54 protein-coding genes and 2 pseudogenes (1 of these 56 only partly in view) are annotated in these 55962 nt (G+C 72.0%); 28 read left to right on the forward strand and 28 right to left on the reverse strand.

Translation table 11 applies throughout. From position 1 onward, the window contains the following. The 4 genes and pseudogenes from ASC82_RS30895 to ASC82_RS03840 form a co-directional block, all read left to right on the forward strand. Positions 1-427: methylmalonyl-CoA mutase family protein (locus ASC82_RS30895; RefSeq protein ID WP_277914770.1), on the forward strand; the 427-nt coding region annotated here is incomplete at both ends. Position 428: 1 nt separating this feature from the next. Further along, a pseudogene (locus ASC82_RS30900) lies at positions 429-956 on the forward strand (methylmalonyl-CoA mutase family protein); the annotation flags it as partial. 73 nt (positions 957-1029) lie between these two features. After that, positions 1030-1686, forward strand: a complete 657-nt coding sequence (gene leuE, locus ASC82_RS03835) for a leucine efflux protein LeuE (RefSeq protein WP_056641568.1) — start codon at positions 1030-1032, stop codon at positions 1684-1686. A gap of 37 nt (positions 1687-1723) precedes the next feature. Then, positions 1724-2545: a MerR family transcriptional regulator gene (locus tag ASC82_RS03840; protein WP_056641571.1), complete on the forward strand. Its 822-nt coding sequence runs from the start codon at positions 1724-1726 to the stop codon at positions 2543-2545. 91 nt (positions 2546-2636) lie between these two features. Here the strand turns inward: ASC82_RS03840 and ASC82_RS03845 are convergent, their stop codons facing one another. Together ASC82_RS03845 and ASC82_RS03850 are read right to left on the reverse strand one after the other, a co-directional pair. Continuing rightward, a complete protein-coding gene (locus ASC82_RS03845) occupies positions 2637-3983 on the reverse strand; it encodes a polysialyltransferase family glycosyltransferase (protein WP_056641574.1) in 1347 nt (448 codons plus the stop codon). Continuing rightward, positions 3980-5056 (reverse strand): glycosyltransferase family 2 protein, encoded by a 1077-nt coding sequence (locus tag ASC82_RS03850; protein WP_079039018.1) that lies wholly within the window; start codon positions 5054-5056, stop codon positions 3980-3982. The genes ASC82_RS03845 and ASC82_RS03850 overlap by 4 nt, the downstream gene beginning before the upstream one ends. A gap of 230 nt (positions 5057-5286) precedes the next feature. Between ASC82_RS03850 and ASC82_RS03855 the strand changes: the two genes are divergently transcribed. The 11 genes and pseudogenes from ASC82_RS03855 (at position 5287) to ASC82_RS03905 (ending at position 18648) form a co-directional block, all read left to right on the forward strand. Then, complete coding sequence (locus ASC82_RS03855; RefSeq protein WP_056641577.1) at positions 5287-6564, forward strand: DUF6716 putative glycosyltransferase; 1278 nt, start codon at positions 5287-5289, stop codon at positions 6562-6564. Continuing rightward, positions 6564-7766 (forward strand): annotated as a pseudogene (locus ASC82_RS30520) (acylneuraminate cytidylyltransferase); the annotation flags it as partial. The gene ASC82_RS03855 and the pseudogene ASC82_RS30520, both read left to right, overlap by 1 nt. 39 nt (positions 7767-7805) lie before the next feature. Then, on the forward strand, positions 7806-8699 hold the full coding sequence (locus tag ASC82_RS30525) for an N-acetylneuraminate synthase family protein (RefSeq protein WP_056641716.1): 894 nt from the start codon (positions 7806-7808) through the stop codon (positions 8697-8699). Further along, the gene (locus ASC82_RS03870) at positions 8696-9898 is read left to right on the forward strand and encodes a hypothetical protein (protein ID WP_056641581.1); all 1203 of its coding nucleotides are present in this window, start codon (positions 8696-8698) and stop codon (positions 9896-9898) included. The genes ASC82_RS30525 and ASC82_RS03870 overlap by 4 nt, the downstream gene beginning before the upstream one ends. Positions 9899-10041: 143 nt before the next feature. Next, complete coding sequence (locus ASC82_RS03875) at positions 10042-11256, forward strand: amidohydrolase (RefSeq protein WP_056641583.1); 1215 nt, start codon at positions 10042-10044, stop codon at positions 11254-11256. A gap of 385 nt (positions 11257-11641) precedes the next feature. Next, positions 11642-12682: a BMP family ABC transporter substrate-binding protein gene (locus ASC82_RS03880; protein ID WP_056641587.1), complete on the forward strand. Its 1041-nt coding sequence runs from the start codon at positions 11642-11644 to the stop codon at positions 12680-12682. 197 nt (positions 12683-12879) lie between these two features. Then, on the forward strand, positions 12880-14490 hold the full coding sequence (locus tag ASC82_RS03885) for an ABC transporter ATP-binding protein (RefSeq protein ID WP_056641720.1): 1611 nt from the start codon (positions 12880-12882) through the stop codon (positions 14488-14490). Further along, positions 14487-15599 carry an ABC transporter permease gene (locus ASC82_RS03890; RefSeq protein ID WP_056641590.1) on the forward strand — a complete coding sequence of 371 codons (1113 nt, stop codon included), beginning with the start codon at positions 14487-14489 and terminating at the stop codon, positions 15597-15599. Before ASC82_RS03885 ends, ASC82_RS03890 begins: the two co-directional genes overlap by 4 nt. After that, a complete protein-coding gene (locus tag ASC82_RS03895) occupies positions 15596-16888 on the forward strand; it encodes an ABC transporter permease (protein ID WP_056641593.1) in 1293 nt (430 codons plus the stop codon). Before ASC82_RS03890 ends, ASC82_RS03895 begins: the two co-directional genes overlap by 4 nt. After that, complete coding sequence (locus ASC82_RS03900) at positions 16885-17289, forward strand: cytidine deaminase (RefSeq protein WP_079039021.1); 405 nt, start codon at positions 16885-16887, stop codon at positions 17287-17289. Before ASC82_RS03895 ends, ASC82_RS03900 begins: the two co-directional genes overlap by 4 nt. A gap of 81 nt (positions 17290-17370) precedes the next feature. Then, a complete protein-coding gene (locus ASC82_RS03905) occupies positions 17371-18648 on the forward strand; it encodes a thymidine phosphorylase (RefSeq protein WP_056641595.1) in 1278 nt (425 codons plus the stop codon). Positions 18649-18696: 48 nt separating this feature from the next. Here the strand turns inward: ASC82_RS03905 and ASC82_RS03910 are convergent, their stop codons facing one another. Further along, positions 18697-19353, reverse strand: coding sequence for an HAD family hydrolase (locus ASC82_RS03910; protein WP_079039022.1), 657 nt, complete (start codon positions 19351-19353; stop codon positions 18697-18699). A gap of 71 nt (positions 19354-19424) precedes the next feature. On the opposite strand from ASC82_RS03910, the gene ASC82_RS03915 reads away from it, so the two are divergent. Beyond that, entirely contained in the window at positions 19425-19709 is a 285-nt protein-coding gene (locus ASC82_RS03915; RefSeq protein WP_056641599.1) for an STAS domain-containing protein, read from the forward strand. 31 nt (positions 19710-19740) lie between these two features. Here ASC82_RS03915 and ASC82_RS03920 read toward each other — a convergent pair whose 3' ends face one another. From ASC82_RS03920 to ASC82_RS03930, 3 genes are all read right to left on the reverse strand, one after another. Next, positions 19741-20712 carry a sigma-70 family RNA polymerase sigma factor gene (locus tag ASC82_RS03920; RefSeq protein ID WP_056641726.1) on the reverse strand — a complete coding sequence of 324 codons (972 nt, stop codon included), beginning with the start codon at positions 20710-20712 and terminating at the stop codon, positions 19741-19743. A gap of 84 nt (positions 20713-20796) precedes the next feature. Beyond that, positions 20797-21504, reverse strand: a complete 708-nt coding sequence (locus ASC82_RS03925) for a L,D-transpeptidase (protein ID WP_056641602.1) — start codon at positions 21502-21504, stop codon at positions 20797-20799. Positions 21505-21556: 52 nt separating this feature from the next. Then, positions 21557-22822, reverse strand: a complete 1266-nt coding sequence (locus ASC82_RS03930) for an MFS transporter (protein WP_056641604.1) — start codon at positions 22820-22822, stop codon at positions 21557-21559. 62 nt (positions 22823-22884) lie between these two features. Between ASC82_RS03930 and ASC82_RS03935 the strand changes: the two genes are divergently transcribed. Further along, on the forward strand, positions 22885-23835 hold the full coding sequence (locus ASC82_RS03935) for a LysR family transcriptional regulator (RefSeq protein ID WP_079039023.1): 951 nt from the start codon (positions 22885-22887) through the stop codon (positions 23833-23835). On the opposite strand, the gene ASC82_RS03940 is transcribed toward ASC82_RS03935, so the two are convergent. Together ASC82_RS03940 and ASC82_RS03945 are read right to left on the reverse strand one after the other, a co-directional pair. Further along, complete coding sequence (locus ASC82_RS03940) at positions 23832-24608, reverse strand: dienelactone hydrolase (RefSeq protein ID WP_056641610.1); 777 nt, start codon at positions 24606-24608, stop codon at positions 23832-23834. The two genes, ASC82_RS03935 and ASC82_RS03940, sit on opposite strands and share 4 nt — an antisense overlap. Positions 24609-24776: 168 nt before the next feature. Beyond that, positions 24777-25208, reverse strand: coding sequence for a hypothetical protein (locus ASC82_RS03945; protein ID WP_056641613.1), 432 nt, complete (start codon positions 25206-25208; stop codon positions 24777-24779). A gap of 250 nt (positions 25209-25458) precedes the next feature. Here ASC82_RS03945 and ASC82_RS03950 point away from each other — a divergent pair, with 250 nt between their 5' ends. Next, positions 25459-26613 carry an adenosine deaminase gene (locus ASC82_RS03950; protein WP_056641616.1) on the forward strand — a complete coding sequence of 385 codons (1155 nt, stop codon included), beginning with the start codon at positions 25459-25461 and terminating at the stop codon, positions 26611-26613. 174 nt (positions 26614-26787) lie between these two features. Continuing rightward, a complete protein-coding gene (locus ASC82_RS03955) occupies positions 26788-27159 on the forward strand; it encodes a hypothetical protein (protein WP_056641619.1) in 372 nt (123 codons plus the stop codon). 77 nt (positions 27160-27236) lie between these two features. Here the strand turns inward: ASC82_RS03955 and ASC82_RS03960 are convergent, their stop codons facing one another. From ASC82_RS03960 to afsQ1, 5 genes are all read right to left on the reverse strand, one after another. Further along, positions 27237-27437, reverse strand: coding sequence for a PspC domain-containing protein (locus ASC82_RS03960; protein ID WP_056641622.1), 201 nt, complete (start codon positions 27435-27437; stop codon positions 27237-27239). Between the two features lie 91 nt (positions 27438-27528). Then, the gene (locus tag ASC82_RS03965; RefSeq protein ID WP_079039024.1) at positions 27529-28110 is read right to left on the reverse strand and encodes a VanZ family protein; all 582 of its coding nucleotides are present in this window, start codon (positions 28108-28110) and stop codon (positions 27529-27531) included. 73 nt (positions 28111-28183) lie between these two features. Beyond that, positions 28184-28954, reverse strand: coding sequence for a hypothetical protein (locus ASC82_RS03970; protein ID WP_242427543.1), 771 nt, complete (start codon positions 28952-28954; stop codon positions 28184-28186). Continuing rightward, a complete protein-coding gene (locus ASC82_RS03975) occupies positions 28951-30480 on the reverse strand; it encodes a HAMP domain-containing sensor histidine kinase (RefSeq protein ID WP_056641629.1) in 1530 nt (509 codons plus the stop codon). Before ASC82_RS03975 ends, ASC82_RS03970 begins: the two co-directional genes overlap by 4 nt. Then, the gene (gene afsQ1 / locus ASC82_RS03980) at positions 30477-31154 is read right to left on the reverse strand and encodes a two-component system response regulator AfsQ1 (protein WP_017239746.1); all 678 of its coding nucleotides are present in this window, start codon (positions 31152-31154) and stop codon (positions 30477-30479) included. Before afsQ1 ends, ASC82_RS03975 begins: the two co-directional genes overlap by 4 nt. Positions 31155-31323: 169 nt before the next feature. Here afsQ1 and ASC82_RS03985 point away from each other — a divergent pair, with 169 nt between their 5' ends. Then, positions 31324-32043, forward strand: coding sequence for a SigE family RNA polymerase sigma factor (locus ASC82_RS03985; RefSeq protein WP_024755347.1), 720 nt, complete (start codon positions 31324-31326; stop codon positions 32041-32043). A 166-nt stretch (positions 32044-32209) separates the two neighbouring features. Here the strand turns inward: ASC82_RS03985 and ASC82_RS03990 are convergent, their stop codons facing one another. Continuing rightward, complete coding sequence (locus ASC82_RS03990) at positions 32210-32905, reverse strand: ATP-binding protein (RefSeq protein ID WP_079039025.1); 696 nt, start codon at positions 32903-32905, stop codon at positions 32210-32212. Positions 32906-32957: 52 nt separating this feature from the next. Between ASC82_RS03990 and ASC82_RS03995 the strand changes: the two genes are divergently transcribed. After that, complete coding sequence (locus tag ASC82_RS03995) at positions 32958-33359, forward strand: hypothetical protein (RefSeq protein WP_056641638.1); 402 nt, start codon at positions 32958-32960, stop codon at positions 33357-33359. 30 nt (positions 33360-33389) lie between these two features. Here ASC82_RS03995 and ASC82_RS04000 read toward each other — a convergent pair whose 3' ends face one another. From ASC82_RS04000 to deoC, 4 genes are all read right to left on the reverse strand, one after another. Next, positions 33390-34673, reverse strand: a complete 1284-nt coding sequence (locus tag ASC82_RS04000; protein WP_079039026.1) for a TerD family protein — start codon at positions 34671-34673, stop codon at positions 33390-33392. 76 nt (positions 34674-34749) lie between these two features. Further along, positions 34750-35646, reverse strand: coding sequence for an aldehyde dehydrogenase family protein (locus tag ASC82_RS04005; RefSeq protein WP_024755351.1), 897 nt, complete (start codon positions 35644-35646; stop codon positions 34750-34752). Then, positions 35639-37075, reverse strand: coding sequence for an aldehyde dehydrogenase family protein (locus ASC82_RS04010; protein ID WP_056641732.1), 1437 nt, complete (start codon positions 37073-37075; stop codon positions 35639-35641). Before ASC82_RS04010 ends, ASC82_RS04005 begins: the two co-directional genes overlap by 8 nt. 14 nt (positions 37076-37089) lie before the next feature. Then, positions 37090-38049: a deoxyribose-phosphate aldolase gene (gene deoC / locus ASC82_RS04015; RefSeq protein WP_056641646.1), complete on the reverse strand. Its 960-nt coding sequence runs from the start codon at positions 38047-38049 to the stop codon at positions 37090-37092. A gap of 250 nt (positions 38050-38299) precedes the next feature. On the opposite strand from deoC, the gene ASC82_RS30320 reads away from it, so the two are divergent. From ASC82_RS30320 to ASC82_RS04030, 3 genes are all read left to right on the forward strand, one after another. Next, a complete protein-coding gene (locus ASC82_RS30320) occupies positions 38300-39835 on the forward strand; it encodes a hypothetical protein (RefSeq protein ID WP_056641649.1) in 1536 nt (511 codons plus the stop codon). Between the two features lie 210 nt (positions 39836-40045). After that, a complete protein-coding gene (locus ASC82_RS04025; RefSeq protein WP_056641652.1) occupies positions 40046-40681 on the forward strand; it encodes a class F sortase in 636 nt (211 codons plus the stop codon). A gap of 34 nt (positions 40682-40715) precedes the next feature. Next, entirely contained in the window at positions 40716-41468 is a 753-nt protein-coding gene (locus tag ASC82_RS04030) for a PH domain-containing protein (protein WP_079039028.1), read from the forward strand. Positions 41469-41668: 200 nt separating this feature from the next. Here the strand turns inward: ASC82_RS04030 and ASC82_RS04035 are convergent, their stop codons facing one another. The 3 genes from ASC82_RS04035 to ASC82_RS04045 form a co-directional block, all read right to left on the reverse strand. Then, complete coding sequence (locus ASC82_RS04035) at positions 41669-43321, reverse strand: phospho-sugar mutase (RefSeq protein WP_056641655.1); 1653 nt, start codon at positions 43319-43321, stop codon at positions 41669-41671. Positions 43322-43719: 398 nt separating this feature from the next. Beyond that, positions 43720-44523 carry a purine-nucleoside phosphorylase gene (locus tag ASC82_RS04040; protein ID WP_024758983.1) on the reverse strand — a complete coding sequence of 268 codons (804 nt, stop codon included), beginning with the start codon at positions 44521-44523 and terminating at the stop codon, positions 43720-43722. A gap of 265 nt (positions 44524-44788) precedes the next feature. After that, on the reverse strand, positions 44789-45226 hold the full coding sequence (locus tag ASC82_RS04045; protein WP_056641657.1) for a gamma-glutamylcyclotransferase: 438 nt from the start codon (positions 45224-45226) through the stop codon (positions 44789-44791). A 226-nt stretch (positions 45227-45452) separates the two neighbouring features. On the opposite strand from ASC82_RS04045, the gene ASC82_RS04050 reads away from it, so the two are divergent. Then, a complete protein-coding gene (locus ASC82_RS04050) occupies positions 45453-46892 on the forward strand; it encodes an NAD(P)H-quinone dehydrogenase (RefSeq protein ID WP_056641660.1) in 1440 nt (479 codons plus the stop codon). A 201-nt stretch (positions 46893-47093) separates the two neighbouring features. Next, complete coding sequence (locus ASC82_RS04055; protein WP_078627141.1) at positions 47094-48056, forward strand: DeoR/GlpR family DNA-binding transcription regulator; 963 nt, start codon at positions 47094-47096, stop codon at positions 48054-48056. A gap of 84 nt (positions 48057-48140) precedes the next feature. On the opposite strand, the gene ASC82_RS04060 is transcribed toward ASC82_RS04055, so the two are convergent. Beyond that, entirely contained in the window at positions 48141-48686 is a 546-nt protein-coding gene (locus tag ASC82_RS04060) for a helix-turn-helix domain-containing protein (RefSeq protein ID WP_056641663.1), read from the reverse strand. Between the two features lie 73 nt (positions 48687-48759). Further along, on the reverse strand, positions 48760-50514 hold the full coding sequence (locus ASC82_RS04065; protein WP_056641665.1) for a biotin carboxylase N-terminal domain-containing protein: 1755 nt from the start codon (positions 50512-50514) through the stop codon (positions 48760-48762). Positions 50515-50887: 373 nt separating this feature from the next. Between ASC82_RS04065 and ASC82_RS04070 the strand changes: the two genes are divergently transcribed. Next, positions 50888-51334, forward strand: coding sequence for a hypothetical protein (locus ASC82_RS04070; protein ID WP_056641737.1), 447 nt, complete (start codon positions 50888-50890; stop codon positions 51332-51334). Positions 51335-51359: 25 nt separating this feature from the next. Here ASC82_RS04070 and ASC82_RS04075 read toward each other — a convergent pair whose 3' ends face one another. The 3 genes from ASC82_RS04075 to ASC82_RS04080 form a co-directional block, all read right to left on the reverse strand. Continuing rightward, positions 51360-51965, reverse strand: a complete 606-nt coding sequence (locus ASC82_RS04075; RefSeq protein ID WP_056641668.1) for a nucleoside triphosphate pyrophosphatase — start codon at positions 51963-51965, stop codon at positions 51360-51362. 58 nt (positions 51966-52023) lie between these two features. Further along, positions 52024-52152, reverse strand: a complete 129-nt coding sequence (locus ASC82_RS31335; RefSeq protein WP_260605506.1) for a hypothetical protein — start codon at positions 52150-52152, stop codon at positions 52024-52026. A gap of 92 nt (positions 52153-52244) precedes the next feature. Next, the gene (locus ASC82_RS04080; RefSeq protein WP_056641671.1) at positions 52245-52880 is read right to left on the reverse strand and encodes a TetR/AcrR family transcriptional regulator; all 636 of its coding nucleotides are present in this window, start codon (positions 52878-52880) and stop codon (positions 52245-52247) included. 71 nt (positions 52881-52951) lie between these two features. Here ASC82_RS04080 and ASC82_RS04085 point away from each other — a divergent pair, with 71 nt between their 5' ends. Continuing rightward, complete coding sequence (locus tag ASC82_RS04085; protein ID WP_056641673.1) at positions 52952-54346, forward strand: MFS transporter; 1395 nt, start codon at positions 52952-52954, stop codon at positions 54344-54346. 142 nt (positions 54347-54488) lie between these two features. Here ASC82_RS04085 and ASC82_RS04090 read toward each other — a convergent pair whose 3' ends face one another. Both ASC82_RS04090 and ASC82_RS04095 read right to left on the reverse strand, forming a co-directional pair. Then, the gene (locus ASC82_RS04090) at positions 54489-54701 is read right to left on the reverse strand and encodes an acyl-CoA carboxylase subunit epsilon (RefSeq protein WP_024758973.1); all 213 of its coding nucleotides are present in this window, start codon (positions 54699-54701) and stop codon (positions 54489-54491) included. A gap of 27 nt (positions 54702-54728) precedes the next feature. Beyond that, positions 54729-55962, reverse strand: partial view of an acyl-CoA carboxylase subunit beta gene (locus ASC82_RS04095; RefSeq protein ID WP_056641677.1) — the 3' portion only. 359 nt of this gene lie beyond the right edge of the window; 1234 of the gene's 1593 nt are visible here — the last part of the coding sequence; its start codon lies off the right edge, out of view — the gene reads right to left on this strand; its stop codon occupies positions 54729-54731.

Genomic DNA, 55962 nt, shown 5'->3' on the forward strand with positions numbered 1-55962 from the left:
GGACGTCGACGACTTCGCTCCGCGTCTGTCGTTCTTCTTCGTCGCGCGGACGACGATCCTGGAAGAGGTCGCGAAGTTCCGTGCGGCCCGCCGGATCTGGGCGCGGGTGATGAAGGAGGAGTTCGGCGCGAAGAACCCCAAGTCGCTGATGCTCCGCTTCCACACCCAGACCGCCGGCGTCCAGCTGACCGCCCAGCAGCCCGAGGTCAACCTGGTCCGCGTCGCCGTCCAGGGCCTGGCGGCCGTGCTCGGCGGTACGCAGTCGCTCCACACGAACTCCTTCGACGAGGCCATCGCCCTCCCGACCGACAAGTCGGCCCGCCTCGCGCTGCGTACGCAGCAGGTCCTCGCCTACGAGACGGACGTGACGGCGACGGTGGACCCGTTCGCCGGCTCGTACGTGGTCGAGAAGATGACGGACGACGTCNCTGCGTACGCAGCAGGTCCTCGCCTACGAGACGGACGTGACGGCGACGGTGGACCCGTTCGCCGGCTCGTACGTGGTCGAGAAGATGACGGACGACGTCGAGGCCGCGGCCCTTGAGCTGATGGCCAAGGTCGAGGACATGGGCGGCGCCGTCGCCGCCATCGAGCGCGGCTTCCAGAAGAACGAGATCGAGCGCTCGGCCTACCGGATCGCGCAGGAGACCGACAGCGGCGAGCGGGTCGTCGTCGGCGTCAACCGCTACACGATCGACGTCGAGGAGCCCTACGAGCCCCTCCGCGTCGACCCGGCGATCGAGGCCCAGCAGGCCGAACGCCTCGCCAGGCTCCGCGCCGACCGCGACCAGGCCGCCGTCGACGCGGCGCTCGTCGAGCTGAAGAAGGCGGCGGAGGGCACGGACAACGTCCTCTACCCGATGAAGGACGCGCTCAAGGCCCGCGCCACCGTCGGCGAGGTCTGCAACGCCCTGCGCGAGGTCTGGGGCACCTACGTCCCGACCGACGCGTTCTAGCCCTTCAGGCCGCGTAGACGCAGGTCACGCAGGTCACAGCGGAGTGTCGTACTCGTGTGCGACACTCCGCTTCATGTTGGGTGTCACCGATCTGCCGACCTATCTCGTGGGGCTCGTCCTCATCATCCTGCTGCCGGGGCCGAACTCCCTGTACGTGCTGTCCGTCGCCGCCCGCAAGGGCACGCGGACCGCGTACAAGGCCGCCGCCGGGGTCTTCACCGGGGACGCGGTCCTGATGACGCTGGCCGCGCTCGGCGCGGCCTCCCTCCTCCAGACCACCCCGCTCCTCTTCACCGTCGTGAAGTACGCGGGCGCGGGCTACCTGGCCTGGATGGCGTACGGGATGCTGCGGGCCGCCTGGTCGATGTGGCGCGACCGGGGCGGGGCGGAGGGCGAGGAGGCCGAGCAGGCCGCGGCCGGGCCGGCCGAGCGTCCCTACCGCCGCGCGCTGCTCATCAGCCTGTTCAACCCGAAGGCGATCCTCTTCCTGATCTCGTTCTTCGTGCAGTTCGTGGACCCGGCGTACGCCTACCCGGCGCTCTCCTTCCTGGTCCTCGGCACGCTGCTCCAGCTCGGCAGCTTCCTCTACCTGACGACCCTGATCTTCGGCGGGACGCGGCTCGCCGCCGCGTTCCGGAGCCGTCGCCGGCTGTCCGCGGGGGCGACCTCGGCGGCGGGCGCGCTCTTCCTCGGTTTCGCCGCGAAGCTCTCGCTCAGCAGCGCCGCTTGACCCTGACACCGTGTGAGGCCGTTCCGTAGGGGTCGTCATGTTCATCATCGGAGACTTCGCCCGGCACGGGCGGGTGTCGGTCCGGATGCTGCGCCACTACGACGCCATCGGACTGCTGCGCCCGGCCCGGGTCGACCCGCACACGGGCTACCGCTTCTACACCGCGGAGCAGCTCGCCCGGCTCAACCGCGTCATCGCGCTCAAGGACCTCGGCTTCACCCTCGAACAGGTGGGGGCGATCCTCGACGAGCAGATCGACGCGGACGAGCTGCGGGGCATGCTGCGTCTGCGCCAGGCCGAGCTGGAAGCGGCCCTGGAGGCGGCGCGGGCCCGGCTCACCCAGGTCGGTGCGCGGCTCCGAGCCATCGAGACGGAGGGACGCATGTCCACTCAGGACGTCGTCGTCAAGAAGATCCCCGCCGTGCGGATCGCCGAACTGAGCACGGTCGCCGCGAGCTTCGGCCCGCACGACATCGGCCCCGCCATCGGCCCGCTGTACGACGAGCTGTGCGGCCGCCTGGAGGCCGCGGGTCTCACCGACTTCGGTCCGGGGATCGCGTACTACGAGGACGCGGGCAAGGGGGACGGTTCCGTCCTCGTGCACGCCGGCATGACCGTCCCCGAGGGGACCGTCGTGGAGGGCGTCCTGGTGCACGTCCTGCCCGGCATCGAGGAGGCCGCGACCATCGTCCACCGGGGTTCGATGGACGACATCCTGCCGACCGCGCAGACCCTGGCCCGCTGGGTGGAGACCAACGGCTACGCGACGCAGCACTACGCGCGCGAGCTGTACCTGGAGTGCCCGGAGGACCGGTCGCAGTGGGTGACGGAGCTCCAGGAGTCGATCGTCCGCGCCTGATCGTCCACGCCTGATCGTCCGTGCCTGAGGCAAAGGAGGAGGGGCCCGGGACCCCCGCACGGGTTCCCGGGCCCCTCCTCTTTTCGGCCGCCTACTTCCGGGCGGCGCCGCGCTTGCGCAGCTCCTTGCGGAGCCGCAGCGCGCGGCGCGCCAGGCGGCGGACCTGCGGATGCCGGGGCAGGGGGAGCCCGCCCGGCAGGTTCAGGACGGTGAGGCGCCGGCGGGTGAAGTGGTGCCGGGTGCGCTCGGCGTGCGGGCCCGACAGGTGCCGTGCCGCGGCCTCCCGCAGGTCGGCCCTTATCTTCGGCTGCATCGCGAAGCCGACGGCGGCGACCAGGTCGTTCAGCTCCGCCACGTCCGCGACCGGCCCGGCCGGCTCGTCCGCGCCGCCCTCCTCCAGGGGCGGGACGACCGCGTCCACCACGGTGAGCGGGATCCGGTTGCTGTTCTGGAAGGGGGTGAGCCGCTCCAGGAGCGCGCCCGTACCGACCCGGGCGACCGGCAGCCCGTAGAAGGACTGCGCCGTGAGCAGCGCCGTGGAGAAGCAGCCGACGACGAGGGCGGGCCGCAGCTCGCGGTAGAGCACCTCGGCGAGCACGGTCCGGTCCTCGACGGTCAGTTCGGCACCGAGCCGCGCGGCCTCGTCCACGAGCGCCCGTGACCAGGCGTCGGGGGCGGTCGGGTGCGGCTTGAAGACGAGCTTCCGGTGGCCGCGGGCGATGGCGCCGCGGACCATCCGCAGGTGCAGCTCCTCCTCCTCGGCGGCGGTGACCAGATTCAGGGCGGCCAGGTACTGGCCGAGGAGGAGCGCGGGGCCCTCGCCGCCGGCGCCGGCGCCCGGGCCGGAGAGTTCCTCGACGACCCTCGTGAAGGCCTCCACCGGTACGGCCTCCGGCACCGCTCCGAACTCGGCGAGCAGCAGCGGTTCGAGCCCGGGGACGAGGTCCAGGTGGAGCAGCCTGCGGACCCGTCCGCCGATCAGCGGGTCGATCTTGTTACGGGTCGGGCCGTAGCTCATGAGACCGTCGGCGTACACCGTGATCGGCGCTTCCGGCAGCAGGTGCGCGATGGCCAGCGCGGGCGTCACCTGGAGGGATTCCAGGGCGAGCTCGACCCGGTCGTCGCCGAGCTCCCAGATCCGCCGCAGATGGCGCTGGAGCATCGGCATGTCCTGTCCCCGGGGCATCCAGCCGGCGGGGTGGAGCGGGGAGATCGTCTCGTTCCAGGACAGGACGGAGTCGAAGCGGCCGCGCAGCCGCTCGAAGCCGTCGGCCTCGTCGACGGCCGGGGTCGTCTCGGGCACGGCGGCGTTGTTGGTGACGAGCAGGATCCGGCGGTCGGCGCGGCCGAAGCAGCCGCTGTCCAGCGCGGCGGCCAGGGTCGCCGCCCCGTAGAGGGTGGAGGCGCAGAAGATCTGTGTGGTCCGTCGGGCGCTCATGCCGCCACCTCCGGGGAACGGGTCGCAGCGGTGGTGGAGACCGGCTCCGCCACCGTCTCCGCCGTGGACACCGACACCGACACGGGTGTCGGATCCGGTGCCGCCGGTGGCGGTGCCGGGCGCTGCCTCCGCAGCTTGCGCAGCAGCGTCGCGCGGTCCCCGCCCATCGACGTCAGGGCCTCGTCGAGGACCCCCTGCGGCATCCGGCGCAGTGCTCCCGCGCTCATCGCCTTCAACTGGCGGGCCACCTCGGGTTCGAATCGTCCGATCCCGCCGATGTGATGGGAAATCAGCGCGCAATAAGTGCGCACGGCTTTCGGGAGAAGAAGGTCCGCGTCCCGGTCCTTCGCCGTTTCCTCGATCACCTGGTCGAATGCGCGGATGAAATCCAATTGCCGGACATCGCCGATCTGCGTGAGCGAGGTCGCCACTCCGCGCCGGTAGAAGACGCCGAGCTCCCCGATCGCCGCGAACGATTCCGCCTCGCGGTGCAGCTTCCAGATCCAGGGCCGGTCCTCGGCCGTCCGCAGGCCGTGCGGGAAGTGGAGGAGCCCGCGCTCCAGGAGCCGCCGGTGGTAGATCCCGGCCCACGCGTACGGGTAGTCGACGGAGGTCGTCCGGTGGGCGGGCAGTATCGCGTCGCGCGGGTCGAGGACCTCGCCGAGGCGGGGGACCGGGACCCCTCGGACCTTGCGGCTGCGGCCGGAGACGGAGACGTGGCCGGTGCGCAGGAAGTCGCAGCCCAGCTCGTCCATGGCGGCGACGAGCCGCCCGTAGTAGCCGGCGGAGAGCCAGTCGTCCCCGTCGAGGAAGGTCACGTACTCGCCGCGGGCCGCGTCGAGGCCCGTGTTGCGGGCGGTGGCGAGTCCTTCGTTGCGTTCGTGCCTGAGCAGGACGGCACCCGGGACGTCGCGTACGGCCCGTTCGAGGAGCTCGGGAGTCCCGTCGGACGAGCAGTCGTCGACAAGGAGGAACTCGACGTCCTCGCGGGCGTTGGCACGCAGGCTGGTGAGGGTGTCGGGGGCATATGTCTGCACGTTGTAGAACGGCACGACCACGGAGAGCTTGACCACGTGGCCGACGCTAGGCGCCGACCCGGCACTCCCCCCGACCGATGGGGGGATATTCGGTGAACACCAAGCGGCGGGCCGATTAACCGCCTTTACCCGCAGGGAAATCCGGCCCCACTCCGCACCGATTCCGGCCGGAATCCGACCTGTTTAACACGTCGGAGAGGCGCTGTTCACCCGTTGTTGTGTCTCAGTTGGGCCGGAAAGCGAAATGCCCTTCTAGCGTCCTCGACGTGCCAGCAAGTACCAACGAGGCAGTACGAGTAGCCGTACTCGCCGACTCCGACACCCGGTGGAAATGGGGCGCCCTCACGGCGCGCCGCATCACCACGGCGACAGCCGAACCCACCGGATTCGTCCTGCGCGGACGGGCCACACCCACCCCGCGCCAGCTCGCCGAGACCGGGGTGTCCACGACCACCCCGCGCGAGGTGACGGGCGCGGACTTCCTCCGTGCCGTACGGGACGCGGAGGAGCGCGGCGAGGGATACGACGTCCTCGTCCTCGCCCTGGTCGGCGGCACCGTCCGGGCCGTCCTCCAAGGCCTTGCCGACCTGGCCCTGGAGCGGCGCCCGGTGATCGTCACCGGCTATGTCGGCGTGGTCTACGAGAAGCTCACCGACGGGCTCCTCCTGCGCCACGGCGCCGACGTCGTCCTCGCCAACTCCCGGCACGACGCCGAGCGTTTCCGCGCCGTGTACGAGGGTGTGGGCGCCGGCTCCGAATCGGTCGTCGAGGCCGCGCTGCCCTTCCTCGGCGGCGCCCCGCACACCCCCGAGGCCGGCCGCGACACCCTCGTCTTCGCCGCCCAGCCGTCCGTGCCCGCCACCCGGGCCGAGCGGACGTACGTCCTGCGGCGGCTGATCGACCACGCCCGCCTCCACCCGGGCCGCGAGGTGCTCCTCAAGCTCCGCTCCAAGCCGGGCGAACACACCACGCACCTGGAGGAGTTCCCCTTCCAGAAGCTGGTCCGCGACCTCGACCCGCCCGCCAACTTCCGTCTCGTGTACGGACACATGGGCGAGGTCCTCGACCGGACCGACCTCCTGGTCACCGTCTCCTCCACGGCCGCGCTCGAAGCGCTCCACCGCCGGATCCCCACCGCGATCCTCACCGACGTCGGGGTCCGCGAGGCGCTCGGCAACCACCACTTCGTCGGCTCCGGCCTGCTCGCCTCCTTCGAGGCGCTCGACAAGGGTCTCGTCCCGATACCGGACGAGACCTGGCTCGCCCGGCAGGGCGTGGCGTCCGACGGCTCGTACGACGCGGCCCGCGACCGGGTCACCGAGCTCCTGGCGCTTCCCGCGCTGCCCCCGATCACCCCCTACTACACAGCGGAGACGGCCCCCGGCTACCTGCCCGGGATCCTCGCCCGCCACCGGCTGGACGTCACCGCGCAGGAACCCCGCGAGAGCGGCCTGCGCCGGATCGTCCGGGACGCGGCGCGAGGCGCGTACCGGCACGGCGTGCAGCGCGTGGCCCCCGTCATCCGCCGGCTGGGAGAACTCTGATGACGACGCACCCGAAGCACACCGCCACCGTGCTCGCCGTGATCCCCGCCAGGGGAGGCTCGAAGGGCGTTCCCGCCAAGAACCTCGCCCCGGTGGCCGGCGTCCCGCTCGTGGCCCGCGCCGTCCGCGCCTGCCTCGGCGCCCGCCCGGTCACCCACGTCGTGGTCTCCACCGACGACTCCGCCATCGCGGCGGCGGCCCGCACCGCCGGGGCCGAGGCCGTGCACCGCCCCGCCGAGATCGCGGGCGACACCGCGACCAGCGAGGCCGCCGTCCTGCACGCGATGGACGCCTTCGAGGCCACCCACGGCCGCCCGGCCGACGTCGTCCTCCTCGTCCAGTGCACCAGCCCCTTCCTCACCTCCGCCGAGGTCGCCGAGACCGTCGAGCGCGTCACCTCCGGCGCCGCCGACACGGCCTTCACGGCGGCCCCGTCCCACGGCTTCCTCTGGCGCGCGGCCTCCGGCCCCGACGCCGAGGACGGCGCCACCGGCGTCAACCACGACAAGGCGCACCGCCCCCGCCGCCAGGACCGGGAGCCCGAGTACCTGGAGACCGGGGCCGTCTACGCGATGGACGCGGCCGGCTTCCGTACCCACGGACACCGCTTCTTCGGCCGCACCGCGCTCGTCGTCACCGACCCCGCCCGGGTCCTGGAGATCGACGACCCGCACGACCTCGCCCGCGCCAAGGCCCTCGCGCCGCTCCTCGACGAGCCCGCCACCCCCGGCTTCGGCGACGTCGACGCGGTCGTCCTCGACTTCGACGGCACGCAGACCGACGACCGGGTCCACCTCGACGCCGAGGGACGCGAGTTCGTCTCCGCGCACCGCGGCGACGGCCTCGGCATCGCGGCCCTGCGCCGCGCCGGCCTGCCCGTCCTCATCCTCTCCACCGAACAGAACGCCGTCGTCGCCGCCCGCGCCCGCAAGCTCAAGATCCCCGTCCTGCACGGCATCGACCGCAAGGACCGGGCCCTCAAGGAGTGGTGCGACGCCGAGGGCATCGACCCGCAGCGCGTGCTCTACGCCGGCAACGACGTCAACGACCTGCCCTGCTTCCACCTCGTCGGCTGGCCCGTCGCGGTGAGCAGCGCCCACGACTCCGTGCGGGCCGCGGCCCGTGCGGTCACCGCCACCCCCGGTGGCTTCGGAGCGATCCGCGAGATCGCGGCCTGGCTCCTCGGACCCGAGCTCGACACCCCCGCCCCCCCGCATTCCCAACTCGTAAGGAACAGCACCATGAGCACTCGTCTGCGCACCTTCGGCGAGAAGACCGCCGGCCCGGGTCAGCCCGTCTACATCACGGGCGAGATCGGCATCAACCACAACGGCGAGCTCGAGAACGCCCTCGCGCTCGTCGACGTCGCCGCCGAGGCCGGCTGTGACGCCGTCAAGTTCCAGAAGCGCACCCCGGAGATCTGCACCCCGCGAGACCAGTGGGACATCGAGCGCGACACCCCCTGGGGCCGGATGACGTACATCGACTACCGTCACCGCGTGGAGTTCGGCGAGGACGAGTACCGCGCCATCGACGAGCACTGCAAGAAGCGCGGCATCGACTGGTTCGCCTCCCCGTGGGACACCGAGGCCGTCGCCTTCCTGGAGAAGTTCGACGTCCCCGCCCACAAGGTCGCCTCCGCGTCCCTCACCGACGACGAGCTGCTCCGCGCCCTGCGCGCCACCGGCCGTACGGTCATCCTCTCCACGGGCATGTCCACCCCGAAGCAGATCCGCCACGCGGTCGAGGTCCTCGGCTCGGACAACATCCTGCTCTGCCACGCCACCTCGACCTACCCGGCCAAGGCCGAGGAGCTCAACCTCCGTGTGATCAACACGCTGAAGGACGAGTACCCGAACGTCCCGATCGGCTATTCCGGCCACGAGACCGGCCTGCAGACCACCCTCGCCGCCGTCGCCCTCGGTGCCACCTTCGTCGAGCGCCACATCACCCTCGACCGCGCCATGTGGGGCTCCGACCAGGCCGCCTCCGTCGAGCCGCAGGGCCTCCAGCGCCTCGTCCGCGACATCCGCACCATCGAGACCGCCCTCGGTGACGGCGTCAAGAAGGTCTACGAGTCGGAGCTCGGCCCGATGAAGAAGCTCCGCCGGGTCCAGGGGCTCGTCGCCGCATGACCGGGCAGCTGGCGTTCGTCGAGAGCCCGGTCCAGCTCCTCAATGTCCTGGAATGGGCGCACACGCAGGCGCCCGACCGGGCGCCCGGCGCGGCGCCCGCACCCGGAGCCTCCGCTCCGGACGAGCCCGTCAGCACGTCAGCCCCGGCGTCCCGCACCACGGACGCCACCGCCCCGGGGGCAGCGTCCGCCCCCACCCCGGGGGCGGCGCGCACCGCGCCCGCCCTCACGGTCGTCGTCCTCTCGCCGACCGACCCCATGTCGCGTGGCCAGCTGCGCCGGATGGCCCAGCTGGCCCGCGACGAGGGCCTCACCGTCCACTGGCAGGAGGCCCGCGGCGGCCGGGGCGCGCTCGTCCGCACCCTGCGGCAGCTCGCCCCGCCGCTGCGCCGGGCGGAGCGGGTCATCATCGGCGACCCGTTCTCCCGCTACGTACAGCTGCTCCTGTCGCTCTTCTCGCCCCGGCACCTGACCGTGGTCGACGACGGCACCGCGACCATGGAGTTCGCCGCCCAGATCGGCCGCGGCGAGCGCCTGGTGCGCTGGCACCGCAAGGGCAACCTGGGCCCGCGCGAGCTGGTCCTCGCGCCGGTGACCTCGCTGGCCCGGCGGCGCCTCGCCCCGGCCCGCCGCCGTACGGTCGAGATCTTCACGTCGCTGCCCGTCGAGACCCCGGCCGGCATCGAGGTCACGGAGAACACCTACGCCTGGACCCGGGCCCGCTTCGGCCCCCCGCTGCTGACCGGCGGCGCGGACCTGGTGGGCACCTCGCTCGTCGAGACGGGCGTGGTCGACGCCGACCACTACGCGCGCGTGGTCGCGGAACTGGCCCGCGCCCACGGCGCGACCCGCTACTTCGCGCACCGCCGCGAGAGCGCCGAGAAGCTGCACCGCATCGCGGTCGACACCGGCCTCCAGGTGGTCAGGCCCGACCTGCCCCTGGAGCTGATCGCCCGCCGCGGCCCGATCGGCCGGACGGTCGTCAGCTTCCCGTCCACGGTCGTCCACACCCTGCCGCTGGCCCTCGCCGGTACGGGGGTCAAGGTCGCCGTGATCGAGGTCGCGCCCGAGTGGCTGCGGGCGACCGCGTCACCGCGCGCCCAGGGCTTCCTGTCCGGAGTGGCGGGCACGGCGGCCCACGAGGTCGACCGGCTCACCGCACGGGTCACCGGGGCCACAGGGGTCACGGGAACGGCCTGACGGACCAACCGGGTCGAATTCGGCCGAGCGTACCCACACGGAAGGGGCTTCATGCCTGCCAAACCGAGATTCTTTCCCCTAACGGGCTGAACTTTTCGTGATCAACGGGCAGTTGACCGCGTAGGGGGCCTACCCTTCAAAAGGTGAACCAGTTGAAGTCCCGTGAGCCAGGCTCCGTCACCCTGCCCGGAACGCTGTCCGCACCCCTGCGCGCCGAACTGATCGCCTTCCGCAGGGACTTGCACATGCACCCCGAGCTCGGCAACCAGGAGTTCCGTACGACCGCCGCGCTCAAGGCCCGCCTGGAGGTGGCCGGCCTCGCGCCGAAGGTCCTGCCGGGCGGCACCGGGCTCATCTGTGACATCGGCACCCCGGACCGCGGCCGCCCGATGCTCGCGATCCGCGCCGACATCGACGCGCTGCCCATCCCCGACGTGAAGACCGTCGACTACCGCTCCACCGTGGCCAACCGGGCCCATGCCTGCGGACACGACGTCCACACCACCACCGTCCTCGGCGCCGGGCTCGTCCTCGCCGAACTCGACCGGCAGGGCCTCCTCCCGCACGCGGTGCGGCTCCTCTTCCAGCCCGCCGAGGAAGTGCTGCCCGGCGGCGCCGCCGACGCGGTCGAGGCCGGAGTGCTCGACGGCGTCGGCCGCATCATCGCCGTCCACTGCGACCCGAAGGTGGACGCGGGGAAGATCGGGATCCGGTCCGGCCCCATCACCTCGGCCTGCGACCGGCTGGAAATCACCCTTGACGGTCCCGGCGGTCACACCGCCCGCCCGCACCTCACCACCGACCTCGTCACCGCCGTCGCCCGCGTCGCCACCGACGTCCCCGCCGTGCTGGCCCGCCGTGTCGACGCCCGGTCGGGCCTCTCGGTCACCTGGGGGCGCATCGAGGCGGGCCACGCCTGCAACGTCATCCCGCAGCACGCCGAGCTCTCCGGCACCGTCCGCTGCCTCGACCTGCCGACCTGGCGCGACGCGCCCGACGTGGTCCACGCGGCGATCGACGAGATCGCGACCCTGCACCGCGCGAAGTCGACGGTCAACTACGTCCGGGGCGTCCCCCCGGTCGTCAACGACCCGGTCGTCACCGAGCTCCTCGCCGACGCGATGACCGCCCGCCGCGGACCGTATGCGATCGAGGACACCGAGCAGAGCCTCGGCGGCGAGGACTTCTCCTGGTATCTGGAGCACGTCCCCGGCGCCATGGCCCGCCTGGGCGTCCGTACCCCCGGCGACACCCGCGTCCGTGACCTGCACACGGGCGACTTCGACGTGGACGAGCGCTGCATCGAGGCGGCCGTCGAACTCTTCACGGCCGCGGCCCTGCTCGACCGCAGGGGCTGAGCAGGGGCCGAGCACGGGCGGTTCAGGGTGGAATCCGGGCTGGTTCGGGGCCGATTCCGGGTCGGCCGCGGGCTGCTTCGGGCCCGATTCCGGGTCGATTCCGGCCCGGTTCCGGGTCGGTTCCGGGCAGTGGGAGAGCCGGGGGTGTCGCCGCCCGCCCGGCGGCCCCGCCGCCCGTAGGGTGGTGGCCGGGGCGTCACCTCGCGGTCCCGCCGCCCGCGTCGGGTGTCGGACCGTCCCCGTGCCGCTACCGTCTGGTACGACCGCGGGCGTCGATCCGGTAACGACTCATGAACGGGTCTTTAACTGACATCTACGCGCGTTACGATCGCCCGAAACCAGCGCCGGAAGAGGCGCTTTCGGTCAGTCTTGAAGGGACCTCCTCGTGCGCCGGGTATCCAAGATCACCGCCGCGTGTGCTGTCACTGCGGCTCTCGCTCTCACTGCCACCGCCTGCGGGGAGTCCTCCACCGAGGACACGGGCTCCGACTCGGGCTCCATCAAGGTCGGCATGGCCTACGACGTCGGTGGTCGTGGCGACAACTCCTTCAACGACTCCGCCGCGCGCGGTCTCGACAAGGCCAAGGCCGACCTCGGTGTCGAGACCAAGGAGCTCACCGCCAAGACCGGTGAGACCCCGGCCGACCGCGAGCAGCGCCTCTCCTCCCTCGCCGAGGGCGGCTACAACCCGGTCATCGGTGTCGGCTTCGCCTACAAGGACGCCATCGACAAGGTCGCCGCGAAGTTCCCGAAGACCACCTTCGGCCTGGTCGACTCGGTCTCCGAGGCGAAGAACGTCGACTCGATCGTCTTCACCGAGGAGCAGGGCTCGTACCTCGCCGGTGTCGCGGCCGCTCTGAAGTCCAAGGACGGCAAGATCGGCTTCATCGGCGGCGTCGACACCCCGCTGATCAAGAAGTTCGCCGCCGGCTTCCAGCAGGGCGTCAAGGACACCAAGCCGAACGCCTCGGTCACGATCCAGTACCTCTCCACCGGTACGGACTTCTCCGGCTTCGGTGCCCCGGACAAGGGCAAGGCCGCCGCCAAGGGCATGCTCGACAAGGGCATCGACGTCATCTACGCCGCCGCGGGCGGCTCCGGTGCCGGTGCCATCGAGGCCGTCGCCGCGAAGCCCGGCGCCTGGGCGATCGGCGTCGACTCGGACCAGGCCAAGGACCCGGCCCTGTCCAAGTACGCCGGCTCGATCATGACCTCGATGGTCAAGAACGTCGACACCGGCGTCTTCGAGCTCGTCGAGTCCGTCAAGGACGGCAAGCCGTCGACCGGCGTGCACACCTACTCGCTCGCCGAGGACGGTGTCTCGCTGACCACCACGGGTGACCACCTCAAGGACATCCAGGCCCAGATCGACGAGGCCAAGAAGAAGATCGTCGACGGTCAGATCAAGGTCAACACGACCCTCTGACGCACGTCGGAAAGGGGGCCCGGAGAGCGGCTTCGGCCGACACTCCGGGCCCCCTTCACACGTATGTCCGCGGGCAGTTGAACGATTTTCCCGACGCTACGCGCGTAGCGTCATGGCGTACAGGGTATTTTTCGCCACCGACAGCGCCTGCGTCCCCGCCTCGTCCTCCTCACGCTCCCTGCCTTGGAGAGTGCGTCATCAAAGCCTCCAGCACCAGCAGTCCGAACGCCGTAGAACTCCGCGGCATCACCAAGCGTTTCCCCGGCGTCGTGGCCAATCACGACATCGACATCACCGTGCGCCGCGGCACCGTCCACGCCCTCGTGGGCGAGAACGGCGCGGGCAAGTCGACGCTGATGAAGATCCTCTACGGCATGCAGAAGCCGGACGAGGGCACCATCACGGTCGACGGCGAGCAGGTGACGTTCAACAGCCCCGGCGACGCCATCGTCCGCGGCGTCGGCATGGTGCACCAGCACTTCATGCTCGCGGACAACCTCACCGTCCTCGAGAACGTCGTCCTCGGCTCCGAGAAGCTCTACGGCATCGGTGACAAGGCCCGCGCCAAGATCAAGGAGATCTCCGACGCGTACGGTCTCGGCGTCCGCCCCGACGTCCTCGTCGAGGACCTCGGTGTGGCCGACCGCCAGCGCGTCGAGATCCTCAAGGTCCTCTACCGCGGCGCCCGCACCCTGATCCTCGACGAGCCGACCGCCGTGCTCGTCCCGCAGGAGGTCGACGCGCTCTTCGACAACCTGCGCGAGCTCAAGGCCGAGGGCCTGACCGTCATCTTCATCTCGCACAAGCTGGGCGAGGTCCTGTCGGTCGCCGATGAGATCACCGTCATCCGGCGCGGCACCACGGTCGGCACCGCCGACCCGAAGCACACCACCACCAAGCAGCTCGCGGAGCTGATGGTCGGCGCCGAGCTGCCCTCGCCGGAGACCCGCGAGTCCACGGTCACGGACGTGCCGATGCTGACGGTCCAGGACCTGGCGCTGAGCGCGGTCGACCCCGACGGCGTGGTCCGCACGGTCCTCGGCGGGATCAGCTTCACCATCCACAAGGGTGAGGTGCTCGGCATCGCCGGCGTCGAGGGCAACGGCCAGTCGGAGCTCGTCGACACGATCATGGGCATGCGCAACGCCGACGGCGGTGTCGTGACCCTGGACGGCCAGGACATCTCCGAGGCCCCCACGCGCAAGCGCCGCGAGGACGGCATCGGCTGCATCCCTGAGGACCGCCACCGGCACGGTCTGCTCCTGGAGGCCCCTCTCTGGGAGAACCGCATCCTGGGGCACGTCACCGAGAAGCCGAACTCCAAGGGCGCCATCCTCGACCTCAAGGCCGCCCGCAAGGACACCGAGCGGATCGTCCGCGAGTACGACGTGCGTACCCCCGGCATCGACGTCACCGCGGCCTCCCTCTCCGGCGGAAACCAGCAGAAGCTGATCGTCGGCCGCGAGATGAGCCACGACCCCAAGCTGCTGATCGCCGCGCACCCCACCCGGGGCGTGGACGTCGGCGCGCAGGCGCAGATCTGGGACCAGATCCGCGACGCGCGCCGTGAGGGCCTGGCGGTCCTGCTGATCTCCGCCGACCTCGACGAGCTGATCGGCCTCTCCGACACCCTGCGCGTGATGTACCGCGGCCGGCTCGTGGCGGACGCCGACCCGGCGACGATCACCCCGGAGGAGCTGGGCTCGGCCATGACCGGCGCCGCCGCCGGCCACCTTGAGCACGATGAGAGCCCTGAGAGCCCTGCGGGCACTGAGGGCACCGACGGCCCGGAGGACGAGGCCCGATGAAGAAGTTCGACAAGGAGCGGGTGCTCCTGGCGATCGCGGCGCCGCTGCTCGCGATCGTCGCCGCCTTCCTGATCACCGCCCTGGTGCTCGCGGCGACCGGCAAGGAGCCGTTCAGCGCCTTCGGGATCATGTTCGACTACGGCGTCAAGTCCGACAGCCAGGTCTACATCATCAACAAGGCGACGACGTACTACCTGGCGGGCATCGCGGTGGCCATCGGCTTCCGCATGAACCTGTTCAACATCGGTGTCGACGGCCAGTACCGTCTCGCCGCCTTCTTCGCCGCCGCCGTGGGCGGCGCGCTGACCCTGCCGGGCATCATCCAGATCCCGCTGATCATCATCACCGCGATGATCGTCGGCGCGATGTGGGCGGGCATCGCGGGTCTCCTCAAGACCACCCGTGGTGTCAGCGAGGTCGTCTCGACGATCATGCTCAACTTCATCGCGACCGCGATCATCGGCTACCTGCTCCAGCCCGGCCGTCTCGGCCACCTGGACGCGGCCGGTACGAAGGTGGCGACGACCCCGCTGCCGGAGTCCTCGCACTTCTTCGAGTTCCCGACCACGCCGACCCCGATCTACGGCTTCGTCGTCGTCGCGGTCATCGCGGGCATCGGGTACTGGTTCACGCTCTCCCGCACCCGGTTCGGCTTCGACCTGCGCACCGTCGGCCAGTCCGAGACGGCCGCGTCGGCCAGCGGTGTGAACGTCAAGCGGATGGTCGTCACGTCCATGCTGATCTCCGGCGGCATGGCCGGTCTGATCGGTATGCCGACGCTGCTCAACGACTCGTACGAGTTCGGCGGTGACTTCCCCGTCGGTATCGGCTTCACCGGCATCGCCATCGCCCTGCTCGGCCGGAACCACCCGATCGGCATCGCGCTCGCCGCGATCCTCTGGGCGTTCCTGGAGCGCGGCGGCCAGCAGCTGGAGTTCGAGAACTACGACCGCGAGATCGTCGGCGTCATGCAGGGCGTCATCGTCCTCTGCGTCGTCATCGCCTACGAGGTCGTCCGCCGCTACGGCCTCAAGCGCCAGCAGCGACAGGTCGGCGAGAAGCTCGCGGCCCAGGCCCGTTCCAACGACACGACGGAGGTGTCGGCGTGAGCGCCACGGCGACTTCCACCCCGCCGCCCGCGGCCCCCAAGGCGGCGCCCGGCGGCAAGGGCGGCCGTACCCGCCTCTCCCTGCCCTGGATCCTGCTGATCGTCGCGGGCGGGCTCGTGGCCCTGTCGGCCGTGCGGGTCATCACCGGGGCGCAGGACCTCACCTCGGCGGGCCAGATCAGCGCCGCGCTCTCGCTCGCCGTGCCGATCGGCCTCGCCGGTCTCGGTGGTCTGTGGGCCGAGCGCGCGGGCGTGGTCAACATCGGCCTCGAAGGCATGATGATCCTCGGCACCTTCTTCGGTGCCTGGGCCGGCTGGCAGACCGACCCCTGGATCGGCATCCTCGCCGGCATCCTGGGCGGCATGTTCGGCGGCCTGCTGCACGCGGTCGCGACCGTCACCTTCGGCGTCGACCACATCATCTCCGGCATCGCGATCAACATCCTGGCCGTCGGTGTCACCACCTACTTCGCCAAGCTGTGGTTCAACTCCGGCGAGGCGTCGGCCAAGGGCGGCAGCCCCAAGCAGTCCCCGCCGGCCGAGGACATCACCTCGATCACCGTGCCCGGCCTGTCCGACTGGCTCGCCGACATCGAGCAACACCACTGGTTCCTGATCTCGGACATCGCCGGCATCCTCGGTGGCCTGGTCACCAACGTCTCGCTGGTGACGATCCTCGCGGTGCTGCTGGTGATCGGCACGTTCTTCGTGCTCTGGAAGACCTCGTTCGGTCTGCGGCTGCGCTCCTGCGGCGAGAACCCGATCGCGGCCGAGTCCCTCGGCGTCAACGTGTACAAGTACAAGTACATCGCCGTCATCGTGTCGGGCGGTCTGGCCGGTCTCGGCGGCGCCTTCCTCTCCCTGGTCACCTCGCACATCTACAACGAGGGCCAGACCGGTGGCCGCGGCTACATCGGCCTCGCGGCGATGATCTTCGGCAACTGGCGGCCGGGCGGCCTCGCGATGGGTGCCGGCCTGTTCGGCTTCGCCGACGCGCTCCAGCTCCGCAGCGGTGGCGAGTCCGTGCACGCGCTGCTCCTGCTGCTCTTCGCGGTCCTCGTCGTCCTGGCGGCCTGGAAGGCGTACAAGAAGCGCTGGATCACGTCCTCGGTCAGCATCGTCATCGGCGTCGGCGTCCTCATCTGGTACCTCGGTACGGAGACGGTCCCGGTCGAGTTCGTCAGCGCGACCCCGTACGTGGTGACCCTGCTGGTCCTCTCGCTCTCCGCGCAGCGCCTGCGGATGCCCAAGGCGGACGGCATGCGCTACCGCAAGGGCGAGGGCAAGTGACGACGCCGCTCCCGGCGTCGGACTGGGAGGCCCTGCGGGTCACGGCGCGCGAGGCGATGTCCCGCGCGTACGCCCCGTACTCGGGCTACCCGGTCGGCGCGGCGGCCCGCGTCGACGACGGGCGGACGGTCTCCGGCTGCAACGTGGAGAACGCCTCCTTCGGACTGGGCCTGTGCGCCGAGTGCGGGCTCGTCTCCCAGCTCCAGGCGACCGGCGGCGGCCGTCTTACGCACTTCGTGTGCGTGGACGGCCAGGGCGAGTCCCTCGTCCCGTGCGGCCGGTGCCGGCAGCTCCTGTTCGAGTTCGGCGGCCCCGATCTCGTCCTGGAGACGCCCGCCGGGTTCCTGACCCTGGCCGAGATGCTGCCGCAGGCGTTCGGCCCGGACCACCTGAGGAAGTAACCCTCGGAGCGGCCCTTCCGGCACGATGGAAGGGCCGCTCTTCCTTTCCCCCTCTATGCGCGTAGAAAGAGGCACCACCTCATGGACGTCATCTCCGTCATCCGCACGAAGCGGGACAAGGGCGAGCTGAGCCCGGAGCAGATCGACTGGGTCATCGACGCCTACACCCGCGGCGTCGTCGCCGACGAGCAGATGTCCGCCCTGGCCATGGCGATCCTGCTGAACGGCATGAACCGCGCGGAGATCGCCCGCTGGACCGCCGCCATGATCGCCAGCGGCGAGCGCATGAACTTCGACGCGCTCTCCCGCCCGACCTCCGACAAGCACTCCACCGGCGGCGTCGGCGACAAGATCACCCTCCCGCTCGCCCCGCTCGTCGCCGCCTGCGGCGCGGCCGTCCCGCAGCTCTCCGGCCGCGGCCTCGGCCACACCGGCGGCACGCTCGACAAGCTGGAGTCGATCCCGGGCTGGCGCGCGCTGCTCTCCAACGAGGAGATGCTGCACGTCCTCGACACCACCGGCGCCGTCATCTGCGCGGCCGGCGACGGCCTGGCCCCGGCGGACAAGAAGCTCTACGCCCTCCGTGACGTCACTGGCACCGTCGAGGCCATCCCGCTGATCGCCTCCTCGATCATGTCGAAGAAGATCGCCGAGGGCACCGGCTCGCTCGTCCTGGACGTCAAGGTCGGCACCGGCGCCTTCATGAAGACCATCGAGGACGCCCGCGAGCTGGCCTCCACCATGGTCCAGCTCGGCACCGACAGCGGCGTGAAGACGGTCGCGCTCCTCACCGACATGTCGACCCCGCTCGGCCTGACCGCGGGCAACGCCTTGGAGGTCCGCGAGTCCGTCGAGGTCCTGGCCGGCGGCGGCCCGCAGGACGTCGTCGACCTCACGATCGCCCTCGCCCGCGAGATGCTCGCCGCGGCCGGCATCAAGGACGCGGACCCGGCCAAGGCGCTCGCCGACGGCTCGGCGATGGACGTCTGGCGCCGGATGATCGCGGCCCAGGGCGGCGACCCGGACGCCACCCTCCCGGTCGCCCGCGAGCAGCACGTCGTCACCGCCCCGTCGACCGGCGTCCTGACCCGCCTCGACGCCTACGACATCGGCATCGCCGCCTGGCGCCTGGGCGCGGGCCGCGCCCGCAAGGAGGACCCGGTGCAGGCGGGCGCGGGCGTCGAGCTCCACGCGAAGCCGGGCGACACGGTGACCGCGGGCCAGCCCCTGCTGACCCTCCACACGGACACCCCGGAGAAGTTCGACTACGCGCTGAAGTCCCTGAACGGCTCCTGGGACATCGCGGCCCCGGGCACCGGGTTCACCGCGAACCCGATCGTCCTGGACCGCATCGCCTGACGCTCGCCATGACGGGAGCCGGTGGGACGTACGACTCCACCGGTACGGCTACACCGGCTCCCCGAGCAGCCTCGGCAGCTCCCGCATGTCGTCGAAGACGACCGTCCGCGGGCCCATCAGACGGTCCGCCCTGGTCAGGCCGCCGCAGTAGCCGAAGGCGCGCATGCCGGCCGCGCGGGCGGCCTGGACGCCGTACGGGCTGTCCTCGACGACCGCGCAGCGCTCCGGGGGGACACCCATCGTGGCCGCCGCGTGCAGGAAGAGGTCCGGGGCGGGCTTGCCGCGGGCGACGTCGCGGGCGCTGAACATCCGGCCCTCGAAGCGGTCGAGCAGCCCGGCCCGGCCCAGGTTCCTGCGGATGCTGGTGTGGCTGCCGTTGGAGGCGAGGCAGTACGGGAGCGGCAGGGCGTCCAGGACGTCCGTGACGCCCTCCACGGCCGTCAGCTCGGCGTCCAGCGCGTCCTCGTACCGCTGCCGGAAGGGCGTGTTCCAGTCGGGCTCCAGCGGCCGTCCCCGGCGCTCCTCCAGGATGGCCGTGAGCATCTCGTGGGAGGAGCCGACGAAGTGCTCGACCATCTCCGCCTCGGTGAACTCCGCCCCGAGGGAGGCGAACACCTCCCGGTCCACGCGGCAGTAGATCCGCTCGCTGTCCACCAGAACACCGTCACAGTCGAAGATCACCAGTTCGACAGGCTCGTGAGTCATGATCCACAGCGTAGGGGTACGCGGAGGCGCGACGCCGATGAGTTCCGGGCCCCGGGACGGTCTCAAGGCATGTGGACACCAGTCAGCCGCTCGTCGTGACCCTGCCCGCCCGCCCCACGCGGGGCGAGGTGGCCCTGCTCTGCGCCGAGCTCGGCGCCGCCCCGCCCGGTGACGTCGTCTGCGAGGTCGGCGCCCTCACGCACGCCGACCTCTCGGCCGTCGACGCCCTCGCCCGCCTGCGCCTCGCGGCCGGCCGCCGGGGCCACCGCATCCGCTTCCACGGAGCAGGACCCGAGCTACGGGCCCTGCTCCGGCTGACCGGCCTCGACGAGACCCTGGGCCTCCGGCCCGACTAGGGCCTGTCCGACCGACCAGGCCTCGGCCCGATTACGCCTCCAGCCGCGCCGGCAGGTCGAAGAGCGGGAACCAGCGCTCGGTGTCCAGGAAGAAGTCCATCCCGGCGACCTTGCCCTCGCGCAGCTCCAGGACGATCAGCGCCCACGGCGCGAAGCCGCCCGCCGGGTCCGGGTGGTACTGCGCGAACGCCGGGGAGCCGTTCGCCACGGTCGGCACCAGCTTCGAGCCCGAGCAGACCTCGCCGACGCCCAGCATCCAGCCCACGATGTCGTCGTGGCCCTGGAGCCACAGGTCGTACGGCGGCATGGACATCGTCGCGTCCTCGTGGAGGAGCGCGGTCAGCGCCTTCATGTCGTAGCCCTCGAAGGCGGCGACATAGCGCTCCAGGAGCGCCTTCTGCTCCTCGTCCAGCGGGTTCGCCGGGTCGGAGGTGGCCGGCGCCTGCTCGGCCAGGGTCGCGCGGGCCCGCTGGAGGGCGCTGTTCACCGAGGCGACGGAGAGTTCGAGGAGCTCCGCGACCTCGCTCGCCTTCCAGGCGAGCACCTCGCGGAGGATCAGCACGGCCCGCTGCTTGGGCGGCAGGTGCTGGAGGGCGGCGACGAAGGCGAGCCGCACGGTCTCCCGGTGCACGGCGGTCTCCGCCGGGTCCGCGACCGACGGCAGGACCCGCCCGTCCGGGACCGGCTCCAGCCAGGTGATCTCCGGCTGCTTGACGAGCTGCGCCTGGGCGACCGGCGTCGGGGAGGTCAGGTCCATCGGCCGCGCTCTCTTGTTGCCCGCGTTCAGCGCGTCCAGGCACACGTTGGTCGCGATCCGGTAGAGCCAGGACCGCAGTGAGGAGCGGCCCTCGAAGGTGCCGATGGCCTTCCAGGCCCGCACCATCGTGTCCTGTACCGCGTCCTCCGCCTCGAAGGAGGATCCGAGCATCCGGTAGCAGTAACCGGTCAGCTCCCTGCGGTACTTGTCGAGATCTTCGGTCGTCGCGGTCGCGGCGTCACTCATCGGGTCCACACCCCACTCACCCCTCACCGGCACCCGTCCGGTGCCGGTGAGAGGGAAGCTACCGCAGCCGACTGACAGCCGTGGTCAGGTTCCCGCCTTGCGTCCGTAGACGAACACGTCGTCGCCGTTCCTGAGCAGGTTCCAGTACGCCTTGGCATCGGCCGGGCGCATGTTGACGCAGCCGCCCGAACCCGGCGGGTTCCACATGGACTTGGTCGTCGAGTGGAAGGCCTGGCCGCCGTCGAAGAACTGCGAGTACGGCATGGAGACGTGGTAGAGCGTCGACCAGTGGTTGATGTTCCGCCAGTAGATCTTCTTGGAGCCGGTACGGGTCTCGGTGCCGTCCTTGCCCGTACGCACCGGAACCGGCCCGTACTTGAGGCGCGAGCCGTCCTGGATCCAGGTCAGCTGGCGCGTCAGGTCGACGCAGGCGATCCGGCCCCGGTTGGTCGGACACTTGCGGTCCTTGTTCGGGTTGGTCCCGGCCGCCTTCTGCTGGAGCATCGTGTTCATCGTGCGCCAGGTGATCGTCCCCGCGTACCCCGCGGCCGGGGTGATGCCGTGCTTCGACTGGAACGCCTGGATGGCCTTGCAGTCGGCGAGCGACTGGCGCCCGTCGACCGTACGGCCGAGGAACTTCTCCACCTGCTTCTGGTACGGCCCCGTCGTCACGTTGCAGGACGCCGCCTGCGCCGGGGCCGTACCGAGCGCGATCGTCATCGGCACCACCAGCGCCGTGAGACCGGTCGCGACTCCGGCTCTTCTGCCTATGTACTTCGTGATTCGCTTCATGATCGTCAACTCCCCCTTGAGTCCTGATGCTTAGGACGTCAGGGGGAGCGAGTCAGTTGCAGGCGGCGGCGAGCTGTGGCCGGCGCGCCGCGACCCTGGCGCTGTGGCTCCCGTAGAGGGTCACGGAGACGACGCCGAGGACCGCGACGAGGCCGATCAGGACCGTGCCCGCCCAGCCGCCCGCGTGGAACGCGATCGCGCCGAGCGTGCCGCCCGCGCTGCTGCCCAGGTAGTACGCGGACTGGTAGAGCGCCGAGGCCTGCGCGCGGGCCGTCTTCGCCGTGCGGCTCACCGAGGAGGAGGCGACCGCGTGGCCCGCGAAGAAGCCGGCCGTGATGAGGACCAGGCCCGCCAGGACCGCGGCGAGCGAGTCGGAGAGCGACAGCAGCAGACCCGCCGCGGTGGTGGAGACCGCCAGGTAGAGCGCCCCGCGCCGGCCGAGCCGGCCGACGAGCTTTCCGGCGGCGGCCGAGGCGACCGTACCGACCAGGTAGACCAGGAAGATCGAGCCGATCACGCCCTGCGGGAGCGAGAACGGCGCCTCGACCAGGCGGTAGCCGATCACGGTGTACACCGCGCCGAAGACCGTCATGAACAGCGCGCCGATCACGTACAGCCGGACGAGCAGCGGGTCGGACAGATGCGTCCGCACGGCGCTCACCAGCACCTTCGGGTTCACCGGACCCGGCGTGAAGTGCCGCGCCTTCGGCAGCAGCGCCCGGAAGGCGATCGCGCACAGCAGCGAGGTCAGGCCGACGGCGGCCAGACCCGCGCGCCAGCCCCACATCTGCGCGACCCAGCCGGTCACGATCCGGCCGCTCATGCCGCCGATCGAGTTGCCCGCGACGAAGAGACCGATCGCCGCGATCAGCGCCTTGGGCCGGACCTCCTCGGCGAGGTACGCCATCGCGGAGGCCGGGAGCCCGGCGAGCGCGGCGCCCTGGAGCACGCGGAGGGCGATCAGCGACTCCAGGTTCGGCGCGAACGGCACCAGGAGCGAGACGGCGACGGCGACCGAGAGGGAGGCGGTCATCATCGCGCGCCGCCCGAAGCGCTCGGAGAGGGCGCTGAGCGGCAGGACACACAGGGCGAGGGCGCCGGTCGCGGCGGAGACCGTCCAGGAGGCGGCGGAGGCGGTGGCGCCGAACTCGGCCGAGATGGCCGGGAGGAGGGCCTGCGTGGAGTAGAGGAGGGCGAAGGCGGCCAGTCCGGCGGCGAAGAGCGCGAGGCTCGTCCGGCGGTAGCCGGGGGCTCCGGGGGAGAGGCGGGTGTCGGCGGACGCGTTGGTGGCGGCCGCCTTGGTACTGGCGGGAGGCATGTCTCGAACGTAGGACGGTCCGTTTCATGCGTCCAATGCACGGAACTGCTGTAATCGTTCCCATGGCGCATGAGTACAGGTCACAGCCTCGGCTGTCACCGAACAGTAACGAAGAAGACATGGGACTGCTGCTGGCCCCGAGGCTCGCGTACTTCGCCGCCGTCGCCCGGCACGAGCACGTGACCCGGGCCGCGGCCGAGATGGGCGTGCCGCAGTCCACGCTCTCCCGGGCGATGGTCCGGCTCGAACAGGACCTCGGCGTCTCGCTCTTCGCCCGCCGCGGCCGCACGGTCTCCCTCACCCCGGCCGGCCGCCGCTTCCTCACCGCCGCCGAGAAGGCGCTCGCCGAGGTCGAACGGGCCGCAGACACCGTACGGGCCGATGCCGACCCCGCCGCCGGCCGCGTCGCCTTCGGCTTCCTCCACACCATGGGCTCCGAGACCGTCCCCGGCCTCATCCGCGCCTTCCGCGTCGACCACCCGCGCGTCCGCTTCACCCTCGTCCAGAACTACGGCGAGGCCATGATCGAGCGGCTCAGGGCCGGCGACCTCGACCTCTGTCTGACCTCGCCCGTGCCGGACGCCCCCGACCTCGTCGCCCGGCGCCTCGACGAGCAGCGGCTCCGGCTCGTCGTCCCCGACGACCACCGGCTCGCGGGCCGCCGCCGCGTCCGCCTCGCCGAGGCCGCCGACGAGACCTTCGTGACCCTGGAGCCGGGGTACGGGCTCCGCCGCATCACCGACGACCTGTGCGCCGAGGCCGGCTTCAAGCCCCGCGTCGCCTTCGAGGGCGAGGAGGCCGAGACCCTCCGCGGCCTGGTCGCCGCGGGCCTCGGCGTCGCCCTCCTGCCGCCCCCCGCCGTCCCGCGCCCCGGCGTCGTCGAACTCACCGTCACCGCGCCGCGCGCGGTCCGCGAGATCGGCGTCGCCTGGCTCGACGGCCACCCCGACACGGCGCCGGTCGCCGCCTTCAAGAAGTTCCTCCTGAGCAGGCGAGGCCACCTGCTCCCCTAACGCCGCCGGTACGAGCCCCCGAAGCCCGCCGCGAGCGGCATCCGCAGGCCCAGCGGCGGGGGCGCCGCCAGCGCGTCCGCCACCGGCCGGGCCACCGGCCGGGAGAAGAGCGCGCCCAGCGCGAAGTCCGCGGCGAGGGCCTGCACCTCGGCCGCGTACTGGCGCAGCGCGTGACCGTCCGAGTGGACCTCGAAGCGGCAGGTGTCGCGGTTGGCCTTCTTCGCCCGCGCCGCGAAGCGGAACGACAACTCGGGGTCCGTACGGGCGTCGTTCGTGCCGTGCACGATCAGCACGCGCCGCCCCACCAGCTGCCGTACCGGCTCCGGCTCCGCCGCCACGTCGTCCTCCGGCAGCCACGGGGCAAGCGCGAGGACCGCGCCGACGGCGTCGTGCCCGGCGGCCCGCAGCGCCGCCCGCGCCCCCATCCCGTGGCCGACGAGACACACGGGGACGTCGCCGTACCGGCGCACCGCCTCCCCGACCGCCCACGAGGCGTCCGCCGCGAGCTCCGCGTCCGAACCGTTCCAGCCGCGCCCCCGGTAGCGCACCACATGACCGACGAGCCCCTCGGCCCGCCCGGCCCTGACGAGCGCCCGCCCGAGCGGCAGCACACCCAGGTGCGCCCACGGCGAAGCGCGCCGTCCCGACATCGGCTCGCCGTCCGGCAGCAGCAGCACCACGCCGCCCACCGCCGCCGACCGAGAACCTCCAACAGGGCGGCCGAGCCGGGGTCTCCGGGTCTCGGACGGCCCCACGAGTGCGTAGTGCGCCATGGTGGAACAGTCTCAGAAGCCGAGGTGTACGCCACCCGTACACGCGGTCACTGTTACGTATCGCCATGGGAGCGAACGGCCGCCGCTGCTCAGCGTGTTCGAAGCGGCGGCGCTCCCGCCCGGCGAGCTTCCCGGGGCGGCGGCCCGTCCCGCGGGCCGCCGCTTCACTCACCCGGCAGCGCCCGTCTTCCCGGCCGCGCCCGTCTTCCCGGCCGCGCCCGTCTTCCCGGCCGCGCCCGTCGTCTCCGTGGTGCCCGTCTTGCCCGTGGCGGCCGTCGTTCCGGTGGTAGCGGTCTTGTCGGTCGTACCGAGGAGCGAGCTCGTGTTGATGAGCCCCCTCGTGCCGACGAGCTCGCTCGGGTCGAGGATCCTGGCCGCGTCGAGGAGCGAGATGTCGCCCAGGAGCTCCGGAGCGAAGCTCAGCGACTGCGTGCAGGAGCCGAAGATGCCCTGGCAGCTGTCGGTGAGGGTGTCGGCCCCTCCACCGCGTACGGAGGTCACTGCCGGAGCACCGCCGGTGAGGGCCTGCGCCGTGCCGACCATGCCGAGCGTCAGGGCGCCCGCCGAGAGGGCGACGAGCAGCCCGCGGATGTATCGCATGCCACGTCCTTCCTTGATGCCGGCGGGATTCGGCTCCCGCCGTGCGGGCCCCACGTAACCGCGAGCAGGTGGGACCGGATGCATCCCGAGAAGGCGGAGTCGTCTCAACAGCCCAATAAGTCGTATGCGCGGAGGTCTGAACGCGGATCCTCTCCTCCCTGCGCTGTCGACGCGGCGGTACGGGGCGAACCGCGCGGCGCATCGCCGCGATCGAGGCGCGCTCTACGCGCGTAGGGGCTAGAGTGCGGCAATGACGAGCCAGACCCCCAACGTCCCCACCGCGGACCAGATCCGCCGTGCCCCGAAGGTGCTGCTCCACGACCACCTCGACGGCGGCCTGCGCCCCGGCACGGTCGTCGAACTCGCCCGCGAGCAGGGCTACGAACAGCTCCCCGAGACCGAGCCCGACAAGCTCGGCATCTGGTTCCGCGAGGCCGCCGACTCCGGCTCCCTGGAGCGGTACCTGGAGACCTTCGCGCACACCTGCGCCGTCATGCAGACCCGTGACGCCCTGGTCCGCGTCGCCGCCGAGTGCGCGGTCGACCTCGCCGAGGACGGGGTCGTGTACGCGGAGGTGCGCTACGCCCCCGAGCAGCACCTGGAGAAGGGTCTCACCCTCGAAGAGGTCGTGGAGGCCGTCAACGAGGGCTTCCGCCAGGGCGAGCAGCAGGCCAGGGCCAACGGCCACCGCATCCGGGTCGGCGCCCTGCTCACCGCCATGCGGCACGCGGCCCGCGCCCTGGAGATCGCCGAACTCGCCAACCGGTACCGCGACTCCGGCGTCGTCGGCTTCGACATCGCGGGCGCCGAGGCCGGCTACCCGCCCACCCGCCACCTCGACGCCTTCGAGTACCTCAAGCGGGAGAACAACCACTTCACGATCCACGCGGGCGAGGCCTTCGGGCTGCCCTCCATCTGGCAGGCGCTCCAGTGGTGCGGCGCCGACCGGCTCGGGCACGGCGTGCGGATCATCGACGACATCGAGGTCGCCGAGGACGGCTCGGTCCGTCTCGGCCGGCTCGCCGCCTACGTCCGCGACAAGCGGATCCCCCTGGAGATGTGCCCCACCTCCAACCTGCAGACCGGCGCCGCCGACTCGTACGCCGCGCACCCGATCGGCCTGCTCCGCAAGCTGCACTTCCGCGCCACGGTCAACACCGACAACAGGTTGATGAGTGGTACGAGCATGAGCCGGGAATTCGAGCTGCTGACCGAGGCATTCGGATACACGCTCGACGACATGCAGTGGTTCACCGTCAATGCGATGAAATCAGCGTTCATTCCTTTCGATGAACGGCTGGCCATGATCAACGAAGTGATCAAGCCCGGATACGCCGAGCTCAAGTCCGAATGGCTGTTCCAGCAGACCGCTGCGACCAGCGAAGCTTCCCGTTCGGAGAGCTGAGAGGCGCACCCGTGAAGGGGTTCGGAGCGACCGGGTCGGCACGACACCCGGTCGCTTTCCGGTGTTTGCGGAGGAGTCTTCCACTGGTTAGGTTGCAGAGCCGCTCTGCATTCCCAGGATTTCCCCTCCCGGCTTTCCCCGAAGCCCCCGGATTCCCCAAGGAAGATTCTCAAGATGAAGCAGTCTGCCGCCAAGAAGCTCGGTGTCGCCGCTCTCGGTGCCGCTTTCGCCGCCGCCGCCGCGGGCACGGCCTCCGCAGCGCCGTCCCTGCCCGTCGGCGCCGACGCGCTGGGCACGGTGACCCAGGCCGTCCCGCTGGGGGACGGCCTCACCACGCTCCCTGACGGCGCCGGCGAGTCCCTCGCCGCCGGCCAGGGCGCCCTCGGCCAGGGTGTCGACCAGGGCGTGAAGACCCTCCCGGCCGCCGCCGGCCAGGCCACCCAGAACCTTCCGCTCGACGCGGCGGCCGGCGGCCTCGGCGCCACCCCGCTCGGCCCGGTCGTCGGCCTGCTCGGCGGCCTGCCGGTCGGCGGCGCCCTCGGCTGATCCCGGCCGCACACGCCGAAGGGGCGCGCACCCGGTCTCCCGGGCACGCGCCCCTTCGGCGTGCAGGCGGCCCGTCACTACCAGGCCGTGGTCGCGCTCTTCTCCGCCGGCAGGAACACCCACAGCGCCAGGTAGAGCAGGAACTGCGGGCCGGGCAGCAGACACGAGGCCAGGAAGATCAGGCGCATCGTCGTCGCGGAGGTGCCGAAGCGCCGGGCCAGCGCCGCGCACACTCCACCGATCATCCGTCCGTTCTGGGGGCGGGCGAGAGCGGCCATGGTGGGCTCCTTCGGAGTCGTTTCCGGGAGCCGCTCCGTCGGGCTCCCGATGACTCCATACTGCCGCCGGGAGGGGGCACGAAGCGTCGGTCTACCGGGCGATCGGGACCCTGGGAATCGTCGGGGTCCGACCCTGAGGCGTCTCGTCCCGCAGGAGGGGGGAACCCTCAGTGGACCCCGTCCCGGCGGAGGACTCCGCCCGGACCGCCTCCGACCTGCGGCGCAGCCGCGCCCGGCCGAAGGGCACGAAGAGGACGTGGGCGAGCGCCACCCCGGCCGTGTTCAGGAGTACGGAGTCCACGTCCACGACCTGGCCCGGCACGGCGGTCTGCAGCAGCTCCACGGCAAGGGACACCAGCGCACCGGCGGCGGTCGTCCGGGTCAGCGAGGCCCAGCGGGAGACGTCGAGCCGTCCGTCGGCCATCGGGAGCAGCACCCCGAGCGGGGCCAGGAGCAGCAGTCCCTCGGCGATCAGCCGGGCCGCCTCGGCGCCGCCGAGGGCCAGATCGGCCCGCAGCCCGGCCAGCGGGATCGTGTTCGGCGCGGTCACCCAGGCGACGTCCCGTGGCCGCAGGCTGACCCAGGCGACGAGCAGCAGATGCGCGAGGAGGAGAGCGAACCCCACCACGCGGACGACCATGGCGGCATTGCCGCCCGAACCTTGACGCTGCACGCCCCCCAAGACGCTCACCACGGCGGAATCGGTTCCGCCGCTGGGGAACGGCCCGCGGAGTCACCCGGTGGGCTCAGCCCGCGGGCGCCGTCCCCGGGGCCTCCGGGACGACCGTCGTACCGGCCGTCGCCGGGGGCGCGGTCGTCGGCGGGGTGGACTCCGGGCGCTCCTTCAGCTCCGTCGTGCACTGGTAGCGCTTCGGCGCGTACGGGCCGGGGCCGCCGAGCAGGACCGATTGCTCGCCCGCGCCGGCCGAGCTCGCCGAGAAGGTGCAGACGATCTGCGAGAGCGCTATCGGTGTCAGGTCCTCCGGCTGCCGGCTCAGCCGCAGCGTGCCCGCCGGGTCGCCCTTGTGCGCGCCGCCGACCACGAGCGGACCGCGCACCGCGGTCGTGAACCCGGCCTGCCGCTCGTCGTCCGAAGGCTCGGCGAGGAGCTGCGCGAGCAGCCCCGTGGCCGTCGCCACCGGATTGCCGCCCGCCTTCTCCTCCGGCAGCGGCGTCCTGCGGTCCACGGCCTCCAGCTGCGAGCCGCACACCAGGAACACCCGGACGGGCACGCCCTGCGCGGCCGTCGCCGACGGGCTCTGCCCGGCCACGCTGCACGGCACCCGGGACGGAGCCGCGCCCGCGTCCACCGGGACGGACGTCGTCCTGATGCCGCAGCCCGTGACGAGCGCGGTGAGCGCGGCGGCCACCAGGACGCCCGTACCGGCCGACCGGCCACCGGCCGTACGCCCGAGAACCGACCGGCCACCGACCGACCGGCCACCGGCCGTACCGCCAAGAACCGACCGGCCGCCGACCGAGCCGCCGGCCGTACGCCCGAAGGTGCGGCGTCTCACGCTTCCTCCACCTCACCCTGGCTGCTGCGGGTCTGCACCTCGCGGGTGATCCCCGAGGCGTCCAGGGGCAGCCGCAGCACGAACACCGCGCCGTCCACCGTCCCGTCCTCGCCGACCGAGTTCGCCGCCGTGATCGAACCGCCGTGGATCAGCGCGTTCTCCATGGCGATCGACAGCCCGAGCCCGCTGCCGTCCGACCGCGGCCGGGAGGCGCTCGCCTTGTAGAAGCGGTCGAAGACGTGCGGCAGCACTTCCTCGGGGATGCCGGGGCCGTGGTCGCGCACCGCGATGACCAGCTCGTCCTCCTCCGTGCGGACCGAGACCCGCACCGGCGAACCGCCGTGCTTCAGCGCGTTCCCGATGAGGTTCGCCAGGATCACGTCGAGGCGGCGCGGGTCGAGCGGCGCCACGATCCCGCGCTCGGCGTCGAGGTCGACCGCGTCGAGCCAGGCCCGCGCGTCGATGCACGCGGTGATCTGGTCGGCGATGTCCACCTCGTCGAGGACGAGCCGGGCGGTGCCCGCGTCGAAGCGGGTCACCTCCATCAGGTTCTCCACCAGGGTGTTGAGGCGATGGGTCTCGCTCACCACCAGGGCCACCGCGGGGGCGATCATCGGGTCGAGCGAGTCCTGCTCGTCCTCCAGGACCTCGGTGACGGCGGTCAGCGCGGTCAGCGGGGTCCGCAGCTCGTGCGACATGTCGGCCACGAAGCGGCGGCTGGACTCCTCCCGCGCGCTCATGTCCGCGACCTTCTTCTGGAGCGACTCGGCCGCCCCGTTGAACGTGCGGGTCAGATCGGCCAGTTCGTCCGCGCCGGTGACCCGCAGCCGGGTGTCGAGCTTCCCCTCGCCGAGCTGCCGGGCCGCCTCGCCGAGCCGGTGCACCGGGCGCAGCACGGTCGTCGCCGCGACCTGCGCGAGCAGCACGGAGCCGGCCACGGCGAGTGCGGTCGCGATCCCCAACGACCAGGCGAGCGAGTTCAGATCGGCCCGCTCGGCGGCCAGCGACTTGAACATGTACCCGGCGGGCCCGCCGCCGTCGATCCGCGTCCCGCCGACCAGGTACGGCGTCCCGCCCCGCTCCGTACGCTGCCAGAACAAGTGGTACGGATACGGGTTGGCCTCCGTCACCGGCCGCTCGGTGTCCACGGCGTCCCGCAGCGAGCGCGGCACGTCGGCGAGCGTGAAGTCGTCCGGGTCCGAGGCGCCGACGATCGGCTTGCCCGCGGCCCGTTCGCCGAGCAGCAGCACCTGGTAGCCGGCGCTGCCGCTCGCCATCTGCTCGGCGGTCCGCCGCAGATCGTCCTCGGTGGGCCGCAACGGCAGCGTCGCCGCCCGGTTCTGCATCTCCTGCCGGAAGTCGTTGAGCGCCCCGTCCTGGGTACGGGTGAGCACGGCCTCGCGGTTGAGCCAGTACGCGATGCCGGAGGCGGCGACGGCCGCGGTGAGCGCGACCAGGGCGAAGACGACGACGAGCCGCAGCCGCAGGCTGGAGAGCCGCAGCCGCGCGAGGATCCCCTTGCTCACGCAGGAACGTCCAGCCGGTAGCCGACGCCGCGCACGGTACGGATCAGGGTCGGCGAGGACGGCACGTCCTCCACCTTGGCGCGGAGCCGCTGCACACAGGCGTCGACGAGCCGCGAGTCGCCCAGGTAGTCGTGCTCCCACACGAGCCGCAGCAACTGCTGGCGCGACAGCGCCTGGCCGGGCCGCCGGCTCAGCTCCAGGAGCAGCCGCAGCTCGGTCGGGGTGAGTTGGAGGTCCTCGCCGTTCTTGGTGACCGTCATCGCGGACCGGTCGATCACGAGCGAGCCGTAGGTCGCGGAATCCGTCGACTCCCGCTCTCCGCGCCGCAGTACGGCCCGGATGCGGGCGTCGAGGACACGGCCCTGGACCGGCTTCACGACGTAGTCGTCGGCGCCGGACTCCAGGCCCACGACCACGTCGATGTCGTCGCTGCGCGCGGTCAGCAGGATGATCGGCAACTGGTCGGTGCGGCGGATGCGCCGGCAGACCTCGAAGCCGTCGATGCCGGGCAGCATGACGTCGAGCACGACCAGGTCCGGCCGCTGCTCACGCAGCAGCTGGAGGCCGTCCTCACCCGTCGCGGCGGTGGCCACCCGGTGGCCCTGCCGGGACAGGGAGAGTTCGAGGGCCGTGCGGATGGCGTCGTCGTCCTCGATCAGCAGCAGAAAAGGCACGCCGTCATTCTGTCGCATGCGGCCGTCCGAGGACGACCGCTCGCGGACTCGCTTCCGTCCCGGCTCCTGTGACACGGCTGTGACAGTCGGCGGACACCGCCATGAAGTCCGATGGGCAAGCTTCTTGGCACACGGACCGAAACACACTCCAACCGACGGGGGGCGCGAGATGAACGCACTGCACAGCACCACCTCAAGCGCAGTTGTCACGCGTCTCCACGACGTCGTACGGAGCACCGAGAAGTCCGGCGCGGTGAACGGGCGGGGGTGCGTTCGCAGCGTCGGGCGTCAGCGCAAGGCGCCGTACATGGTGGCCATTGCTGACGGGGGAGCGGCGTACGGGGAGGTCACGGGGGAGCGTTCCTGTTCGGAGGCCGAGTTCACGGCCTACGTCCAGGAGCGTCGTGCCTCCCTGTACGCCACCGCCTACCACCTGACCGGTGACCGTTTCGAGGCCGAGGACCTGCTCCAGAGCGCGCTGTTCTCCACGTACCGCGCCTGGGACCGGATCAGCGACAAGGCCGCGGTCGGCGGATACCTCCGCCGGACGATGACCAATCTGCACATCAGCGCGTGGCGCCGCCGCAAGCTCAACGAGTACCCGACCGAGGAGCTGCCGGAGACGGTCGGCGAGACGGACGCGATGCGCGGCACGGAGCTGCGCGCGGTGCTGTGGCAGGCCCTCGCCCGGCTGCCCGAGCTCCAGCGGACGATGCTGGTGCTGCGCTACTACGAGGGCCGGACCGATCCGGAGATCGCGGAGATCCTGGACATCAGTGTCGGCACGGTGAAGTCGAGCATCTGGCGCTCGCTGCGGCGACTGCGCGAGGACGAGGTGCTGAGCTTCGGCCGTGACGAGGAGGAGTCCTTCGGCGAGCTGGTGGCCTGAAGGTCGGGGGGAAAGACCCACGGGGGCCCACGGGGGAAACGGGGCCTGCGGGGGGGCACGGGGGAACCGTACGGGGGTACGGGGGAAATAACGATGCGGGTCGTACGAGCCGGGGGGCTCGCACGACCCGTTTCGTGTTGCGCGGGGGCCGGCGCCGGGTGGCGCGTCAGCTCGACGCGGGGGTCCTGTGGCGGCCCGCCGCCGCGGCGGCGAGGCGGCCCAGGGCCTCGTCCTTGGCGCAGGGGTGGGCGCCCAGCTCCGTCTGACGGGCCACGATCGCCCGCTCGGAGCGCATCAGTCGCCAGCCGCGGCGCAGCAGGAACGGCACGGACTTCCGGCCCTCCTTGAGGTCCCGGGCGAGCCTGCGGCGGAAGGTCGTCGACGGCCGGCCGCGGAGGCAGAGCGCGTCGGCGAGGACGTCCAGCTCACGGCAGCGGGTGACGATATCGGCCGCGAAGATGCCCTCCGCCACGAAGAGCGGGGTCCGCTCGATGTCGAGCCGCTCGTGGCCCGCGCGGGAGCTGGTGGCGATGTCGTACACGGGGACGTCGGTCCGTCCCGTACGGCACAGCTCGACGATGGCGGCGACGGCGGCGTCCGCGTCCCAGGACAGTGGAGAGTCCCAGTCGATGTCCGAGCTGCCGTCGACGAGCGGGAGCGACGGGTCGTCGTGCTCCTTGTAGAAGTCGTCGAGGCGCAGGACCGGAAGGCCGGTGACGGCGGCGAGGGACGACTTGCCGGAGCCGGAGGGGCCCGCGAGCAGGACGACACGGGTCGGAATCGGTAGGGAACTCACGGGACACCAGTGTGAACCATTCCCCCGTGCGGTGGACCCCCGAGGAAGGCCGTTGGTATCGAGCATCACACCTCAACTACTGTCGGTGTCCGCCCTGTCACCCCCTGGAAGGACCCTCATGGCGCGTCACGCAGAATCCCGGACCCCCCGCCGCAGCGCCCTGCTCAAGGCCGGGCTCACCGTCACCGCGGCGGGTGCCGCGGTGCTCGGCGCGGGCGCTGCGGCGCAGGCGGTCGCCCCGGTGCCGCTGCCGGTCGACTCGCTGACCCGCACCGACGCCTCCGCGGCCGGGGCGGGCGCGCTGTCGGGCGTCACCCACGGCGTGGGCCCGCTGACCCGGCTCCAGCTCGACCCGCTGGCCAACACCGGCGTCGACCCGCTCGCCAACGGGCTCGGCACCCAGGTCGCCGACTTCAAGCCGGTCGGCACCAACCTGGTGACCGACCACCTCACGAAGGGCGGGGCGGTCGCCGATCTGCCGGTGGCGGGTCCGCTGACGCAGGCGCTGCTCCCCGGCTAGGACCTGTCCGGTCCCAGGAGGCGGGGCGGCTCAGCGTCTGGCCCTTCGCAGCCAGCTCACCGCCGCGCTCGGCTGCTTCAGACGCGCGCGCCAGGGGCCGTCCGCCCGCCCCAGATGGACGATGACCGGGCCGTCGGGGACGGGCAGGGCCTCCCGGCGCCTGCCGATCTCGTTGATGTGCGGGTACCTGGCCCGCGGGAGAGCGGTGGGGTCGTCGTGGCCCGCCAGTTCGTAGGAGTCGACGATGAAGTTGCTGTCGCCGCGGTAGTGGAAGGCGACGTCCGCCGCCGCTCCCGTGTGCAGCAGCACGTCCGGGCCCCAGCACTCCAGGGTGTCCTCGGTCAGGCGCCGGGCCGCCGCCAGTGGCAGGACCTGCGCCTGCCAGAGCCCGTCCGCCTTCAGTTTCAGCCGCAGCGGCCCGTTCTCGGGGACGACGACGAGCAGGCGGCCGCGGAAGTTGTGTTCCGTGCTGTTGACGAGGAGGTCCTTCTCCTTGTTGTTCCGGTCGAGGGTCCACACGGCGGTGTGCCCGTCGGTCGCGACGGCGATCTCGACGATGACCGGGCCGGGCGGGAGGTCCTCCGCGACGAGCACGTCGTTGCCCGTGCCGTTGATCAGGCGCGGCTCGAAGAGGGCGCCGAACGTCCAGTCCGGTACGAACGCGGGGACGGGCGCCGTCGCCGCGATGGCGGCGGGGCCCTGCGTCGTCGGGTCCTCGGCCCGGGGCGCCGGGACCTTCGAGGCCCCGGGCAGCGCTTCCGGGACCTGCGAGGCCTCGGGCAGCGCTTCCGGGGGCCGAGGCGGCGTCTCCGGTGCCCCCTCCGCCACGTCCACCCCGTGGTCCACCGCCAGGCCTTCGAGGCCGTCGACGTACCCCTGGCCCACCGCGCGGAACTTCCAGCCGCCCGCCCGCCGGTACAGCTCCGCGAGGACCATCGCCGTCTCGCCGCCGGCGTCGGTCACCTCGTACCCCGTGACCGTCGTGCCGTCGGGGCCGAACGCCTCCACGGAGAGCCCGCGCACGTCCCGCAGGGCGCCGTCCTCCGTCGACGCGACGACGAGGACGCGGGTGACGGCCTCCTCCACGACCGTGAGGTCGGCGTCCAGCCACGCCGTGCCGTCCTCGCCCTCGGAAAGCCGCACCGCGCCCGACGGGTGCGCGGGAGCGCCCCCGAAGACGATGTCCTCGTCTCCCCGGACCCTGCCCCGCTCCGTCACGAGCAGCACCGCCACGTCGACGTCGTTCCGGACGGCGAGGCGCAGCGCCGCCGTCGGGACGAAGGCGTTGTCCCCCTTGGCCAATCCTCTGATCATGACCGGATCTTGCGGTCGCGCACGGCCATGCGCAAGGCCCCCCGGTGCGCACACCGGGGGGCCTTGCGGAGGGGGACTAGTACGAGGAGCCGCTCGCGCCCAGCGAACCCGTCGGGTGCCAGACCGTCTTGGTCTCCAGGAAGGCGGTCATGCGGTCCGTGCCGGGGGACTCGGCGAAGTCCTCGGTACGGGGGCGCAGGACGCGCTTCAGGTTGTCCGCGGCCGCGATCTCCAGGTCGCGGGCGAGGTCGCCCTCGGTCGCGCCCGTCAGGTCGATCGCGTTGACGTCCTGGTGGGCCGCGAGGTGCGGGCCCATCTCGGAGGCCTTGCCGGAGAGGATGTTGACCACGCCGCCCGGGAGGTCGGAGGTGGCCAGGACCTCGCCCAGGGAGAGGGCGGGGAGCGGCGACTTCTCGCTCGCGATCACGACGGCCGTGTTGCCCGTCGCGATCACCGGGGCGATCACCGAGACCAGGCCCAGGAACGACGAGTCCTGGGGGGCGACGACGGTGACGACGCCGGTCGGCTCGGGGGAGGAGAGGTTGAAGTACGGGCCCGCGACCGGGTTCGCACCGCCCACGACCTGGGCGATCTTGTCGGTCCAGCCCGCGTACCAGACCCAGCGGTCGATGGCCGCGTCGACGACCGCGGCCGCCTTCGACTTCGACAGGCCCTCCGCGTCCGCGACCTCGCGGACGAACTGCTCCCGGCGGCCCTCCAGCATCTCGGCGACGCGGTAGAGGATCTGGCCGCGGTTGTACGCGGTCGCGCCGGCCCAGCCGCCGAAGGCCTTGCGGGCGGCGACGACCGCGTCACGGGCGTCCTTGCGGGAGGAGAGCGGCGCGTTCGCCAGCCACTTGCCCTTCGAGTCGCTCACCTCGTACACCCGGCCGCTCTCGGAGCGGGGGAACTTGCCCCCGACGTACAGCTTGTAGGTCTTGAAGACGTTCAGACGCGTCTGCTGCTCAGACATCGAGGTAAGCCTCCAGGCCGTGGCGACCGCCTTCGCGGCCGAAGCCCGACTCCTTGTATCCGCCGAAGGGCGAGGTCGGGTCGAACTTGTTGAACGTGTTGGCCCAGACGACACCCGCGCGGAGCTTGGACGCGACCGCCAGGATGCGGGAGCCCTTCTCCGTCCAGATGCCGGCGGACAGGCCGTACTGGCTGTTGTTCGCCTTCGCCACGGCCTCGTCCGGCGTACGGAACGTCAGCACCGACAGGACCGGGCCGAAGATCTCGTCGCGGGCGATCCGGTGCGCCTGCGTGACGTTCGTGAAGAGCGTCGGGGCGAACCAGTAGCCGGCCGACGGGATCTCGCAGGAGGCGGTCCAGCGCTCGGCGCCCTCCGCCTCGCCCTGGTCCACCAGCGAGGTGATGCGGGCCAGCTGCTCCGAGGAGTTGATGGCGCCGATGTCGGTGTTCTTGTCGAGCGGGTCGCCCAGGCGCAGGGTGTTCAGGCGGCGCTTGAGCGAGTCGAGCAGCTCGTCCTGGATCGACTCCTGGACGAGGAGGCGCGAGCCCGCGCAGCAGACCTGGCCCTGGTTGAAGAAGATGCCGTTGACGATGCCCTCGACGGCCTGGTCGATCGGGGCGTCGTCGAAGACGATGTTGGCGCCCTTGCCGCCCAGCTCCAGCGTCACCTTCTTGTCGGTGCCGGCGATCGAGCGCGCGATGGCCTTGCCGACGGCGGTCGAACCGGTGAAGGCGACCTTGTTGACGTCCGGGTGCTCGACCAGCGCGGCGCCCGTCTCCCCGTAACCGGGAAGGATGTTGACGACGCCCTTCGGCAGCCCCGCCTGGCGGCAGATGTCCGCGAAGAACAGGGCGGAGAGCGGGGTCGTCTCGGCCGGCTTCAGGACGACGGTGTTGCCCGTCGCGAGCGCCGGGGCGATCTTCCACGCCAGCATGAGCAGCGGGAAGTTCCACGGGATGACCTGGCCGGCCACGCCCAGCGGGCGCGGGTTCGCGCCGTAACCGGCGTGGTCGAGCTTGTCGGCCCAGCCCGCGTAGTAGAAGAAGTGCGCGGCGACCAGCGGGAGGTCCGCGTCGCGCGTCTCCTTGATCGGCTTGCCGTTGTCCAGGGTCTCCAGGACGGCCAGCTCGCGGCTGCGCTCCTGGATGATCCGGGCGATGCGGAAGAGGTACTTGGCGCGCTCGGAGCCGGGCAGCGCGGACCACTTCTCGAAGGCCTTCCGCGCCGCCTTCACCGCGCGGTCCACGTCCTCGGCGCCCGCCTGGGCGACCTCGGACAGGACCTCCTCGGTGGAGGGGGAGACGGTCTTGAAGACCTTGCCGTCGGCCGCCTCGACGAACTCGCCGTCGATGAACAGGCCGTAGGAGGGGGCGATGTCGACGACGGACCGGGACTCGGGCGCCGGCGCGTACTCGAATGCAGATGCCATGTTGACCATGTTGATCAGTCCACCGTCACGTAATCGGGGCCGGAGTAGCGGCCGGTAGCCAGCTTCTGGCGCTGCATCAGCAGGTCGTTGAGCAGGCTGGAGGCGCCGAAGCGGAACCAGTGGTTATCCAGCCAGTCCTCACCGACGGTCTCGTTGACGAGGACCAGGAACTTGATCGCTTCCTTGGTGTTGCGGATGCCGCCGGCCGGCTTCACACCGATCTGCACGCCGGTCTGCGCGCGGAAGTCGCGCACGGCCTCCAGCATGAGCAGGGTGTTGGCGGGGGTGGCGTTGACCGCGACCTTGCCGGTCGAGGTCTTGATGAAGTCCGCGCCGGCCATCATGCCGAGCCAGGAGGCACGGCGGATGTTGTCGTACGTGGACAGCTCGCCGGTCTCGAAGATCACCTTGAGGCGGGCGCGGTCGCCGCACTCCGCCTTGATCGCGGCGATCTGCTCGTAGACCTTCAGGTAGTGGCCGGAGAGGAACGCGCCACGGTCGATGACCATGTCGATCTCGTCGGCGCCCGCGGCGATGGCGTCGGCCGTGTCGGCGAGCTTCACGGGGAGCGCGGCGCGCCCGGCCGGGAAGGCGGTGGCGACCGAGGCGACCTTGACGCCGGAGCCCGCGACGGCGGCCTTGGCGGTGGCCACCATGTCGGGATAGACGCAGACGGCGGCGGTCGTCGGGGTCGTGCGGTCGGTCGGATCGGGGTTGACGGCCTTGGCGGCGAGCGCCCGGACCTTGCCCGGGGTGTCCGCGCCTTCGAGCGTCGTCAGGTCGATCATGGAAATGGCCAGGTCGATGGCGTAGGCCTTGGCCGTGGTCTTGATCGATCGGGTGCCGAGGGACGCGGCGCGCGCCTCCAGGCCGACGGCGTCGACGCCGGGCAGCCCGTGGAGGAAGCGGCGCAGCGCACTGTCGGACGCGGTCACGTCGGCGAAAGCGGAAGCTGCGGATGCAGTGGTGGGCATGGTCACCAGTCGAGCATATCTACGCGCGTAGCGACCTGTACAGGGGAGGGCCTTCACGGAGCCCGAGGTCACAGGGGGTCCGGCGGCGTGGTGACGCCTGTCACAGGCCCGTGACATGGAGCGGACGACTCCTGAATACAAGATCATTAGATTCTTTCTTGCAGCCAGCCAGACCTCACCGGACACAGTCGGACCGAGAAACAGCGGCATGCGACTCACCCAACCACCTGCCTCTTCCACAGGAGTCGTTATGCGCACCGCCCTTCGCACCGCCATCGCCACCGCCCTCGTCGCGGGTGTCGCGATCGCCCCGGCCCTCACCGCCGGCACCGCCTTCGCCGCCGACGGTCCGGCCGCCGTGAATCCCGTCGCGTCGTCCGCGACCGCCGCGCCGTCCGCGACTTCCGCGCCCGTCGCGCCTTCCGTTCCGGCTGCGAGCGCCCCGGCCGAGCAGGCTGCCACCCCGGCCGAGCCCCAGGCCGGGACCCCGGCCGCCGCCCCGGCCGAGAGCGCCACCGCCCAGGCCGGGACCGCGACCGCCCCGGTCCGCACCGTCCGGCTCGCGGGCGGGCTGTCGGCCAAGGTGTACGCGAAGGGCGACCAGCACCCGTACTACACCGCCACCGTCGTCAAGGACGGCCGGACGCTCGGTGAGCTGAAGGCCGGGGCCGGCTACGGCGGGAAGGACACCGAGGTCTTCGCCGGATACGCGGTGACCCTGACCTCCGAGGGCCAGGTGACCGCGAAGGCGACCGCGGGCGAGACCCCGCAGGGCACCCTCGTCCGCACCCGGACCCTCGTCGACGGCACGGTCGCCAAGATCTACAAGGTCGCCGACGGCCACCACCGCGCCGAGCTCTTCCAGCAGGGCAAGCGGGTCGGCACGCTCGACGCCGACCACTGGTCGGTCGCCGCCAACAACAACGGCGCCTTCCTCGTCCTCAACGCCGACGGCACCACCTACAACTGGGTCGGCAACTACCTCCCGGGCGCCAAGCCCGGTCAGTACAAGCTGGCCAACGGCGTCCGCCTGGAGCTCGTCAAGAGGGACGGCCGCTACGGCATCCAGGAGATCCGCCTGGGCGTCGGCACCGGCGTCTCCTACCTGAAGGGGGACCGCCAGGTCTACGGCTTCACCGGCGGTGGCCTCGTCGTCCTGGAGCGGGACGGTGGCCTCGCCGCCTACATCCCCGGCGCCGCCAAGCAGTCCGCCCCGACGCCGTACACCCGTGACGACGCCTGCACCATCTACACCGAGGTCGGCATCGGCGCGGGCACCAAGGCCGCGCTCACCATGAGCCCGAACGGCCCGACCGCCACCCTCCGCGACATCGGCAGCGACAAGCAGGTCTACACGACGCTCGACCGCAACCACCCCTCGCTGCCGAAGAGCGCCGGCATCATCGCGCGCATCGACAACCCCTTCAGCGCCACGCCCACCCTCTACACCAAGGTCGAGGGCGGCACGGCCAAGGGCGCTACGCACGCCTTCCCGAAGATGCAGAAGGGCTGCACGCTCAACCCGGTCAAGGGCACCAGCACCCCCGTCACCGGCACCACGGGCACCAACGGCCACAACGGCAGCAACGGCAGCAACGGCCTCACGGTCAACACCGGCGGTCAGACCTCCGTCGTCCCGCGCGGCGGTGTCGCGGCCGGCGCCGAACTCGGCACGGAGGGGGACTCCACGGCCCTGTTCGCCACGGGCGCCGGCGCGGCCTCGCTCGCCGCCGCGGGTCTCGGCTTCGTCGTCCTGCGCCGCCGGAACGCCGCCTCGCGCGCCTGATCTCCGCCTCGTCCGACCGGTACGTCGTCCCATCGGTACGTCGTGCCGCCGGTTACCCCGACCCACCGGTTACCCCGTCCCACCAGTTCCCGGCCCTTTGACCCGAGCGGGAGCACACCCCCCGGCCGGTCGCCGCGTCCCGCGCGGCGGCCGGCCGGACCCCTTCGCCGTCCGGCCTCGCCCGTCTGCCCGTCCGCCCGGAGCCCGCCCGTGAACCGCCGCCCTCGCCGCGTCCGTACCGCCCCACTCCTCCTCGTGGCCGTCCTCGCCGCCCTCACCGGCTGCTCGGCCGGGACCACGCCACCCACCACCCCGCCCGCGCGGGTCTCCGAGGCCACGGCCGCCCCCGTGCCCACCGTGAGCGCCGTCCCCGCGCGGCCGCTGTCCCGCTCGCTGCCCGTCCGCGTCCGGGTGCCCGCCGCAGGTGTGGACACCGGTCCCGTCCTGGAGCTGGGGCTCGCCGCCGACGGCACCGTCGAGGTGCCCTCGGTCGAGGACGCCGACCGCATCGGCTGGTACGACAAGGGCGTCACGCCCGGCGAGACCGGCCCCGCCGTCCTCATCGGCCACTTCGACACCGCCCGCGGCCCGGCCGTCCTCAAGGACGTCTCGCGGGTCCGGGTGGGTGACGAGATCGCCGTGACCAGGGCGGACGGCAAGGTCGCCGTCTTCCGCGTCCGGGAGCTGGAGCAGGTCGACAAGAAGACGTTCCCGACGGCCAAGGTGTACCGCGACACCACGCGCCCCGAGCTGCGCCTCATCACCTGCGGCGGCGAGCTCGTCGACGGTCACCGCCCCGACAACATCATTCTGTACGCGGATCTCGTGGCCACGCGGGCCGCCTGAGCCCTCACGGGCCCGCTGAGGCAGAATCGGCGGCATGACGACCCCGGAGCCGACCCCCGAGCCGACCCCCGAGCCGACGCCTGCGCCGAGCTCCGAGCCGACCCCCGAGTCGACCCGCAAGGCGACCCCCGAGCCGACCCCCGAGGCGGCCCCCCGTAAGCCCGAGGCCGAGGCCGAGCCCGAGTACGCCGACCGCGTGTTCCGCTCGCCCCTCGGCATCGCGAGCGGGGTGTTCCTGGTGGTCCTCGCGCTCTTGTTCGGCGGCGACGCGCTGATCCGCGGCGAGGGCCGGACGCCCTGGGTCGCGCTCGCGGGGCTCGTCCTCGTCATCCCGCTGATCGTGGCCTTCACGATCCGGCCCGCCGTGTACGCCAACGACCGGCGGCTCCGCATCCGCAACCCGTTCCGGTCGATCACGCTGCCCTGGGCGACGATCGCCGACATCCGCGCCGGGTACTCCAGCGAGGCCTTCACGCAGGAGGGCGTCAAGTACCAGCTGTGGGCCATCCCGGTCTCGCTGCGCCAGCGGAAGCGCGCCGCGCGGAAGGCCGCCCGTGCCTCGCAGGACGACCCCCACGGCCGTACCTCCGTCACCGCCGACGTGCGTGACAGCAGCTCCCGGACCGCGCCCAGCGACCAGACCGTCGCCGACCTGCGGGAGCTCGCCGAGCTCCACGCCGGGAACCCGGGCGCGCAGGGCGAGCCGCAGGTGCGCTGGGCGTACGAGATCATCGGCCCCGCGGTCGCCGGGCTGCTGCTCCTCGTCATCCTCCTCGCGACGGGCTGACCCGACGAGCTGACCTGTCGGGCCGACCTGTCGGGCCGACCCGAAGCCCGACCCGACGGGTCGTTCCGGCAGGCCGAACCGGGCCGGTGCCCAAGGGGCAACGGTCCGGTGAAGCGTTCCACCGGCAATTGGCACCCGGTACAGCCGAAGGGCCGGTACGGGATCACTCCCGCACCGGCCCTTCGCGTACGTCCTCGGGGTCAGAGCCCCGCGGCCGCGCTCAGGTCGCGCTTGATCGCGGCCAGCAGCTCCGCGCCCTTCGCGCGGGCCGGCGCCAGCTCGCGGGCGTCGGCGACCGGGACGACGACCTCCAGGTAGCACTTGAGCTTGGGCTCGGTGCCGCTCGGGCGGACGATCACCCGGGCCTTGTAGTCGCCCTCCAGGTGGTAGCGCAGGCCGTCCGTCGGCGGCAGCGACTCCGTGCCCTTCGTCAGGTCCTCCGCGGAGACGACCGTCAGACCGGCCAGCGAGACCGGCGGCCGCTCGCGCAGCGCGGCCATCGCGTTCGCGATGATCCCCAGGTCCTCGACCCGCACCGACAGCTGGTCCGTGGCGTGCAGCCCGTGGGCCACCGCCAGGTCGTCCAGCAGGCCGAGGAGCGTGCGGTCCTGCTCCTTGAGCACCGAGGCCAGCTCGACGACGAGCAGCGCGGCCGTGATGCCGTCCTTGTCGCGGACGCCCTCGGGGTCGACGCAGTAGCCGAGCGCCTCCTCGTAGCCGTACCGCAGCCCCTCGACGCGGGCGATCCACTTGAAGCCGGTCAGTGTCTCCTCGTACCCGACCCCGGCCGCCTCGGCGATCCGGCCGAGCAGCGAGGACGACACGATCGACTCGGCGAAGACGCCCGTCGCGCCCTTGTGCACCAGGTGCGCGGCGAGCAGCGCGCCCACCTCGTCGCCGCGGAGCATCCGCCAGCCGCCCTCGACGGCGGCGTCCGGCACGGCCACCGCGCAGCGGTCGGCGTCCGGGTCGTTGGCGATGATCAGGTCGGGGTCCACGGCCCGGGCCGCCTCGAAGGCGAGGTCCATGGCACCCGGCTCCTCCGGGTTCGGGAAGGCGACCGTCGGGAAGGCCGGGTCGGGCTCGGCCTGCGCGGCGACGAGCGCGGGCGGCGGGAAGCCGGCCCGGGCGAAGGCCGCCGTCAGGACGTCCTTGCCGACGCCGTGCATGGCCGTGTAGACGGTCCGCGCGGTCCGGGGGGACCCGGGGGTCAGGACGGCGTCCGTACGCGCCAGGTAGGCCTCCAGGACCTCGTCGCCGAGGGTCTCCCAGCCGGCCTCCGGGTGGGGCACGTCCGCGAGGGAGCGCACCGCGTCGATCTCGGCGGCGATCTCCGCGTCCGCGGGCGGCACGATCTGCGAGCCGTCGCCCAGGTAGACCTTGTAGCCGTTGTCGCGCGGCGGGTTGTGGCTCGCGGTCACCTCGACACCGGCGACGGCGCCCAGATGCCTTATGGCGAACGCGAGGACGGGCGTCGGCAGCGGGCGCGGCAGGACGGCCGCGCGCAGCCCGGCGCCGATCATCACGGCGGCGGTGTCGCGGGCGAAGTCGGCGGACTTGTAGCGGGCGTCGTAGCCGATGACGACGAGCCCGCCCTCCTGGCCCTTCGCCTTGAGGTACGCGGCGAGGCCCGCGGCGGCGCGGATGACGACGGAACGGTTCATCCGCATGGGGCCGGCACCGAGCTCGCCGCGGAGGCCGGCGGTGCCGAACTGGAGGGTGCCGGCGAAGCGGGCGGTGAGCTCGCGCGTGTCACCCGCCTCGATGAGCTTCGCGAGCTCCTCGCGGGTCTCGGTGTCGGGGTCCTCGGCGAGCCAGGCCTGGGCCCTGGCGAGGAGGTCGTCCTGCGTCACGGTGTGCCTTTCGGGGTGGAGCGGGCGGGCGGGAGGAGGGTGCGGGGGCGTGAGCCGCTGCGCGGAGCCATTCCCCACCCCGCCCCTTCCCGAACTGGGGGCAGGCCCCCAGACCCCCGTACGGCCTGCGGCCGTGCCCTCGAACGCCGGGCGGGCTGATGTTCCGCCCGGCGGGCGGAACATCAGCCCCGCCGGCGTTCGAGGCGCGGGGTCCGGGGCGGAGCCCCGGTTTCGGGAAGGGGCGGGGTGGGGGAGAGGCCCCGCGCAGCGGCACCGGCCGCCGGGCGCCGCGCTGGGCGTGCGTGCGGCGGGGACACCCGGCGGTCGGAGGCCGCCGCAGGGCTCCGAAGCCCGCTCGGCCCCCTGGGGCCGAGCGGTGCGAGGAGCGCCGGAAAAGCTCAGATCCGGTCGAGGACCCGCGTCAGCAGCTCACCCATGCGCGCCGCCGAGTCGCGCCCGGCCTGGAGCACTTCCTCGTGGTTCAGCGGCTCGCCCGAGAGCCCCGCCGCCAGGTTCGTGACGAGGGAGATGCCCAGGACCTCGGCGCCGGCCTCGCGGGCCGCGATCGCCTCGAGGGTGGTGGACATGCCGACGAGGTCGCCGCCCATGGCGCGGACCATGTTGATCTCGGCCGGGGTCTCGTAGTGCGGCCCGGGGAACTGGACGTAGACGCCCTCCTCCAGGGTCTCGTCGACCTCCTTGCACAGCGCGCGCAGCCGCGGCGAGTACAGGTCGGTGAGGTCCACGAAGTTCGCGCCGACGATCGGGGAGGCGGCCGTCAGGTTGATGTGGTCGCTGATCAGGACCGGCTGGCCGGGGCGCATGCCCTGGCGGAGGCCGCCGCAGCCGTTGGTCAGGACGACGGTCTTGCAGCCGGCGGCGACGGCGGTGCGGACGCCGTGGGCGACGGAGGCGACGCCCCGGCCCTCGTAGAAGTGGGTGCGGCCGAGGAAGACCAGCGCGCGCTTCTCACCGATCTTGTACGAGCGGACCGTGCCGCCGTGGCCCTCGACGGCCGGCGGCGGGAAGCCGGGGAGCTCGGTCACCGGGAACTCGGCTTCGGGAGCACCGAGCGCGTCGACGGCGGGCGCCCAGCCCGAGCCCATGACCAGGGCGACGTCGTGGTTCTCGACGCCGGTCAGCTCGCGAAGACGTGCGGCAGCGGCCTCGGCGGCCTCGTACGGGGTGGCAGTTGCGTTCACTGACTCTCTCGCCTCGGGGAGGGGGGTCCGAGGGGAGCCCCGGACGGATTTGGTACGCGCAGAAGCGTAGCCGGAGAATCCCTACGCGCGTAGATGACGATGCTGACGGACATGCGATCGTTGTCTTGTCGTTTCCGACAAACGGGGGAGTCGCCCGCCCCGGACGGATTCGACGGACCGCGATGGTGCACGGCAGACCGCGGCAGACCGCGGCAAGCCAGGGCGAACCACGGCAGACCGCGGCGGATCACGCGGATCACGCGGATCAGCAGGGACGCTTGCGCAACTCCATCACGTAGTCGTGCGGCGCGCCCGCCGACTCGGCCGCGTCGGCGACCTCGCCCAGATACCGCGCGGACGGCAGCCCGCCCTCGTAGCCGTTGAGGACGTACACCCAGGCCGGCTCCTCGCCGTCGAGCGTGTCGACCCGCACCCGCATCCGCCGGTAGATGTCGAGGCCGACGCCCTCCCACCGGTCCATGGAGTCCTCGTCCATGGGGGCGATGTCGTACAGCGCCACGAAGACCTGCGAACGGGGGGCCTCCACGATGGTGGCCAGCGCTCCCTCCCAGCCCATCTGCTCGCCGCCGAAGGTCAGCCGCCAGCCGTTCAGCCAGCCGGTGCCGCGCAGCGGGGAGTGCGGTGCGCGGCGGCTCATCAGCCGCGCGTCGAGGTTGCCGGCGAAAGCGGCGTAGAGCGACATGGGACCGAGAGTACGGGAGCGGGCGGGGTGTCCGGCGAACTCCGAGGTGGCGGCCGTGCGGACGTCCCGCCGGAGCCCGGGTGGCGCGATTCGAGCCCCGGCGAGAGGCCGCGCCGGGCGTGCGGGAGAATGGGGTACGCACTTGAAGCGTGCGGGACAATGGCGTACGCACTGCACCCCAGCGGGGGGACTCCCCGGCAGAACGAGACGCGAGGCGTAGATCCCAGTGACCCGGATCGTGATCATCGGTGGCGGACCCGGCGGATACGAGGCGGCCCTGGTGGGCGCCCAACTCGGCGCGGAGGTGACCGTCGTCGACTGCGACGGCCTCGGCGGCGCGTCCGTCCTGACCGACTGTGTTCCCTCGAAGACGCTCATCGCCACGGCGGAGGTGATGACCACCTTCGACTCCTCCTATGAGGAACTCGGCATCATCGTCGCCGACGACACCCCGCACGTGGAGCAGGCCGCCCGCGTCGTCGGCGTCGACCTCGGCAAGGTCAACCGACGGGTGAAGCGCCTCGCGCTCGCCCAGTCGCACGACATCACCGCCTCCGTCACCCGGGCGGGCGCCCGCGTGCTGCGCGGCCGCGGCCGGCTCTCCGGCCGGCAGTCCATGGACGGTTCCCGCCAGGTGATCGTCACCGCCGCCGACGGCACGGAGGAGACGCTCACCGCGGACGCCGTGCTCATCGCGACCGGCGGCCACCCGCGCGAGGTCCCGGACGCCAAGCCGGACGGCGAGCGCATCCTCAACTGGACGCAGGTCTACGACCTCAAGGAGCTTCCCGAGGAGCTCATCGTGGTCGGTTCCGGCGTCACCGGCGCCGAGTTCGCCGGCGCGTACCAGGCGCTCGGCTCCCGCGTCACCCTCGTCTCCTCCCGCGACCGCGTGCTGCCGGGCGAGGACCCGGACGCCGCCGCCGTCCTGGAGGACGTCTTCCGCCGCCGCGGCATGAACGTCATGGCCCGCTCCCGCGCCGAGTCCGCCAAGCGGGTCGGCGACCGGGTCGAGGTCACCCTCGCGGACGGCCGCGTCATCTCCGGCACCCACTGCCTCATGGCCGTCGGCGCGATCCCGAACTCGGCCGGAATGGGACTGGAGGAGGCCGGCGTCAAGCTGAAGGACTCCGGTCACATCTGGACCGACAAGGTCTCCCGTACGAGCGCCCCCGGCGTCTACGCGGCCGGCGACGTCACCGGCGTCTTCGCGCTCGCCTCCGTCGCCGCCATGCAGGGCCGCATCGCGATGTACCACTTCCTCGGCGACGCGGTGGCCCCGCTCAACCTGAAGACGGTCTCCTCCAACGTCTTCACGGACCCCGAGATCGCCACCGTCGGCTACACGCAGGCCGACGTGGACGCGGGCAAGATCGACGCCAAGGTCGTCAAGCTGCCGCTGCTCCGCAACCCCCGCGCGAAGATGCAGGGCATCCGGGACGGCTTCGTCAAGATCTTCTGCCGCCCCGGCACGGGCATCGTGGTCGGCGGCTGCATCGTCGCCCCGAAGGCGAGCGAACTCATTCACCCGATCTCGATCGCGGTCGACAACAATCTGACCGTCGAACAGATCGCAAATGCTTTCACCGTGTACCCCTCCCTGTCGGGCTCGATCGCGGAAGTGGCACGGCAGTTGCACACCCGAAAGTCGGCGGGCGAGGCGTAACGCCCGGGCCGGGGACGGCTCCTGCCTGCGGGAACGGTTCGCCGACTCGGACAACCCCCGGCAAGGCGGGGCATAGCCCTGGCGCGCGACGGATCAATGACGGGGTCTCCCATACCACTTGGGGACCCCGTCTGTGCGCATCTTCTGCAATTCGGCGCATAGTGCTGAAAACTATCGCCCGGTCACGTTACTGTCAGTTTCGTGTTCGCTGCAGAACGTCGCCAGTTGATCCTCGAAATGGTGCGAGCCAATGGGGCCGTGTCGCTCCGCGAGCTCGCACGCGTCGTCCAGACCTCGGAGGTGACCGTACGGAGGGACGTACGGGCACTCGAGGCAGAAGGACTCCTCGACCGCCGTCACGGCGGTGCGGTGTTGCCGGGCGGATTCACGCGAGAATCCGGCTTCCCGCAGAAATCCCATCTCGCCACCGCGGAGAAGACGGCCATCGCCGACGTCGCGGCGAGCCTCGTCGAAGAGGGTGAGGCCATCGTCGTCGGTGCCGGGACGACCACGCAGGAGCTGGCCCGCCGGCTCGCCCGCGTGCCCGGTCTGACCGTCGTCACCAACTCCCTGCTCGTCGCCCAGGCCCTCGCCCACGCCAACCGGGTCGAGGTCGTCATGACCGGCGGCACCCTGCGCGGCTCCAACTACGCCCTCGTGGGCAGTGGGGCCGAGCAGTCGCTCCAGGGGCTGCGGGTCTCCCGGGCCTTCCTCTCCGGGAGCGGGCTCACGGCCGAGCGCGGGCTCTCCACGTCCAACATGCTCTCCGCGAGCGTGGACCGGGCCCTGGTGCAGGCGGCGGCGGAGGTCGTGGTCCTCGCCGACCACACCAAGCTCGGCGCCGACACCATGTTCCAGACGGTGCCGACGGACGTCATCACCCGGCTGGTGACCGACGAGCCGCCGGCCCACGACGAGCGGGCCGCCTCCGAGCTCCAGGCCCTCGCCGACCAGGGCGTGCAGATCGCCGTCGCGGGTACGGGCGCGGGGCCCGGCTCCGTCGGCGGTGAGCAGCACCCCCCGGGCGTCCGGCCCCGCCGTGACATGCCCCTCCCCGTCCAGCGCGGACGGATGGCGGCCGGTCAGTTCCGGGGGCCCGGCGGGGGGATGGCGGCGGAGACGCTGGAGCGCACGGCCCGGGTCGCGGACATGCGCCGCCGCTGAGCCGGAGAGCCGGGTAGGCGAGCCGAGTCGTGAGGGGCCCTCCCCCAGGGGTCCCGCGGCCGTGCCCCGTACCGTCCCCGTACCTCAGCCCTTGAGTCCCCGCAGCGTCAGCGCGAGCAGGCGGTCCGCCAACTCCGCGTCCTCCGGGCACTGTTCCGCCGCCAGCGCGATCGCGTTGGTGAGCTGCATCAGGTCGCCGATCGACACGTCGGCACGGACCTGCCCCGCCGCCTGGGCGCGCCCGAGCAGCGCCTCGCCCGCGGCGCGCAGCGGCACGCTGCACGAGGCGAGCGCCGAACTCCGGTCGTACGAGGCGGACATCAGCGCGTGCGCGAGCCCCCGGTACTCGCCCGCGTGGGCGATCAGGGCCCGCAGCCACTCCACGAGCGCCCGGCACGGCTCGCCGGCCTCGGCCAGCTCGTGCGAGCGGTGCAGGAGCGCCGTCAGGGCCTCCTGGAAGACGGCGTTCAGCAGATCGGCCCGAGTGGGGAAGTGGCGGTAGAGGGTGCCGATCCCCACGCCCGCGCGGCGGGCGACCTCCTCAAGGGGCGCGTCCGCACCCTGTGCGGCGAAGGCGGCCCTGGCCTCCGTGAGCAGCCGCTCGTGGTTGCGGCGCGCGTCGGCTCGCATCGGTGAACCCCCTCGGCGGAAGGGCCCGCAGGCTGCTGCCTGCGGGCCCTTCGTACCGTACGTGGTGCTGCGGTCAGTCCTTGATGTCGCAGATGGTGGCGCCGGACGTGACCGAGGCGCCGACCTCGGCGCTCAGGCCCTTGACGGTGCCGGAGCGGTGGGCGTTGAGGGGCTGCTCCATCTTCATGGCCTCCAGGACGACGATGAGGTCGCCCTCCTTGACCTCCTGGCCCTCCTCGACCGCGACCTTCACGATCGTGCCCTGCATCGGGGAGGCGAGGGTGTCGCCCGAGGCGGTCGGGCCGGACTTCTTCGCCGCCCGGCGCTTCGGCTTGGCACCCGCCGCGAGCCCGGTGCGGGCCAGCGTCATGCCGAGGGAGGACGGCAGGGAGACCTCGAGGCGCTTGCCGCCGACCTCGACGACGATCGTCTCGCGGCCCGACTCGTCCTCGTCCGCGTCGGCACCGGCCGGCGCGAAGGGCTTGATCTCGTTGACGAACTCCGTCTCGATCCACCGGGTGTGGACCCGGAACGGGTCGGCGGTGAACGCCGGGTCGACGACGACGGCCTGGTGGAACGGAATGGCCGTGGCCATGCCCTCCACCTTGAACTCGGCCAGGGCGCGGGCGGCGCGCTGGAGCGCCTGCTCGCGGGTCGCGCCGGTGACGATCAGCTTGGCCAGGAGCGAGTCCCAGGCCGGGCCGATCACGGAGCCGGACTCGACGCCCGCGTCCAGGCGGACGCCGGGGCCCGAGGGGGCGTCGAAGACGGTGACGGTGCCGGGGGCCGGCAGGAAGCCGCGGCCCGGGTCCTCGCCGTTGATGCGGAACTCGAAGGAGTGACCGCGGACCGCCGGGTCGCCGTAACCGAGCTCCTCGCCGTCGGCGATGCGGAACATCTCGCGGACCAGGTCGAGGCCGGTGACCTCTTCGGTGACCGGGTGTTCGACCTGGAGGCGGGTGTTGACCTCCAGGAAGGAGATCGTGCCGTCCGTGCCGACGAGGAACTCGACCGTGCCGGCGCCGACGTAGCCGGCCTCCTTCAGGATCGCCTTCGACGCCGCGTACAGCTCGGCGTTCTGCGCCTCCGTCAGGAACGGCGCGGGCGCCTCCTCGACGAGCTTCTGGTGGCGGCGCTGGAGTGAGCAGTCACGGGTCGAGACGACGACCACGTTGCCGTGGGTGTCGGCGAGGCACTGGGTCTCGACGTGGCGGGGCTTGTCCAGGTAGCGCTCCACGAAGCACTCGCCGCGACCGAAGGCCGCGACGGCCTCGCGGACGGCGGAGTCGTACAGCTCGGGGACCTCTTCCAGGGTCCGCGCGACCTTCAGACCGCGACCGCCGCCACCGAAGGCGGCCTTGATCGCGATGGGCAGCCCGTGCTCCTCCGCGAACGCCACGACCTCGTCCGCACCCGAGACCGGGTCGGGGGTGCCGGCGACCAGCGGGGCGCCGGCGCGCTGCGCGATGTGACGGGCCGCCACCTTGTCGCCCAGGTCGCGGATCGCCTGCGGCGGCGGGCCGATCCAGATGAGACCCGCGTCCAGGACGGCCTGCGCGAACTCGGCGTTCTCGGAGAGGAAGCCGTATCCGGGGTGGACGGCGTCCGCATCCGAGTCCTTCGCGGCCTGCAACACCTTGGCCATGTCCAGATAGCTGGTCGCCGGGGTGTCACCGCCCAGAGCGAACGCCTCGTCAGCCGCCCGGACGTGCAGAGCGTCCCGGTCCGGATCGGCGTACACGGCCACGCTGCCGATACCCGCGTCCCGGCACGCCCGGGCCACACGGACAGCGATTTCGCCACGGTTGGCGATGAGCACCTTGCGCACGATGGCTCCCTCCTTGAAACAAGCTGAGTTTAGGGACTGCCGACACGGCCTTTCGACCCGTCCCCAGTGGTGAGCTTGCCCACACGGAGCGTGACCCCGGGCCTGCTCGGGTCGTGAATTCCCTTGTCGCACCACGGTACGCAGGGTTCCTTTACGGCACAGTAGCTCCGAGGTGTGGCGCAGGTCTCTGTTCGTCCGGCCAGTCGCCATTCGGGTTTCTTTGTCGGGTCTCTACGAATGGCCCGTTGATTCTTTGCCGAGCGACCGGCCGCCGCCGTTCGTGTGCGAACTCTTGTCCGGAGGTTTACCGGCCAGTAGCCTTCGCGCTGTCGATCGTACTGTCGGTAACAGGCGAATCCAGGGGGTGGCCGAGGTGGCCCGCAGACCGATAGCCCTCGTGACGGCGGCGGTGCTCTTCCTCGAAGCACCCGGCATCGTCGCGATCAACGCAGTCATGGCGGGCTTCGTGGAGGCCCAGTCGATGTCGCTGGACGGCATGGACCCCGACGCCATGGTCGCCGGCACCTGGGGTCTCGGCATCGGCTCCGGCGTCGCGCTCGTCCTCTGCGGCCTCGTCGCCCTCGTCGCGGGCATCCGCGACCGCCGCCCGGGCCGCTTGGGCCGGGGGCTGCTCGTCGGCTGCGCGGTCGTGCACGGCATCCTCGGCGCGGTCGCCGTCGGCCTGCTCGGCTGGCCCTCGTTCGCCTTCCTGATGACCGTGGTCGGACTCGTCGTCCTCACCCTGGTGGCGTACGGGAAAGAGGCCGACGTCCCCGAGAAGGGGACCGACGCCCCCGAGGAGGCGCCGGCCGCCGCCTGAGCGATCAGGCCGCCCGTCGGGCGTGTCAGGCCCAGAGGTCCGTGATCTCGACGTCCAGCTTCCTGAGCAGCGTGCGCAGCAGCGGCAGCGACAGGCCGATCACATTGCCCGGGTCCCCGTCGATGCCGTCGATGAAGGGCGCCGAGCGCCCGTCCAGGGTGAACGCGCCCGCCACGTGCAGCGGTTCGCCGCTCGCCACGTACGCGGCGATCTCCGCGTCCGTCGGCTCGCCGAAGCGGACCACGGTGGAGGCCGTCGCCGACTCGTACCGCTTCGCGGCCGTGTCGTACACGCAGTGGCCGGTCTGGAGGATGCCGACCCGGCCGCGCATCGCCTTCCAGCGCGCGGTGGCCTCCTCGGCGTCGGCCGGCTTGCCGAGGGCCTGCTTGTCGAGCTCCAGGACCGAGTCGCAGCCGATGACGAGCGCGCCGAACGCCTCCGGCCTGGCGGCCACATGGGCGGCCTTGGCCTCCGCGAGGGCGAGCGCGAGCTCCGCCGGGGTCGGGGCGTGGACCTTGTCCTCGTCGACGCCGCTCACGATCACCTCGGGCGCGAGCCCGGCCTGACGGAGCAGCCCGAGCCGGGCGGGGGAGGCGGAGGCGAGGACGACACGGCGCGGGTCAGCAGTCATGGGGCCAGCGTAGTCAGTGCCGTGCCCCCGGAGTTCCCAAGCCGTGTCCGGACACGGCTCAGCGCGCGTTGACCACGATCATCTCCACCACCATCGCCAGCGCGAGGATCACACCGGCGCGGCGGAGCATCGCCTGCATCTCGCGCATGAACCTCGGCGGCTCGTTCTTCGGGTCGGACCACAGCATGCTCCGATCCTGCGGCCGGCGGGCGCGGGGCGCCTGAGTACGGATACTCAAGCGTCCCCGTACCGAAGGACTATTCGCGCTGCCCGAGCCCCCTAGGGGGTGGGGAAGACCCCGGCGCGCGCGGCCGCGAGCGCCGCCGCCGCGGCCCGTTCGGCGACGTCCGCGGTGAGCTCCTCGTGGGTGACGGCGAAGCGGTAGTAGAGCGGCGCGGAGACGGCGCGGAGCAGCTCCACCGGGTCCGTGCCCTCGGGGATCTCGCCGCGGGCCACGCCCCGGGTGACGACCGGGGCCCATTCGGCGAGCCGGGTGCGGTAGAAGCCGGCGAGCGCGCGGGCGCACTCCTCGTCGCAGGCCGCCGCGGCGATGACCGCGTGGAAGACGGCGCCCATCCGGGGGTCGGTGAGGGTGTCCCGTACGAGCTCGGCGTTGGCCCGCAGGTCGCCCGCGAGGCCGCCGGTGTCGGCGGCGGGCAGGGACTGCTCCGCCATGTCGTGCAGGAGGTCGGTGACGAGGCCGACGGGAGAGCCCCAGCGGCGGTAGACGGTGGTCTTGCCGACGCCCGCGCTCGCGGCGATCCGGTCCATGTTCAGGGCGTGGAAGCCGCTGTCCGCGAGGGCGTCCCGGGTGGCGTCGAGGACGGCCCCGCGGACCTTCGCGGTGCGGCCGCCGGGGCGGAGGGTGCCGGGCGAGGCCGGTCGGCTCTCACTCAAATGGGTCTCCTGTTCCATTAAGACCTTCGACTCTGCTACGGTACGGGACATCTTAACGGAACTTGCTTCCCATTAAGGAGCCGTTCGTCATGGCCACGCTGGATCTCCCCACCACCACCCCCCTCCGCCCCGACCGCATGACCGGCCGGATGCGGCTCGTCCTCGTCGTCCTCCTCCTCGCCCAATTCATGCTCGCCGTCGACTTCTCGATCCTGAACGTCGCGCTCCCCGTGATCGGCCAGGGACTCGGCTTCACCCTCGGCGGCCTCCAGTGGATCGCCACCGCCTTCGCCCTCGCCGCCGCCGGCTTCACCCTCCTCTTCGGGCGCGTCGCCGACCTCGTCGGCCGCCGCCGCCTCTTCCTCGGCGGCATGGCCCTCCTCGGCGTGTCGTCCCTCGCCGGCGGACTCGCCACCGGCCCCGAGATGCTGATGGCCGCCCGGGTCGCCCAGGGCCTCGCCACCGCCGCCGTCACCCCCGCAGGGCTCTCCCTGCTCACCGCCTCCTTCCCGGAGGGCCCCCTGCGCGCCAAGGCGCTCGGACTCAACGGCGCCCTCATGTCCGCGGGCTTCACCACCGGCGCGATCCTCGGCGGAGTCCTCACCGACCTGCTCTCCTGGCGCTGGGCGTTCTTCATCAACGTGCCCGTGGCCCTCGCCGTCCTCCTCGTCGCCCCCGCCGTCCTGAGCGAGAGCCGCCCGCCCGTCCGCCCCCGCCTCGACGTCCCCGGCGCGATCACCGTCACCGGCGGCCTCCTCGCCCTCGTCTACGGCCTCACCGTCGCCGGCGAACACGGCTGGACCGACCCCACCGCGCTCACCGCCCTCGCCGCGGGCGCCGCGCTCCTCGTCGCCTTCGTGCTCGTCGAACGCCGGGCCGCCTCACCCCTCGTCCCCGTCCACGTCCTGAAGCGCCCCACCGTCGTCTGGGGCAACCTCGCCGGGCTCGTCGCCTTCGTCACCGAGACCTCGCTGGTCTTCCTCATGACCCTCTACCTCCAGGACGTCCTCGGCTTCTCGCCCCTCGCCGCCGGACTCGCCTTCGGCGTCCTCGGCGCCGGCACGGTCCTCGGCGGCGTCCTCGCCTCCCGCTTCATCGGCCGCTTCGGCGCCCGCTCCGCACTCGTCACCGGCGGACTCCTCCAGGCCGCCGCCACCCTCTCCCTGTACGGGCTGGGCGACGACCGCGGCAGCCTCGCGCTGCTGCTCGCCGCGACCTTCGCCGGCGGCGTCGGCAACATGCTCGCGATCGTCGGCTTCATGGTCACCGCCACCTCGGGGCTCCCCGACGGCGAGCAGGGCATGGCGACCGGACTCGCGACCATGACCCAGCAGGTCGGCATCACCATGGGCACGCCGATCATGAGCGCCGTCGTCGTCACCGCGCCCGTGCTCCTCGACGGCATCGGCCTCGCGGTCCTCGTCAACGCCGCGATCGTCGCCGCCGGAGCCGTACTCGCCGGCGTCTTCCTCGGCCGCAGGTGACGCCGTACGGCATCAGGGCACGTACGACACCAGGGCACGGAAGAGCCGTACGGCACCAGGGCAAGGGAAGCCGTACGACACCAGGGCACGGAAAAGGCCGGACCCCCCGCACACGGGGTCCGGCCTTCTCGCGTTCCGACTGCTACACGGGCCAGTACGACCTGGCCCAGGCCCGCGGGCCCGGCCGGTGGCGCACCGTCCGCGCGATACGGGACGGGTCGGACCACCCCTCCGGTACCGCCGGGCCGCCGCCCTCGGCGGACGCCGCCGCCGTGGCCGCGGCCCGGGCCTGAACCACCGCCAGTGCGGCGGCCAGCTCCTCGGGCGTCGGATTTCCTCGTACGACCTTGATCACAACGGCTCCTTCAACGCTCGTACGCGGCTACAGCGGGATGTTGCCGTGCTTCTTCGGGGGAAGGGATTCCCGCTTCGTGCGGAGCTGACGCAGCCCCTTCACGATCTGCGGGCGCGTGTCCGACGGCATGACCACCCCGTCGATGTAGCCGCGCTCGGCCGCGATGTACGGGTTGAGCAGGGCGTCCTCGTACTCCTGCATCAGCCGCGCCCGCTCCGCCTCCTGGTCCTCGGCCTCGGCGATGGTCCTGCGGTGCAGGATGTTCACCGCGCCCTGCGCGCCCATCACCGCGATCTGCGCCGTCGGCCACGCCAGGTTCAGGTCGGCGCCCAGGTGCTTCGAGCCCATGACGTCGTACGCGCCGCCGAAGGCCTTCCGGGTGATGACCGTGATCAGCGGGACCGTGGCCTCCGCGTACGCGTAGATCAGCTTCGCGCCGCGCCGGATGATGCCGCCGTACTCCTGGTCCACACCCGGCAGGAAGCCGGGCACGTCCACGAACGTCAGCACCGGGATGTTGAAGGCGTCGCACGTCCGGACGAACCGCGCGGCCTTCTCGGACGCGTTGATGTCCAGGCAGCCGGCGAACTGCATCGGCTGGTTCGCGACGACACCCACCGGGAAGCCCTCGACGCGGCCGAAGCCGGTCAGGATGTTCGGCGCGAACAGCGCCTGCGTCTCCAGGAACTCGCCGTCGTCGAGGACGTGCTCGATGACCTTGTGCATGTCGTACGGCTGGTTGGCCGAGTCCGGGATCAGCGTGTCGAGCTCGCGGTCCTCGTCGCTCACCTCGGTGTCGGCGACCTCGGGGAAGGCCGGCGGCTCGGAGAGGTTGTTCGACGGCAGGTAGGACAGCAGGGACTTCACGTACTCGATGGCGTCCTTCTCGTCCCCCGCCATGTGGTGCGCCACGCCCGAGGTCGCGTTGTGCGTCCGGGCGCCGCCCAGCTCCTCGAAGCCCACGTCCTCGCCGGTCACCGTCTTGATGACGTCCGGTCCCGTGATGAACATGTGCGAGGTCTGGTCCACCATCACCGTGAAGTCGGTGATCGCGGGCGAGTACACCGCGCCGCCCGCGCACGGGCCGACGATCAGGGAGATCTGCGGGATCACCCCGGAGGCGTGGGTGTTGCGGCGGAAGATCTCGCCGTACATGCCGAGCGCGCTCACACCCTCCTGGATGCGGGCGCCGCCGGAGTCGTTGATGCCGATGACCGGGCAGCCGGTCTTCAGCGCGAAGTCCATCACCTTGATGATCTTC

The organism is Streptomyces sp. Root431 (genome assembly GCF_001426585.1).
Classification (GTDB): Bacteria; Actinomycetota; Actinomycetes; order Streptomycetales; family Streptomycetaceae; genus Streptomyces; species Streptomyces stackebrandtii.

Excerpts from the sequence above, each read along its gene's own strand:
- leuE (WP_056641568.1), top strand. The coding sequence starts at position 1,030 with ATGTTGGGTGTCACCGATCTGCCGACCTATCTCGTGGGGCTCGTCCTC.
- ASC82_RS03840 (WP_056641571.1), top strand. The coding sequence starts at position 1,724 with ATGTTCATCATCGGAGACTTCGCCCGGCACGGGCGGGTGTCGGTCCGG.
- ASC82_RS03845 (WP_056641574.1), bottom strand. The coding sequence starts at position 3,983 with ATGAGCGCCCGACGGACCACACAGATCTTCTGCGCCTCCACCCTCTAC.
- ASC82_RS30525 (WP_056641716.1), top strand. The coding sequence starts at position 7,806 with ATGAGCACTCGTCTGCGCACCTTCGGCGAGAAGACCGCCGGCCCGGGT.
- ASC82_RS03870 (WP_056641581.1), top strand. The coding sequence starts at position 8,696 with ATGACCGGGCAGCTGGCGTTCGTCGAGAGCCCGGTCCAGCTCCTCAAT.
- ASC82_RS03890 (WP_056641590.1), top strand. The coding sequence starts at position 14,487 with ATGAAGAAGTTCGACAAGGAGCGGGTGCTCCTGGCGATCGCGGCGCCG.
- ASC82_RS03905 (WP_056641595.1), top strand. The coding sequence starts at position 17,371 with ATGGACGTCATCTCCGTCATCCGCACGAAGCGGGACAAGGGCGAGCTG.
- ASC82_RS03910 (WP_079039022.1), bottom strand. The coding sequence starts at position 19,353 with ATGACTCACGAGCCTGTCGAACTGGTGATCTTCGACTGTGACGGTGTT.
- ASC82_RS03920 (WP_056641726.1), bottom strand. The coding sequence starts at position 20,712 with ATGAGTGACGCCGCGACCGCGACGACCGAAGATCTCGACAAGTACCGC.
- ASC82_RS03925 (WP_056641602.1), bottom strand. The coding sequence starts at position 21,504 with ATGAAGCGAATCACGAAGTACATAGGCAGAAGAGCCGGAGTCGCGACC.
- ASC82_RS03930 (WP_056641604.1), bottom strand. The coding sequence starts at position 22,822 with ATGCCTCCCGCCAGTACCAAGGCGGCCGCCACCAACGCGTCCGCCGAC.
- ASC82_RS03935 (WP_079039023.1), top strand. The coding sequence starts at position 22,885 with ATGGCGCATGAGTACAGGTCACAGCCTCGGCTGTCACCGAACAGTAAC.
- ASC82_RS03940 (WP_056641610.1), bottom strand. The coding sequence starts at position 24,608 with ATGGCGCACTACGCACTCGTGGGGCCGTCCGAGACCCGGAGACCCCGG.
- ASC82_RS03945 (WP_056641613.1), bottom strand. The coding sequence starts at position 25,208 with ATGCGATACATCCGCGGGCTGCTCGTCGCCCTCTCGGCGGGCGCCCTG.
- ASC82_RS03950 (WP_056641616.1), top strand. The coding sequence starts at position 25,459 with ATGACGAGCCAGACCCCCAACGTCCCCACCGCGGACCAGATCCGCCGT.
- ASC82_RS03955 (WP_056641619.1), top strand. The coding sequence starts at position 26,788 with ATGAAGCAGTCTGCCGCCAAGAAGCTCGGTGTCGCCGCTCTCGGTGCC.
- ASC82_RS03960 (WP_056641622.1), bottom strand. The coding sequence starts at position 27,437 with ATGGCCGCTCTCGCCCGCCCCCAGAACGGACGGATGATCGGTGGAGTG.
- ASC82_RS03985 (WP_024755347.1), top strand. The coding sequence starts at position 31,324 with ATGAACGCACTGCACAGCACCACCTCAAGCGCAGTTGTCACGCGTCTC.
- ASC82_RS03990 (WP_079039025.1), bottom strand. The coding sequence starts at position 32,905 with ATGCTCGATACCAACGGCCTTCCTCGGGGGTCCACCGCACGGGGGAAT.
- ASC82_RS03995 (WP_056641638.1), top strand. The coding sequence starts at position 32,958 with ATGGCGCGTCACGCAGAATCCCGGACCCCCCGCCGCAGCGCCCTGCTC.
- ASC82_RS04000 (WP_079039026.1), bottom strand. The coding sequence starts at position 34,673 with ATGATCAGAGGATTGGCCAAGGGGGACAACGCCTTCGTCCCGACGGCG.
- ASC82_RS04005 (WP_024755351.1), bottom strand. The coding sequence starts at position 35,646 with ATGTCTGAGCAGCAGACGCGTCTGAACGTCTTCAAGACCTACAAGCTG.
- ASC82_RS04010 (WP_056641732.1), bottom strand. The coding sequence starts at position 37,075 with ATGGCATCTGCATTCGAGTACGCGCCGGCGCCCGAGTCCCGGTCCGTC.
- deoC (WP_056641646.1), bottom strand. The coding sequence starts at position 38,049 with ATGCCCACCACTGCATCCGCAGCTTCCGCTTTCGCCGACGTGACCGCG.
- ASC82_RS30320 (WP_056641649.1), top strand. The coding sequence starts at position 38,300 with ATGCGCACCGCCCTTCGCACCGCCATCGCCACCGCCCTCGTCGCGGGT.
- ASC82_RS04030 (WP_079039028.1), top strand. The coding sequence starts at position 40,716 with ATGACGACCCCGGAGCCGACCCCCGAGCCGACCCCCGAGCCGACGCCT.
- ASC82_RS04045 (WP_056641657.1), bottom strand. The coding sequence starts at position 45,226 with ATGTCGCTCTACGCCGCTTTCGCCGGCAACCTCGACGCGCGGCTGATG.
- ASC82_RS04060 (WP_056641663.1), bottom strand. The coding sequence starts at position 48,686 with ATGCGAGCCGACGCGCGCCGCAACCACGAGCGGCTGCTCACGGAGGCC.
- ASC82_RS04075 (WP_056641668.1), bottom strand. The coding sequence starts at position 51,965 with ATGACTGCTGACCCGCGCCGTGTCGTCCTCGCCTCCGCCTCCCCCGCC.
- ASC82_RS31335 (WP_260605506.1), bottom strand. The coding sequence starts at position 52,152 with ATGCTGTGGTCCGACCCGAAGAACGAGCCGCCGAGGTTCATGCGCGAG.
- ASC82_RS04080 (WP_056641671.1), bottom strand. The coding sequence starts at position 52,880 with ATGGAACAGGAGACCCATTTGAGTGAGAGCCGACCGGCCTCGCCCGGC.
- ASC82_RS04085 (WP_056641673.1), top strand. The coding sequence starts at position 52,952 with ATGGCCACGCTGGATCTCCCCACCACCACCCCCCTCCGCCCCGACCGC.